Annotated in this window: 56 protein-coding genes and 1 pseudogene (2 of these 57 cut by a window edge); 24 read left to right on the top strand and 33 right to left on the bottom strand. The window is 51.9% G+C overall.

The features are described 5' to 3' along the window. On the bottom strand, positions 1-572 hold the 5' portion of the coding sequence (gene glnL / locus FY046_RS20205; RefSeq protein ID WP_133846475.1) for a nitrogen regulation protein NR(II). Its footprint begins 478 nt before the window's first position; only the first 572 of its 1,050 coding nucleotides appear in the window; the start codon lies at positions 570-572; the stop codon falls past the left edge of the window. Between the two features lie 271 nt (positions 573-843). Continuing rightward, positions 844-2,253: a glutamate--ammonia ligase gene (gene glnA / locus FY046_RS20200; protein WP_133846474.1), complete on the bottom strand. Its 1,410-nt coding sequence runs from the start codon at positions 2,251-2,253 to the stop codon at positions 844-846. A 435-nt stretch (positions 2,254-2,688) separates the two neighbouring features. Between glnA and typA the strand changes: the two genes are divergently transcribed. The 5 genes from typA (at position 2,689) to fabY (ending at position 7,555) form a co-directional block, all read left to right on the top strand. Further along, positions 2,689-4,512, top strand: a complete 1,824-nt coding sequence (typA, locus tag FY046_RS20195; protein WP_133846473.1) for a ribosome-dependent GTPase TypA — start codon at positions 2,689-2,691, stop codon at positions 4,510-4,512. A gap of 141 nt (positions 4,513-4,653) precedes the next feature. Then, positions 4,654-5,250 carry a glucose-1-phosphatase gene (yihX, locus tag FY046_RS20190; RefSeq protein WP_133846472.1) on the top strand — a complete coding sequence of 199 codons (597 nt, stop codon included), beginning with the start codon at positions 4,654-4,656 and terminating at the stop codon, positions 5,248-5,250. Then, the gene (locus FY046_RS20185) at positions 5,251-6,123 is read left to right on the top strand and encodes a virulence factor BrkB family protein (protein WP_133846471.1); all 873 of its coding nucleotides are present in this window, start codon (positions 5,251-5,253) and stop codon (positions 6,121-6,123) included. Next, on the top strand, positions 6,120-6,557 hold the full coding sequence (dtd, locus tag FY046_RS20180) for a D-aminoacyl-tRNA deacylase (RefSeq protein ID WP_133846470.1): 438 nt from the start codon (positions 6,120-6,122) through the stop codon (positions 6,555-6,557). The genes FY046_RS20185 and dtd overlap by 4 nt, the downstream gene beginning before the upstream one ends. A 59-nt stretch (positions 6,558-6,616) precedes the next feature. Further along, entirely contained in the window at positions 6,617-7,555 is a 939-nt protein-coding gene (gene fabY, locus FY046_RS20175; RefSeq protein WP_133846469.1) for a fatty acid biosynthesis protein FabY, read from the top strand. Positions 7,556-7,568: 13 nt separating this feature from the next. Here the strand turns inward: fabY and rluF are convergent, their stop codons facing one another. From rluF to gmk, 8 genes are all read right to left on the bottom strand, one after another. Beyond that, on the bottom strand, positions 7,569-8,441 hold the full coding sequence (rluF, locus tag FY046_RS20170) for a 23S rRNA pseudouridine(2604) synthase RluF (RefSeq protein ID WP_133846468.1): 873 nt from the start codon (positions 8,439-8,441) through the stop codon (positions 7,569-7,571). A gap of 84 nt (positions 8,442-8,525) precedes the next feature. Next, positions 8,526-10,208 (bottom strand): AsmA family protein, encoded by a 1,683-nt coding sequence (locus tag FY046_RS20165; RefSeq protein WP_446186426.1) that lies wholly within the window; start codon positions 10,206-10,208, stop codon positions 8,526-8,528. A 116-nt stretch (positions 10,209-10,324) separates the two neighbouring features. Then, positions 10,325-11,713, bottom strand: a complete 1,389-nt coding sequence (locus FY046_RS20160; protein ID WP_159338303.1) for a nucleobase:cation symporter-2 family protein — start codon at positions 11,711-11,713, stop codon at positions 10,325-10,327. Positions 11,714-11,813: 100 nt separating this feature from the next. After that, positions 11,814-13,895: an ATP-dependent DNA helicase RecG gene (recG, locus tag FY046_RS20155; protein ID WP_446186424.1), complete on the bottom strand. Its 2,082-nt coding sequence runs from the start codon at positions 13,893-13,895 to the stop codon at positions 11,814-11,816. Next, positions 13,895-14,590: a tRNA (guanosine(18)-2'-O)-methyltransferase TrmH gene (trmH, locus tag FY046_RS20150; RefSeq protein WP_446186423.1), complete on the bottom strand. Its 696-nt coding sequence runs from the start codon at positions 14,588-14,590 to the stop codon at positions 13,895-13,897. The genes recG and trmH overlap by 1 nt, the downstream gene beginning before the upstream one ends. Before the next feature lie 86 nt (positions 14,591-14,676). Then, positions 14,677-16,800 carry a bifunctional GTP diphosphokinase/guanosine-3',5'-bis pyrophosphate 3'-pyrophosphohydrolase gene (gene spoT, locus FY046_RS20145; RefSeq protein WP_446186422.1) on the bottom strand — a complete coding sequence of 708 codons (2,124 nt, stop codon included), beginning with the start codon at positions 16,798-16,800 and terminating at the stop codon, positions 14,677-14,679. A 19-nt stretch (positions 16,801-16,819) separates the two neighbouring features. Then, positions 16,820-17,095, bottom strand: coding sequence for a DNA-directed RNA polymerase subunit omega (rpoZ, locus tag FY046_RS20140; RefSeq protein ID WP_133846462.1), 276 nt, complete (start codon positions 17,093-17,095; stop codon positions 16,820-16,822). A 56-nt stretch (positions 17,096-17,151) separates the two neighbouring features. Then, a complete protein-coding gene (gene gmk / locus FY046_RS20135; RefSeq protein ID WP_133846461.1) occupies positions 17,152-17,775 on the bottom strand; it encodes a guanylate kinase in 624 nt (207 codons plus the stop codon). 260 nt (positions 17,776-18,035) lie between these two features. Between gmk and ligB the strand changes: the two genes are divergently transcribed. Further along, a complete protein-coding gene (gene ligB, locus FY046_RS20130) occupies positions 18,036-19,718 on the top strand; it encodes an NAD-dependent DNA ligase LigB (protein ID WP_446186421.1) in 1,683 nt (560 codons plus the stop codon). Here ligB and FY046_RS20125 read toward each other — a convergent pair. Further along, complete coding sequence (locus FY046_RS20125; protein ID WP_133846459.1) at positions 19,715-20,332, bottom strand: trimeric intracellular cation channel family protein; 618 nt, start codon at positions 20,330-20,332, stop codon at positions 19,715-19,717. The genes ligB and FY046_RS20125 overlap by 4 nt on opposite strands. A gap of 490 nt (positions 20,333-20,822) precedes the next feature. Between FY046_RS20125 and FY046_RS20120 the strand changes: the two genes are divergently transcribed. Further along, on the top strand, positions 20,823-21,467 hold the full coding sequence (locus FY046_RS20120; RefSeq protein WP_133846458.1) for a response regulator transcription factor: 645 nt from the start codon (positions 20,823-20,825) through the stop codon (positions 21,465-21,467). A 316-nt stretch (positions 21,468-21,783) separates the two neighbouring features. On the opposite strand, the gene FY046_RS20115 is transcribed toward FY046_RS20120, so the two are convergent. The 3 genes from FY046_RS20115 to FY046_RS20105 all read right to left on the bottom strand — a co-directional run bounded on the left by FY046_RS20115 (position 21,784) and on the right by FY046_RS20105 (position 24,882). After that, positions 21,784-23,142: an MFS transporter gene (locus FY046_RS20115; protein ID WP_446186420.1), complete on the bottom strand. Its 1,359-nt coding sequence runs from the start codon at positions 23,140-23,142 to the stop codon at positions 21,784-21,786. 153 nt (positions 23,143-23,295) lie between these two features. After that, positions 23,296-23,634 (bottom strand): zinc ribbon domain-containing protein YjdM, encoded by a 339-nt coding sequence (locus FY046_RS20110; RefSeq protein WP_133846456.1) that lies wholly within the window; start codon positions 23,632-23,634, stop codon positions 23,296-23,298. A gap of 384 nt (positions 23,635-24,018) precedes the next feature. Further along, a complete protein-coding gene (locus FY046_RS20105) occupies positions 24,019-24,882 on the bottom strand; it encodes a YicC/YloC family endoribonuclease (RefSeq protein WP_133846455.1) in 864 nt (287 codons plus the stop codon). A gap of 155 nt (positions 24,883-25,037) precedes the next feature. Here FY046_RS20105 and FY046_RS20100 point away from each other — a divergent pair, with 155 nt between their 5' ends. Further along, on the top strand, positions 25,038-25,466 hold the full coding sequence (locus FY046_RS20100; RefSeq protein WP_133846454.1) for a DUF3574 domain-containing protein: 429 nt from the start codon (positions 25,038-25,040) through the stop codon (positions 25,464-25,466). Positions 25,467-25,515: 49 nt separating this feature from the next. On the opposite strand, the gene FY046_RS20095 is transcribed toward FY046_RS20100, so the two are convergent. Then, entirely contained in the window at positions 25,516-26,700 is a 1,185-nt protein-coding gene (locus FY046_RS20095; protein WP_133846453.1) for a NupC/NupG family nucleoside CNT transporter, read from the bottom strand. A gap of 210 nt (positions 26,701-26,910) precedes the next feature. Between FY046_RS20095 and rph the strand changes: the two genes are divergently transcribed. Then, a complete protein-coding gene (rph, locus tag FY046_RS20090) occupies positions 26,911-27,627 on the top strand; it encodes a ribonuclease PH (protein ID WP_133846452.1) in 717 nt (238 codons plus the stop codon). 57 nt (positions 27,628-27,684) lie between these two features. Next, positions 27,685-28,326 (top strand): orotate phosphoribosyltransferase, encoded by a 642-nt coding sequence (gene pyrE / locus FY046_RS20085; RefSeq protein ID WP_446186419.1) that lies wholly within the window; start codon positions 27,685-27,687, stop codon positions 28,324-28,326. A 48-nt stretch (positions 28,327-28,374) separates the two neighbouring features. Here the strand turns inward: pyrE and slmA are convergent, their stop codons facing one another. The 3 genes from slmA to coaBC all read right to left on the bottom strand — a co-directional run bounded on the left by slmA (position 28,375) and on the right by coaBC (position 30,737). Continuing rightward, on the bottom strand, positions 28,375-28,971 hold the full coding sequence (gene slmA / locus FY046_RS20080) for a nucleoid occlusion factor SlmA (RefSeq protein ID WP_133846450.1): 597 nt from the start codon (positions 28,969-28,971) through the stop codon (positions 28,375-28,377). 115 nt (positions 28,972-29,086) lie between these two features. Further along, on the bottom strand, positions 29,087-29,545 hold the full coding sequence (gene dut / locus FY046_RS20075; RefSeq protein WP_133846449.1) for a dUTP diphosphatase: 459 nt from the start codon (positions 29,543-29,545) through the stop codon (positions 29,087-29,089). Next, positions 29,523-30,737, bottom strand: coding sequence for a bifunctional phosphopantothenoylcysteine decarboxylase/phosphopantothenate--cysteine ligase CoaBC (gene coaBC, locus FY046_RS20070; protein WP_133846448.1), 1,215 nt, complete (start codon positions 30,735-30,737; stop codon positions 29,523-29,525). Before coaBC ends, dut begins: the two co-directional genes overlap by 23 nt. A gap of 189 nt (positions 30,738-30,926) precedes the next feature. Between coaBC and radC the strand changes: the two genes are divergently transcribed. The 4 genes from radC (at position 30,927) to mutM (ending at position 33,238) form a co-directional block, all read left to right on the top strand. After that, complete coding sequence (radC, locus tag FY046_RS20065; protein ID WP_133846447.1) at positions 30,927-31,598, top strand: RadC family protein; 672 nt, start codon at positions 30,927-30,929, stop codon at positions 31,596-31,598. Between the two features lie 297 nt (positions 31,599-31,895). Continuing rightward, positions 31,896-32,132 carry a 50S ribosomal protein L28 gene (gene rpmB, locus FY046_RS20060; RefSeq protein ID WP_062746922.1) on the top strand — a complete coding sequence of 79 codons (237 nt, stop codon included), beginning with the start codon at positions 31,896-31,898 and terminating at the stop codon, positions 32,130-32,132. Positions 32,133-32,148: 16 nt separating this feature from the next. Further along, on the top strand, positions 32,149-32,316 hold the full coding sequence (gene rpmG / locus FY046_RS20055; RefSeq protein WP_001051798.1) for a 50S ribosomal protein L33: 168 nt from the start codon (positions 32,149-32,151) through the stop codon (positions 32,314-32,316). Between the two features lie 112 nt (positions 32,317-32,428). Next, positions 32,429-33,238 carry a bifunctional DNA-formamidopyrimidine glycosylase/DNA-(apurinic or apyrimidinic site) lyase gene (gene mutM, locus FY046_RS20050; RefSeq protein WP_133846446.1) on the top strand — a complete coding sequence of 270 codons (810 nt, stop codon included), beginning with the start codon at positions 32,429-32,431 and terminating at the stop codon, positions 33,236-33,238. Between the two features lie 11 nt (positions 33,239-33,249). On the opposite strand, the gene coaD is transcribed toward mutM, so the two are convergent. The 7 genes from coaD to rfaQ all read right to left on the bottom strand — a co-directional run bounded on the left by coaD (position 33,250) and on the right by rfaQ (position 40,382). Then, the gene (gene coaD / locus FY046_RS20045; protein WP_133846445.1) at positions 33,250-33,726 is read right to left on the bottom strand and encodes a pantetheine-phosphate adenylyltransferase; all 477 of its coding nucleotides are present in this window, start codon (positions 33,724-33,726) and stop codon (positions 33,250-33,252) included. Continuing rightward, positions 33,723-34,499: a glycosyltransferase family 2 protein gene (locus tag FY046_RS20040; protein ID WP_133846444.1), complete on the bottom strand. Its 777-nt coding sequence runs from the start codon at positions 34,497-34,499 to the stop codon at positions 33,723-33,725. The genes coaD and FY046_RS20040 overlap by 4 nt, the downstream gene beginning before the upstream one ends. Then, positions 34,500-35,774 (bottom strand): lipid IV(A) 3-deoxy-D-manno-octulosonic acid transferase, encoded by a 1,275-nt coding sequence (gene waaA / locus FY046_RS20035; protein WP_133846492.1) that lies wholly within the window; start codon positions 35,772-35,774, stop codon positions 34,500-34,502. A gap of 133 nt (positions 35,775-35,907) precedes the next feature. Continuing rightward, positions 35,908-36,909, bottom strand: a complete 1,002-nt coding sequence (locus tag FY046_RS20030) for a glycosyltransferase (RefSeq protein WP_227535394.1) — start codon at positions 36,907-36,909, stop codon at positions 35,908-35,910. Between the two features lie 165 nt (positions 36,910-37,074). After that, positions 37,075-38,181 (bottom strand): glycosyltransferase, encoded by a 1,107-nt coding sequence (locus FY046_RS20025; RefSeq protein WP_446186418.1) that lies wholly within the window; start codon positions 38,179-38,181, stop codon positions 37,075-37,077. Positions 38,182-38,184: 3 nt separating this feature from the next. After that, positions 38,185-39,312 (bottom strand): glycosyltransferase family 4 protein, encoded by a 1,128-nt coding sequence (locus FY046_RS20020; protein ID WP_227535391.1) that lies wholly within the window; start codon positions 39,310-39,312, stop codon positions 38,185-38,187. Then, positions 39,309-40,382: a putative lipopolysaccharide heptosyltransferase III gene (gene rfaQ / locus FY046_RS20015; RefSeq protein ID WP_446186417.1), complete on the bottom strand. Its 1,074-nt coding sequence runs from the start codon at positions 40,380-40,382 to the stop codon at positions 39,309-39,311. The genes FY046_RS20020 and rfaQ overlap by 4 nt, the downstream gene beginning before the upstream one ends. A 160-nt stretch (positions 40,383-40,542) precedes the next feature. On the opposite strand from rfaQ, the gene FY046_RS20010 reads away from it, so the two are divergent. From FY046_RS20010 to FY046_RS20000, 3 genes and pseudogenes are all read left to right on the top strand, one after another. After that, a complete protein-coding gene (locus FY046_RS20010) occupies positions 40,543-41,499 on the top strand; it encodes a deacetylase (protein ID WP_227535389.1) in 957 nt (318 codons plus the stop codon). Positions 41,500-41,626: 127 nt separating this feature from the next. Further along, positions 41,627-41,830, top strand: a pseudogene (locus tag FY046_RS20005) (glycosyl hydrolase family 8); the annotation flags it as partial. 450 nt (positions 41,831-42,280) lie between these two features. Beyond that, positions 42,281-43,705, top strand: a complete 1,425-nt coding sequence (locus FY046_RS20000) for an O-antigen ligase family protein (protein WP_446186416.1) — start codon at positions 42,281-42,283, stop codon at positions 43,703-43,705. 52 nt (positions 43,706-43,757) lie between these two features. On the opposite strand, the gene FY046_RS19995 is transcribed toward FY046_RS20000, so the two are convergent. From FY046_RS19995 to rfaD, 5 genes are all read right to left on the bottom strand, one after another. Further along, the gene (locus FY046_RS19995) at positions 43,758-44,669 is read right to left on the bottom strand and encodes a GNAT family N-acetyltransferase (RefSeq protein WP_227535387.1); all 912 of its coding nucleotides are present in this window, start codon (positions 44,667-44,669) and stop codon (positions 43,758-43,760) included. Between the two features lie 37 nt (positions 44,670-44,706). Next, entirely contained in the window at positions 44,707-45,468 is a 762-nt protein-coding gene (locus FY046_RS19990) for a glycosyltransferase family 25 protein (RefSeq protein ID WP_446186415.1), read from the bottom strand. Positions 45,469-45,849: 381 nt separating this feature from the next. Further along, entirely contained in the window at positions 45,850-46,815 is a 966-nt protein-coding gene (gene rfaC / locus FY046_RS19985) for a lipopolysaccharide heptosyltransferase RfaC (protein WP_227535385.1), read from the bottom strand. Then, the gene (gene rfaF, locus FY046_RS19980) at positions 46,816-47,862 is read right to left on the bottom strand and encodes an ADP-heptose--LPS heptosyltransferase RfaF (RefSeq protein WP_171149618.1); all 1,047 of its coding nucleotides are present in this window, start codon (positions 47,860-47,862) and stop codon (positions 46,816-46,818) included. 16 nt (positions 47,863-47,878) lie between these two features. Continuing rightward, positions 47,879-48,811 carry an ADP-glyceromanno-heptose 6-epimerase gene (gene rfaD, locus FY046_RS19975; protein WP_133846432.1) on the bottom strand — a complete coding sequence of 311 codons (933 nt, stop codon included), beginning with the start codon at positions 48,809-48,811 and terminating at the stop codon, positions 47,879-47,881. Between the two features lie 229 nt (positions 48,812-49,040). Between rfaD and FY046_RS19970 the strand changes: the two genes are divergently transcribed. Both FY046_RS19970 and tdh read left to right on the top strand, forming a co-directional pair. Continuing rightward, positions 49,041-50,252 (top strand): glycine C-acetyltransferase, encoded by a 1,212-nt coding sequence (locus FY046_RS19970; protein ID WP_159338318.1) that lies wholly within the window; start codon positions 49,041-49,043, stop codon positions 50,250-50,252. Continuing rightward, positions 50,249-51,277 (top strand): L-threonine 3-dehydrogenase, encoded by a 1,029-nt coding sequence (tdh, locus tag FY046_RS19965; RefSeq protein ID WP_167864807.1) that lies wholly within the window; start codon positions 50,249-50,251, stop codon positions 51,275-51,277. The genes FY046_RS19970 and tdh overlap by 4 nt, the downstream gene beginning before the upstream one ends. Positions 51,278-51,334: 57 nt before the next feature. On the opposite strand, the gene FY046_RS19960 is transcribed toward tdh, so the two are convergent. Further along, positions 51,335-52,261, bottom strand: coding sequence for a divergent polysaccharide deacetylase family protein (locus tag FY046_RS19960; protein ID WP_159338319.1), 927 nt, complete (start codon positions 52,259-52,261; stop codon positions 51,335-51,337). Between the two features lie 2 nt (positions 52,262-52,263). Then, complete coding sequence (gene envC, locus FY046_RS19955) at positions 52,264-53,571, bottom strand: murein hydrolase activator EnvC (protein WP_133846428.1); 1,308 nt, start codon at positions 53,569-53,571, stop codon at positions 52,264-52,266. A 352-nt stretch (positions 53,572-53,923) separates the two neighbouring features. Between envC and FY046_RS19950 the strand changes: the two genes are divergently transcribed. The 5 genes from FY046_RS19950 to cysE all read left to right on the top strand — a co-directional run bounded on the left by FY046_RS19950 (position 53,924) and on the right by cysE (position 57,070). Continuing rightward, a complete protein-coding gene (locus FY046_RS19950) occupies positions 53,924-54,355 on the top strand; it encodes a rhodanese-like domain-containing protein (protein WP_133846427.1) in 432 nt (143 codons plus the stop codon). Between the two features lie 17 nt (positions 54,356-54,372). After that, the gene (gene grxC, locus FY046_RS19945) at positions 54,373-54,624 is read left to right on the top strand and encodes a glutaredoxin 3 (RefSeq protein ID WP_133846426.1); all 252 of its coding nucleotides are present in this window, start codon (positions 54,373-54,375) and stop codon (positions 54,622-54,624) included. 83 nt (positions 54,625-54,707) lie between these two features. After that, entirely contained in the window at positions 54,708-55,169 is a 462-nt protein-coding gene (secB, locus tag FY046_RS19940; protein ID WP_133846425.1) for a protein-export chaperone SecB, read from the top strand. Further along, positions 55,169-56,188 carry an NAD(P)H-dependent glycerol-3-phosphate dehydrogenase gene (gene gpsA, locus FY046_RS19935; protein WP_133846424.1) on the top strand — a complete coding sequence of 340 codons (1,020 nt, stop codon included), beginning with the start codon at positions 55,169-55,171 and terminating at the stop codon, positions 56,186-56,188. The genes secB and gpsA overlap by 1 nt, the downstream gene beginning before the upstream one ends. 60 nt (positions 56,189-56,248) lie before the next feature. Beyond that, on the top strand, positions 56,249-57,070 hold the full coding sequence (gene cysE / locus FY046_RS19930) for a serine O-acetyltransferase (protein WP_133846423.1): 822 nt from the start codon (positions 56,249-56,251) through the stop codon (positions 57,068-57,070). A gap of 62 nt (positions 57,071-57,132) precedes the next feature. On the opposite strand, the gene trmL is transcribed toward cysE, so the two are convergent. Continuing rightward, a protein-coding gene (gene trmL / locus FY046_RS19925) for a tRNA (uridine(34)/cytosine(34)/5-carboxymethylaminomethyluridine(34)-2'-O)-methyltransferase TrmL (RefSeq protein ID WP_133846422.1) crosses the window boundary here: on the bottom strand, positions 57,133-57,245 show its 3' end. Its footprint extends 361 nt past the window's final position; the window shows 113 of its 474 coding nt (coding positions 362-474); its start codon lies beyond the right edge, outside the window — the gene reads right to left on this strand; it ends in the stop codon at positions 57,133-57,135.

Raw genomic sequence — 57,245 nt, 5'->3', positions numbered from 1 at the left:
GGCTGTTGCGGGCCAAGCAGACGGTCGACCAGATTGCGCAGGCGATCGGCCTGTTCAATGATGACCTTGGTGTATTCCGTTAACGCCGGGTCGGGCAGGGCTCTGGCCAGCAGTTGTGCTGCACCGCGTAGCCCACCCAGCGGGTTTTTAATTTCGTGTGCCAGTCCACGCACTAAATCACGTGCTGCTACCTGCTGCGCATGTTGTAGCTGTTCCTGACTCAGCCGGCGCTGATTATCCATGGGCGCCATTTCCAGCAGAATCAATCCTTCGGGCAGACGTTGTGCGGTGAGCGACATAATGTGCGCACGGCTGTCGACCACCAGGGTCACTTCGCTGTCGGTAAAACCTTGTCCGGCATCCAGACTTTCGAGCATGACCTCAATATTCAGGGAAAAATAACCCATCAGTTCCGGCAGTGGCGTACCAAACAGCTTGCGGGAACTTTGCGCCAGCAGTTGCTGCGCGGCAGGGTTGGCGTAATGAACCACCAACGCACCATCAACCAGTAAGATACTGTTGATCAGTGAATTGAGAATCTGCCCAGCATCGGGCAGCGGGCCAGTTGCCATACAGCATTCTCCTGAAGTAGTTATGCACCAATTTAGTGCATTATAGCCATAAAACGCGAAAATCGTCTGACATTACCGGGAATTCGTGGTGAAAAAAGCCCATCCTGAGATGGGCTGAAAGTTTCCACGGCAACAAAATCCCAGACGTCTTTCACGCCGCAGCTGTGTTGGCTTCTCTCAGTCACCCGAATCACTTAGCGGACTAAGCTCATCGGGCCTCCTTCGATTGCCGCCTTGCTGCAACATGAAATTCGTCGGGCTTACTTCTAAATTAAACGCTGTAGTACAGTTCGAACTCAACCGGATGCGGAGTCATACGAACGCGGTCCATTTCTGCTTTACGCAGCTCGATATAAGCTTCGATAGCATCGTCAGTGAACACGCCACCACGGGTCAGGAACTCGCGGTCTTCGTTCAGTGCAGCCAGGGCTTCGTCCAGAGAACCTGCAACTTTTGGAATCTCAGCTTCTTCTTCCGGTGGCAGGTCGTACAGGTTTTTGTCCATTGCATCGCCAGGGTGGATCTTGTTGATGATGCCGTCCAGGCCAGCCATCAGCAGTGCAGCGAAGCACAGGTATGGGTTTGCAGCAGGGTCAGGGAAGCGCGCTTCAATACGGCGTGCTTTCGGGCTGGCAACCACTGGGATACGGATAGAAGCAGAACGGTTACGGGCAGAGTAAGCCAGCATAACTGGCGCTTCGTAGCCTGGGACCAGACGCTTATAGGAGTTAGTGGTCGGGTTCGCCAGAGCATTGATTGCTTTAGCGTGTTTGATTACACCACCGATGTAGAACAGCGCCATTTCAGACAGGCCGCCGTATTTGTCACCCGCGAACAGGTTAGTGCCGCCTTTTGACAGAGACATATGGCAGTGCATTCCAGAACCGTTATCACCGAACATCGGTTTTGGCATGAAGGTCGCGGTTTTGCCGTAAGCGTGAGCGACGTTGTGCACAACATATTTGTAGATCTGAATTTCGTCAGCTTTTTTGGTCATGGTATTGAAGCGGGTTGCCACTTCGTTCTGACCCGCCGTTGCCACTTCGTGGTGGTGAGCTTCAACGACCAGGCCCATCTGTTCCATGGTCAGACACATTGCAGAACGGATATCCTGCGCTGAGTCGACGGGTGGCACTGGGAAGTAGCCGCCTTTCAGACCTGGACGGTGGCCTTTGTTACCGCCTTCATATTCTTTACCGGAGTTCCAGTAAGCTTCGATGTCGTCGATAGCAACGTGTGAACCTGAAGTGCTGCTGCCGAAACGGATATCATCGAACAGGAAGAACTCTGGCTCTGGCCCAAACAGAACGGTGTCTGCAATGCCGGAAGAGCGCAGGAAATCTTCAGCGCGTTTCGCGATGGAACGCGGGTCGCGGTCGTAGCCCTGCATGGTGCCTGGCTCGAGGATGTCACAACGGATGATCAGTGTAGAATCAGCAAAGAACGGGTCAATGACTGCGGTGGTTGAGTCTGGCATCAGAACCATGTCGGATTCGTTGATACCTTTCCAGCCACCAATCGAGGAGCCGTCAAACATTTTGCCTTCTTCGAAGAAGTCAGCGTTAACCTGATGAGCAGGGATAGTCACGTGCTGCTCTTTACCTTTGGTATCGGTAAAACGCAGGTCAACAAATTTGACTTCGTGCTCGTTCATCATCGACAGAACGTGTTCAGCGGACATACTTAACTCTCCTGGATTTTGTCATTGGCGTCGTGTTTAGAGAACTTCACCGGTGCGCTTTGCTATTCGCCGCGCTAACTCCGATAATAAAGATCTCTCACAAGCTTACAACCGTTGTGGAAACTGGCGTTTTTCGCTTAATGAGTATTTGCGAAATCTATGCCAACTTTTTTATTTAACGAAAAAAGCGCTATGATGCGCCCTCTCGTGAGACGAGGACTGCACCACGATGGAAGTCGCGCACCATTTTGGTGCCATTGAATGATAAATGGGCACTCTTTTGGTGCAAATTTTCGTCCAAGTGCAATGTTTGCACTGAAAATGGCTGTAAATGCAATCCGGACAGTTATCTTTATATGAAATATGTGATCCTGTTCAGTCCTTCGATTAATCCGTGTACAATAGCGCGCTATTTCTAATGCCTGAGGCAAAGCTGTGATCGAAAATTTGCGTAACATCGCCATTATTGCCCACGTTGACCATGGTAAAACTACCTTGGTTGATAAGTTGCTGCAGCAGTCCGGGACCTTTGATGCCCGTACCGAAGCAACCGAACGCGTAATGGACTCCAACGATTTGGAGAAAGAGCGTGGGATTACCATCCTCGCAAAAAACACCGCCATTAAATGGAATGACTACCGCATCAACATCGTGGATACCCCAGGACACGCCGACTTCGGCGGTGAGGTAGAGCGTGTGATGTCAATGGTCGACTCGGTGCTGCTGGTTGTGGATGCAATGGATGGCCCGATGCCGCAAACCCGTTTCGTGACCAAAAAAGCGTTTGCTAATGGTCTGAAGCCGATCGTGGTAATTAACAAAGTCGACCGCCCTGGCGCGCGTCCTGACTGGGTTGTTGATCAGGTGTTTGACCTGTTCGTTAACCTGGATGCGACCGACGAGCAGCTCGACTTCCCGATTATCTATGCTTCAGCCCTGAACGGTATTGCAGGCCTGGATCACAACGATATGGCGGAAGACATGACCCCGCTGTATGAGGCGATTGTTAAGCACGTCTCTCCACCACAGGTTGAGCTGGAAGCCCCGCTGCAGATGCAAATCTCCCAGCTGGACTACAACAACTACCTGGGTGTTATCGGTATCGGCCGTATCAAGCGCGGTAAAGTGCGTCCTAACCAGCAGATCACTGTGATCAACAGCGAAGGCAAAACCCGTAACGCTAAAGTCGGTAAAGTTCTGACCCATATGGGCCTGGAGCGTATCGAAGCGACTGAAGCGGAAGCCGGCGACATCATCGCTATCACCGGTCTGGGCGAACTGAACATCTCTGACACCATCTGTGATACTCAGAATGTGGAAGCGCTGCCAGCCCTGAGCGTTGATGAACCAACGGTTACCATGTTCTTCTGCGTTAACACCTCTCCGTTCTGCGGTAAAGAAGGTAAGTATGTGACTTCACGTCAGATCCTTGACCGTCTGAACAAAGAACTGGTGCACAACGTGGCACTGCGTGTTGAAGAAACCCCAGATGCTGACGCCTTCCGCGTATCAGGTCGTGGTGAACTTCACCTGTCAGTTCTGATCGAAAACATGCGTCGTGAAGGTTTCGAGCTGGCGGTATCCCGTCCAAAAGTTATCTTCCGTGAATTCGAAGGCCGCAAGCAGGAGCCATTCGAAAACGTGACCCTCGACATCGAAGAACAGCATCAGGGTTCTGTGATGCAGGCGATGGGTGAGCGTAAAGGTGACATGAAAAACATGGATCCGGATGGCAAAGGCCGTGTGCGTCTCGACTATGAGATCCCAAGCCGTGGTCTGATCGGTTTCCGTAACGAATTCATGACCATGACTTCCGGTACCGGTCTGCTGTACTCCACCTTCAGCCACTACGACGATGTGCGTCAAGGCGAAGTTGGCCAGCGTCAGAACGGCGTGCTGATCTCTAACGGCCAGGGTAAAGCAGTCGCGTTCGCCCTGTTCAGCCTGCAGGATCGCGGTAAGCTGTTCCTCGGCCACGGTGCTGAAGTGTATGAAGGCCAGATCATCGGTATTCACTCACGTTCTAACGACCTGACTGTGAACTGCCTGACCGGTAAGAAGCTGACCAACATGCGTGCTTCCGGTACTGATGAAGCCACCACTCTGGTTCCACCTCAGAAAATGACCCTCGAGCAGGCGCTTGAGTTCATTGATGATGACGAACTGGTCGAAGTGACTCCACAGTCTGTACGTATCCGTAAACGTCACCTGACTGAAAACGACCGTAAGCGCGCAAGCCGCGGTCCGAAAGAAGCGTAATACCGCTTTTCTCAGGGCCGGAGTTTTCTCCGGTCCTGAGCTTCCTTCTGAATCTTCTCCGCAGTTTTCAAAATCCTCACCTGTTCAGTCTCTCCATTTACCGCTAGAGTGAATAACTCACCGGAACAAAAGGAGATGGCCATGCTGTATATCTTTGATTTAGGTAACGTCATTGTTGATATTGATTTCAACCGGGTTCTCGGTGTCTGGAGCGATCTGAGCCGCGTACCACTCTCGACGCTGCAAAGTCGTTTTCAAATGGGGGAGAGTTTTCACCAGCACGAGCGTGGTGAAATAAGTGACGAAGCGTTCGCACAAAAAATGTCTGATGAGCTGGGGCTGTCATTAAGCTATGAACAGTTTGCTGCCGGTTGGCAGGCGGTGTTCGTCGGCGTGCGCCCGGAAGTCATTGCCATCATGCATAAATTGCGTCAGCAGGGTGAGCGCGTGGTTATCCTGTCAAACACTAACCGTCTGCACTGTCAGTTCTGGCCGTCACAATATCCGGAGGTGAATGCTGCCGCCGACAAAGTCTATCTGTCGCAGGAAATGGGATTGCGTAAACCTGACCCGGCGATCTATCAACACCTGCTCAATGAAGAAGAGTTCTCCGCTGAAGAAGCGATCTTCTTTGATGATAACCCCGATAACATTGAAGCGGCGCGCAAGCTCGGTATTCACAGCCTGCTGATTACCGATGCCAGCGTGTTACCGGCTTTCTTTGCCGATCGCCAATAAATGCGCTTTCTCAATCATTATCGGCACCGACTACGGGCCTTTTGGGCATGGGTGAAGCTGCTGTGGCAACGCATTGATGAAGATGGCATGACCATGCTGGCCGGGCACCTGGCCTATGTCTCGTTACTGTCGCTGGTGCCACTGATTGCCGTGGTCTTTGCCCTGTTTGCCGCTTTCCCGATGTTTTCTGATGCCAGTATTCAGCTGAAAAACTTCGTCTTTAACAACTTTGTGCCAGCGGCTGGCGCCACGATCCAAAACTATCTGGAACAGTTTGTGGCTAACGTCAGCAAAATGACCGCTGTTGGCGTCGGTGGTCTGGTGTTCACTGCGCTCTTGTTAATGTATTCGATAGACTCGGCGCTTAACACCATCTGGCGCAGTAAACGTAAGCGGCCACTGGTCTACTCGTTTGCCGTCTACTGGATGATTCTGACCCTCGGGCCGCTGTTGGCGGGTGCCAGCCTGGCGATCAGCTCCTATCTGCTGTCGTTACACTGGGCGACGGTCAGCGGCGTGAGCATGCTGGTGGATGTCGGGTTACGGATATTCCCGCTGCTGCTCTCCTGCCTGTCGTTCTGGCTGCTGTACAGCATTGTCCCGACCACCCAGGTGGCAGGGCGCGATGCGCTAATCGGTGCGGTCGTTGCCGGGTTACTCTTCGAACTGGGTAAAAAGGGCTTTGCGCTGTATGTTACGATGTTTCCCTCGTACCAGCTGATTTACGGCGTGCTTGCTGTTATTCCCATTCTTTTTTTATGGGTTTACTGGACCTGGTGTATTGTTTTATTAGGGGCAGAAATTACCGCCACGCTGGGGGATTACCGCCAGCTTAAACAAGAAGAACAAGAAAGAGAGAACGAAGAATCATGATTGCCTTAATTCAACGGGCGTTATCCGCCAGCGTGACAGTGGCGGGGGAAACCATCGGGGAAATCGGGCCTGGGCTACTGATTTTACTGGGTGTGGAGAAAGGCGATACGCCTGAGCACGCGAAAAAGTTAGTCGATAAAGTCCTTGGTTACCGTATCTTCGGCGACGAAAACGACAAGATGAATCTCAACGTGCAACAGGCGGGGGGAAGTGTTCTGGTCGTGTCGCAGTTCACACTGGCGGCTGACACCAAAAAAGGGATGCGTCCGAGTTTTTCTGGTGGTGCTGCGCCCGCTGATGCTGAAAAACTGTATGAGTATTTCGCTGCCTGCTGTCGTGATAAAGGAATAGCCACGGAAACCGGGCGTTTCGCCGCTGATATGAAAGTGGCGTTGATTAATGATGGCCCCGTGACCTTCTGGCTGCAGGTTTGAAGCAGCTAGCCGAGCGGCAAAGGAATGGCCTGGCGGGACCTGAGAGAGAGAACCATTTTATGTATCACCTCCGCGTGCCAGAAACTGCAGAAGAGTTAGATACCTATTACCAGTTCCGCTGGGAGATGCTGCGTAAGCCATTACACCAGCCGATGGGCTCAGAACGTGATGCCTGGGATGCGTTGGCGCATCATCAGATGGTCGTGGACGAACAGGGCAATCCGGTGGCTATCGGCCGGTTGTATATCAATGCCGATAACGAAGCCGCCATCCGCTTCCTCGCCGTTCATCCGTCTGTCCAGGGGAAAGGCCTGGGAACACTGGTGGCGATGACGCTGGAGTCTGTTGCCCGTCAGGAAGGGGTCAAGCGCGTGGTGTGTAGCGCCCGTGAAGATGCGGTCGATTTCTTCTCTAAGCTTGGCTACCTCAATCAGGGCGAAATCACGGCGCCACAAACCACGCCGGTACGCCATTTCCTGATGATTAAACCCGTGGTGACACTGGATGATATTCTGCACCGTGCGGACTGGTGTGGGCAGTTGCAGCAGGCCTGGTATCAGCACATTCCGCTCAGTGAAAAAATGGGCGTGCGCATTCTGCAGTATACCGGTCAGAAATTTATCACCACGATGCCGGAAACCGGCAACCAGAATCCTCACCACACATTGTTTGCCGGAAGCCTGTTTTCACTGGCGACGCTCACCGGGTGGGGGCTTATCTGGCTGTTGTTGCGTGAACGTCACCTTGGTGGGACGATCATCCTGGCCGATGCCCATATTCGTTACAGTAAGCCTATCAGCGGTAAGCCGGGCGCAATCGCTGACCTCGGATCACTGTCTGGCGACCTTGACCGTCTGGCGCGTGGCCGTAAGGCGCGTGTGCAGCTGGAGGTGGAACTGTTTGGTAACGATGAGTCGGGTGCGGTGTTTGAAGGGGTATATATCGTATTGCCCGCCGACCCGGACGGCCCGTTAGAGCAGGGCGGGTGCGGCGGTTAATGAGAAAATGGCCTTAACGGCCCTTTTTCTTACGGCCTGGCTGGTCAAAACGTTTGCGACCCGCCGGACTGGAAGGGGCTTTATCGGCGGATTTCGCCCCGCCTGATACCGGCTTTTTCGCGGTCGTTTTTTTTGCCGGAGCTTTCTTCGCAGATTTATCTTCGGAGGACGAATCCTCAATCAGCTTAAATAACGCGATCAGTTCATCGTCAGTCAAATCGCGCCATTCTCCCGGCGGCACGCCTTTCAGGCTGATGTTCATAATACGAACACGTTCCAGCTTGGTAACCTCGTAGCCAAAGTGCTCGGCCATACGGCGAATCTGACGGTTTAGTCCCTGTACCAGTGTGATGCGAAAGACAAACGGAGCTTCTTTCTTCACTTTACATTTTTTGGTGACCGTACCGAGCATCGGCACGCCTGCGCCCAGACCGCGAATAAACTCTTCGGTAACCGGTTTGTTGACGGTCACGATGTACTCTTTTTCGTGGTCGTTACCGGCCCGGAGGATCTTATTGACCAGATCGCCGTGGTTGGTCAGTAAGATCAATCCCTGAGAGTCTTTGTCCAGGCGGCCAATAGGGAAGACGCGCTTGCTGTGGTTAACGAAATCAACGATGTTGTCGCGCTCTCCATCTTCCGTAGTGCTAACGATACCGACAGGCTTGTTCAGTGCAATCAGCACCAGATCGTCTTCGTTACGCGGTTCAATAAGCTGACCGTTCACTTTCACCACATCGCCGGCAAAGACCTGATCGCCCACCGAGGCACGCTTGCCGTTAATAAAAACATTTCCCTGTTCGATGTAACGATCGGCATCGCGGCGAGAACAGATACCGCTCTCGCCAATGTATTTGTTAAGACGAATGGATGAGTTAGTCAGCATAGTTCCCCCGTAAAAAAGCGGACTATACCTTACCCGCGTGAGGTTGCGAAGCCCGGACGGGGCAGATATTGCCCCGAACGAGAATTACTGCGCGCCAGCGACCTGGCCTGCCTGCATGGTCTGTTGCACCGATTTCTCGCCTGCCGTCACTGTCAGCGCACCATTAGCAGACGATTTCAGTGATTGTGCCGCCGACAGACTGCCCTGTAATTTCAGCTGGAGATTGCCGTTACCCTGCAGTGGCACCTGTGGCCAGCCCCAGTCATGTAACACATTCACGGGCACCTGACGGCCACTCAGGGTCAACGATAGCGTACGTTGCGGTTGCTGGCTGACCGTGGCCAGGCCCTCCAGCATACCTTCATGGCTGAAAGCACTCATCTCCGTCACGTTGATGCTATTATCCCCGGCGTTGAGCGCCAGCGAGGGATGGCGCAGGTCGACACGGTTAAACGTGGCTTCGGCGGCATTGACGCTCAGATCGCCTGACCAGATTCCCCACTGATGTTGACGAGCCATCAGCAGATGGTTGCCCGTACCGTCCAGTGACGTCGTCTGGAACGGGAAGTCCGGATTGATATCGATAATCAGGTTGCGGTTAGCGCTGAATTTGGTCACCTCAACGCTCGCAAGCCAGGAGGGCAGAGGTTGCATCCAGTGATCACGCCAGTTCAGCGGCAGGGTATATTCCAGCCCGGCGATGACCAGCTCATCCAGCGTCAGTTTTTTGTCGCTGCGCGTCCAGTTTCCCTGCGCCCGCACCAGGCCGTTGACCCAGCGAGAGCTGAACTGCGTGAGCGCCACGCCCTGCGCGGTGAAGTCCATATTGGCAATCGGATCGTTCAACTGCATGCTGCCATTCACAAAACTGCTGGCATTCATCGACAGTGAGCCGTTATCACTTTCCCAGTCGCCGTGACTGACGCTCAGATCTTTTAGGGTCAGGTCGAGATCGGTGACAGCCCAGTCTTGCCCTTCAAGGCGCGCATCGGTCACGTCAACACGGTCAAAATGCACCGCCGGCAGTGTGCGCAGGGGCTGCATGAAATCGCTAAGGTTTTTATTACTCTGAAGACGGATGCTGTTCAGACGTAGATTGGATACCTGCCAGACGCCTTTCACATCGCGCTGCGCGCTGGCGGTGACGGATCCCAGTGCCACATCGGCGCCAAGATTACTGAAGATAAGCTGTTGTCCTTTCAGACTGCCCTGAATCAACACGTTGGCGGCGGGAATGCCCTGCAACGTTAGCGAACCTGCACTCATCTGGAAGCTGGCCTCGTTGCCGAGCACCTTACCGGCTTCCGGTTTCCACGGCATCACACCGCCGTCAACCCGTTGTGCCTGTAACGGCCATTCACCCTGGTTACGGTTTAACGCCATCTGGCTCAGTTGCAGGCGGTCAGCTTGTAATGAAAGCGGCGCGCTCTTTTCGCTGAGGTTGAGTGTTCCCTGCTCAAGACGAATGCTGGCGAAATGGAGTGGGTTACTGAACTGGATAAGCCCAAGCCCGAGATTGACGCGTTTAGCCACCAGTGTTGCGGGCTGGCCTTTACGGCCGAAGGAGACATTGTTTAACAGCAGATGGCTGGGATCGGAAAAGTCATGCTCCACCTTACTGAGCGATAGCTGATAGTCACTGTCGGCACTGACCTGACGGCCAATCCAGCCTGCGCCCCACTGGGTTTGCAACAGCACATAGACGGTGACTATCACCAGCAGCAGCAGGAGCAGCAGGGTGAGTAATACTTTGCCGAAGAACTTCATCACATCCATCCCTATGAATTCTGGTAATGGATTGTTATGCCTGATTTATCGCCGTATCTCAACCTGTCCCGGCTTCGGGCGGAATTAAACCGCCCGGATCCGGGACAGAGAAAGGTTTATTTTTCCTGCGGGAAAACCAGATTCAGAATGATGGCAGTGATACCGCCTGCGGCAATACCGGAAGAGAGCAGCGTTTTCAGCCAGTCAGGGGCAAATTGTAAAATCAGCGGCTGCTGAGAAACGCCCAGACCGACAGCTAACGACAGCGCGATAATCATAATTGCACGGCGGTTCAGCGGCTCGCGTGACACAATGCGCACGCCTGAAGCGGCAATGGTCCCGAACATCACGATGGTGGCACCGCCGAGGACGGGCTCAGGAATATGCTGCACAAAGCCACTGACCGCCGGGAACAGACCGAGTACGATCAGCATTAACGACACGACAAAGCCGACATAGCGGCTGGCCACGCCAGTTAACTGGATCACGCCGTTATTCTGCCCGAAGCACGAATTGGGGAATGTATTAAACAATGCCGAAACAAACGAGTTAAGGCCGTTGGCCAACACGCCGCCTTTCAGACGCTTCATATACAGCGGGCCGCTGACCGGTTGTTCGGAGACATCAGAAGTGGCGGTGATATCACCGATGGTTTCCAGCGAAGTCACCATAAATACCAGCATCAGTGGGATCAGCAAGTTCCAGTCGATGCCCAACCCATAATAAAACGGAGTAGGAATGGCGATCAGCGCGGTATTTGCCGGGGTCGTGTTTTCCGGCAGCATGCCCATCGCCCAGGCCAGCAGATAACCGACTGCCATCGCAATCACCAGTGATGCGACGCGCAGATAAGCGTTACGCTGGCGATTCAGCAGAATAATCACCGCCAGCACAGCACCTGCCAGCAGCAGATTTTTCGGTGCGCCAAAGGTGTGATCGTTCATCGCGGCAAACCCCCCACCGATGGAGGTCAGACCGACCTGGATCAACGACAGGCCGATAATCATCACGACAATACCGGAAACCAGCGGAGTAATAACACGACGCGCCAGATGCAGTACGCGTGACAGTGCCATCTCGGTGCAGGAGGCCAGCATCAGCGTGCCGAACAGGGCGGCCATCATCGTTGGGACGTCAGTGCCGCCGTTTTTCAATGCCAGACCACCCATAATCAGTGGTGTAACAAAGTTGAAGCTGGTGCCCTGAATCGACAACAGACCGGAACCCACCGGTCCCCAGGTTTTGATTTGCAGGATGGATGCCACGCCGGAAGCAAAGAGGGACATACTGATAATATGCTGCGTATCTTGTGCAGGCAGGCCTAGTGCCTGGCAAATCAGCAGTGCCGGCGTAATCACGGCAACAAACATCGCCAGCAGATGCTGACAGGCTGCAAACAGGGTTTGCGGTAACGGCGGACGATCTTCAAGGCGGTAAATCAGTTCGCTTTTGCCGGTAGCAACAGGGCTACGGTCGGCGGCAGCATCTTGGGTTTCAACGGACATCTTCAGGCTTCCCGGGGCAATAAAGTGGCGATTTTAATCTTCTTTTGCGTAAAAGCAATCGTTTGCCAACGCAGCGAACAGGAATCGAAAACATTCATGATCAGGCGTTGGTATAGCGTTCGGTTTCCGGTAGCCAGCGTTCAATCAGGGCGACCGCCTGCTCCGGATAGTGCTGGTGAATATGGCGTGCCACGCGCTGTACCTCGGGGATCATCGCCTGATCACGCAGCAGGTCGGCCACTTTAAACTCGGCGTTACCGGTTTGACGCGTCCCGAGGAGCTCACCGGGGCCGCGAATTTCGAGATCGCACTGGGCAATGACAAACCCATCGTTGCTGTCGCGTAACACCTGTAAGCGCTTTTGAGCGGTTTTGCTTAATGGGGCTTTGTACAGCAGTACACAATGAGAGGCGACAGCACCACGGCCTACGCGCCCGCGTAACTGGTGAAGCTGTGCAAGACCCAGGCGTTCAGGATTTTCAATAATCATCAGGCTGGCATTGGGAACGTCCACCCCAACCTCAATCACGGTAGTCGCAATCAGCAGGTGGATCTCACCCTGTTTAAACGCCAGCATGACGGCCTGTTTTTCCTGTGACTTCATACGGCCATGCACCAGCCCGATGTTCAGCTCAGGTAAGGCCAGCTTCAGTTCTTCCCAGGTGGCCTCGGCCGCCTGCGCTTCCAGCAACTCAGATTCTTCAATCAGCGTACAGACCCAGTAGGCCTGGCGACCTTCGCTGCCGCAGGCGCCTTTCACCCGCGCAATGATATCGGCACGGCGCGTGTCCGGGATGGCGACCGTTGTCACCGGCGTTCTGCCTGGCGGCAGTTCGTCAATGGTAGAGGTATCCAGATCGGCATAGGCGGTCATCGCCAGCGTTCGGGGGATGGGGGTGGCTGTCATGATCAACTGATGCGGATGGAAGCCCTGCTCCTCACCTTTTTCCCACAGCGCCAGACGCTGGTGGACGCCAAAGCGATGTTGTTCATCGATAATCACCAGCGCAAGGCCGTTAAACTGTACCTGTTCCTGGAAGATGGCGTGGGTACCGACAACCATTGACACCTGACCGCTGGCAATGGCTTCCTGTTGTGCGATGCGCGCCTTTCCTTTCTGCTTTCCTGCCAGCCAACCCACTTCCAGCCCCAGTGGCGCAAACCACTGACGGAAATTATTCGCGTGCTGTTCAGCTAATAGCTCGGTCGGTGCCATCAGCGCCACCTGCTTGCCGTAAGCAATCACATTCAACGCAGCCAGTGCGGCGACCAGCGTTTTACCTGAGCCAACATCGCCCTGTACCAGGCGCATCATTGGATAATCGTGGGCAAGGTCAGTTTCGATCTCGCGTACCACGCGTGCCTGTGCATTGGTGGGTTTGAAAGGCAGCGCCGCCAGCAGTTTTTCACTCAGATTGTGGCGGGCTTCCATCGGCAGCGCATGATAACGCTGCGCTCCGGCACGCACCGCCAGCATGCTGAGGTTATGCGCCAGCAGTTCTTCCATAATCAAACGTCGCTGGGCCGGATGGGTACCGCTGTCGAGATCGGTCAGCGCCATATCGGGCGGCGGACGGTGCAGGGTACGTAACGCATTGGGCAGGCTGATTAACCCCCGGCTCAGTTCTGGCGGCAGCAGCTCAGCAATCGCACAGGTGTCCAGCAGAGTTAATGCCTGATCGGTCAGGTTACGTAGCGTTGCCTGCCGTATACCTTCGGTGGTGGAGTAAACCGGTGTCAGCGTTTCCTGAAGCTCAGTGACACTCTGATCGCCCTGCACCTTATATTCGGGATGGATGATTTCGGCGCCGCGTTGACCCCGTTTGATCTCACCGTAAGCGGTGACGCGCCGCCCGGTCGCGAGACTGTTTTTCATTCCTGCATTGAAGTTAAAAAAGCGCAGGGTAAGCACACCGCTGCCATCGCTGATCTGGCAGGTCAGCATTCGACGGCGGCCAAATGAGATATCGCTATGCAGGACTTCACCTTCGACCGTGGCATAAATCCCCGGCAGCAGGTCGTTAATCGCATACAGTTGGGTGCGATCTTCATAGCGCATTGGCAGGTGTAACAGCAAATCCTGCACGGTCAGCAGGCCCAGTTTGGCCAGTTTCGCCGTCTGGCTGGCACCCACGCCTGATAGCGTGTTAAGCGGCACTGCATCCAGCAGGCGGCCCTGCATTATTTCCGCGCCCGGGACTGCATGATAGCCCACCATTCCGGGTCGGCAACGACCTCACCCCGATCGTTGATTTCCGGATAGGGCAGCCCTTTATGCTTTGCCACGCGGGCCAGCACAGGATAGCCACCTTCAAACAGCAGCCGCTGCTGTTCACTGAATTCCAGCGTGCTCTCTGCGCGCAGATACATCCCGGCGTTTTGCCGCTGGCGCTGGGCTTCATAGAGGATCAATGCAGAGGCAACGGATACATTCAGTGACTGCACCATCCCAATCATCGGAATGATGATGTCCTGATCGGCGAGATCGAGTGCTTCCTGAGTGATGCCTGTTTTTTCCTGACCCATCAGAATGCAGGTCGGGCGGGTATAGTCGATTTCACGAAAATCGACGGCTTTATCGGAAAGGTTGGTTGCCAGAATCTGCATGTTCTGGTCTTTCAGATGGGTGACGGCGTCTGCGATGGTGCGGTGGGTTTTAACCTGCACCCAGCTGTTGCTCCCCGCAGCGGAAGAGACCATGGTGCGCATACGGCTACCCGGCCACACCGCGTGGACTTCATGTACGCCAACGGCATCAGCAGTACGGATTACCGCCGAAACGTTATGAGGTTTATGCACCTGCTCCATACACACTGTCAGATCGTGCTGACGGGCGGCAAGCATTGCGCGGATGCGGGCATAACGTTGAGCATTCATGCGAAGTAGACTCCCTAAAAATAAGTCATTCCGTCAGACCGGCGATCGGGGAGCAGGAAAAGACGGAGGTTTGCTCCGTCATTCCCTTAATTGCGGTTGCGGTGCACCTTGATCACATCCGGCATCACGCGAATTTTACGCATGATATTCGCCAGATGAACACGATCGCGCGCCGTCAGACGGATAAAGGCGCTGTACACACGACCATCTTTCTCTTCGGTGTTCAGGCTCTGAATATTGGAAGCGGCGGTATTGATCGCCGCAGTCAGATTGGCCAGTGCGCCCTGGTGGTTAAACATATCCACTTTAATTTCAGCCACAAACTCCTGCTCGGTGACCTTGTCCCACTCGACCGCCATGTATTTTTCGGGCTCTTTCTGATAGCCACGGATATTACGGCAGGATTCATGGTGCACGACCAAACCTTTGCCTGGACTGACGTGAGCAACAATCGGGTCGCCGGGGATCGGACGGCAGCACTTAGCAAACGTGATCAAAACACCGTCAGCCCCTTTGATCGGCAGCTTGCTACGCGTACCGCTGGTTGTTGATGTGCTGGTGGCCGGAGCATTTTGGTCGCTCTGTTGCAGGTTTTTCGCCACGACCACACTCATTGCGTTACCCAGACCGATTTCAGCCAGCAGGTCGTCAAGTGACGCCATCTTCATGCGCTCCAGCTCATGCTGGACGTTAGCTTCAGGGATCTCTGCCAGTTTACGGCTGCCACCCAGCGCATGATTAAGCAGACGACGGCCGAGGCTGACGGAGTCATCACGCTTAAGGTTTTTCAGCAACTGACGGATTTTGGCGCGCGCTTTGGAGCTGACGACAAAGTTCAGCCAGGCGGCGTTCGGACGGGCGCCTGGTGCAGTAATGATTTCCACGGTCTGGCCGCTGGTCAGCGACTGCGACAGGGGGTAAGGCTGGCGGTCTACGCGTGCACCGACGCAGGCATGGCCAATGTCGGTGTGAACGGCGTAGGCAAAGTCAACCGGTGTGGCACCCGCCGGCAATTCGACAATACGCCCTTCTGGGGTGAAAACGTAAATCTCATCCGGGAACAGATCGGATTTCACGCTCTCGATAAATTCAAAGGAGCTACCGGCACTTTGTTGCAGTTCCAGCAGGCTCTGCAACCAACGCTGTGCGCGGATTTGCGCGGTAGTGCTGCTTTCGCCCTGTTCTTTATAAGCCCAGTGCGCCGCGACCCCCATCTCTGCCATCTGATCCATATCTTCAGTACGGATCTGCACTTCAACCGGGACGCCGTGAGGACCGATCATTGAGGTGTGCAGGGATTGATAGCCGTTGGCTTTAGGAATGGCGATGTAGTCTTTTACCCGGCCTGGGCGCGGTTTATATAAACTGTGCATCTGGCCCAGCACGCGGTAGCAGGTATCCACATCACGCACGATCACCCGGAAAGCGTAGATATCCATAATCGAATGGAACCGTTGCTCTTTCAGGTGCATTTTGCAGTAGATAGAATAGAGATGCTTTTCGCGACCGCTGACGCGGCGGGTAATTCCCGCTTCTTCGAGGCGGCCGTCAATTTCAGAGAGGATTTTCTGAATCATCTCTTTACGGTTGCCACGTGCGGTTTTCACCACCTCTTTAATCACGCGATAGCGGTTCGGATACAGGGCTTCGAAGCCCAGTTCTTCCAGCTCGGTTTTCAGGTGGTGTATACCCAGGCGGTGTGCCAGTGGGCTATAAATTTCGAGTGTTTCTTGCGCAATACGGCGTTTTTTATCCGGACGCAGCGCACCCAGGGTGCGCATATTATGCGTGCGGTCGGCCAGCTTGATCAAAATGACGCGGATATCTTGCACCATCGCCATGATCATCTTGCGGAAGTTTTCAGCCTGCGCTTCTTTTTTGTCGCGGAACTTCAGTTTATCGAGCTTAGAAACCCCTTCTACCAGTTCAGCAACGGTCTGACCGAACAGCTGTTCCATATCCTGGTAAGTGGCGGGGGTGTCTTCGATAACATCGTGCAGAAGTGCGGCCATCAGTGTTTCATGGTCGAGCTTCATTTCAGCGAGGATGCAGGCTACGGCGACCGGGTGGGTGATATAAGGCTCACCGCTGGAGCGTGTCTGTCCCTCGTGAGCATCACGTGCGACAAGATAAGCTTGCTTGAGGCGCTTAATTTGCTCCTCAGGCAAGTATTTTTCAATCAGCTGATTGAGGCTTTCAAACAGATACAAGGCGGGCCTTCAAAGCGAATTAACGACGACCTTCAGCGATAGCGGTAACAGCCTGCAATTCAGCGGCTTCCTGCTCTTGCTGCTCCTGGCGATCGCGAACGTCGAGGATCTGATTCGTGATCAGGCCTTCTTCGATTTCGCGCAGCGCGATAACGGTAGATTTGTCGTTCTCTTCAGGAACCAGTGGGTCTTTACCACCAATCTGCATCTGACGTGCGCGACGTGCTGCTACCAGAACCAGGTCAAAACGGTTACCAATTTTTTCTACTGCGTCCTGTACGGTTACGCGTGCCATAAGTGTGATACTCCACGGGTGGTGACGAAATGACTGGGCATCATACTGAGTTGTCCTCAGTCTGCCAATAGTTTGCTGATTAAAGCATCATGACGGGCTTTTTGACGAGCCATACGCAGACGCTCTGCGCGAATAATGTTTTTCAAATCGGACAATGCCAGATCGAAATCATCATTCACGATCAGGTAATCGTACTCTGCGTAATGGCTCATTTCGGCAACAGCCTGCGCCATACGCTTGGTAATCACTTCTTCGCTGTCCTGGCCGCGGCCACGCAGGCGGCGGTCCAGTTCGTCTTTCGACGGTGGCAGCACAAAAATGCTGCGGGCTGCCGGCATTTTCTCGCGAATCTGTTTTGCACCCTGCCAGTCAATATCAAGAAACACATCAACGCCAGTCGACAACACTTGTTCAATCGCTTTACGCGATGTTCCATAGTAATTGCCGAACACTTCAGCATGTTCGAGGAACGCATCTTCGCTGATCATGGTGCGGAATTCGTCGTGATTGACGAAGTAATAGTGCTCACCGTGATTTTCACCCGGCCGTACCCCACGTGTGGTGTGGGAAACAGATACCTGAGTATCGTACAGCGGTTGCGTTTTCAACAACGCCTGAATCAGACTGGATTTACCCGCGCCGCTGGGGGCGGAAACAATAAAAAGTGTACCTTGAGCCATGATTATTCTTGATATGCCAATAAAGCGGAGTCTACTTCCTGCACAGTATACACAGGTGCAGCGCGTGATGCAGCGTTTAGGCCCTGTAATACGCCTTTTTCTGTCGAAATGGACAATGTTTCTCAAGTTTTTTGTCGTGTGATGTGCCCTGCAGCAGAAACCCCTGAAGCCAGCTTCCATCATTCTGCTTTCCCCCTCGCCAGTTCCCCTTTGCTGCGTTTTACTGCCGGGTATTCATTGAATGCGCAGGAGAAGCAGGGATGCACTATCTCATTTTACTGGTCTGGCTTTTTAGCCTCGGGGTTTCGGCAATGTGTCCGGTTTGGGCGCCCACACGCGCTGAGGAGGAGATCGCGGGTCTTGAAGCCCAACTCATTCAGTGGGATGACCTCTACCATCGTCAGGGGAAAAGCGTGGTGACCGATGAGCACTATGATGCTCTGCGCAGTAAGTTACAGCAGTGGCAACGTTGTTTTCATCCCACTCTCGAGCCTCACCCGCCAGTGCTGAAGACCGATGGCAAGGTGTCACATCCTGTCGCCCATGTCGGGGTCCGAAAACTGTCCCGTAAGGATGATGTAGCCCACTGGATGATGAACAGGCGAGAGCTCTGGGTACAACCGAAGATTGATGGAGTGGCTGTTACGCTGATCTATCGTCAGGGAAAACTGGTAAAGATGATCAGTCGTGGTAACGGCCTGTCAGGCGAAGACTGGACGACAAAAGCTGCGTTGATTAGCGATATTCCCCTTACGATTCCGTTGTTGTCCAGGCAGCAGATTTTTCAGGGCGAATTGTATCTCAAGATGACCGATCACCAACAGGCTACTGATGGGGGAAAAAATGCCCGTTCAATTGTTGCCGGTGCATTAATGGCGAAAACACCTGCCGAAGTGCTGCCGCATATCGGTCTGTTTGTCTGGGCATGGCCAGACGGACCGGAAAACTTAACACAGCGCCTGTTGGCTCTGCGTCAGGCGGGTTTTCCCGATGTCAGTGAATGGACGCACAGAGTGACTGGCGCAGACGAAGTCGAAAGCTGGCGTGAGCGCTGGTTCCATCAGCCGTTGTCCTTTGTTACCGATGGTGTTGTGGTACATAGCCTCCCATCGGAACAGGGATGGAACTGGATCCCTGGCCAGGGGAACTGGGCGGTGGCCTGGAAATATCCCCCACCGCAAGCGACCAGCGAAGTCCGTTCCGTGGCGTTTTCTGTTGGCCGTACGGGAAAAACGAATGTGGTGCTTATTCTGCAACCAGTACAGCTGGATGACAAACGCATCAGTCGGGTGAATGTTGGCTCAGTGTCACGCTGGCGGAAATGGAATGTGATCGCCGGAGACCACGTCAGTATTGATCTTGCGGGTCAGGGGATCCCGCGTCTGAATGAGGTACTGTGGCGGGTGGCGCAGCGAGATTATCCTCAGTTTCCCGATGCGGCATCTTTCAGTCATCTTAGTTGCCTTCATCTGACACCAGAATGTCGGCAGCAGTTCCTGGCACGGCTGGAGTGGCTGAGCAGTAAGCCTGCGCTTAACCTGACGGGTATGGGGCGCCAGAACTGGCAGCAGTTGCTTCAGTCGGGCTATCTGACACACTTGTTTTCATGGCTGGCACTGTCGCAGGAACAGTTAAAGGTTGTTCCTGGAATCGGAGAGGCGAGATCACATCTTTTCTGGCAGCAATTTCGCTTAAGTCGACAGCGGCCTTTCAAGCGTTGGGTCAGGGCATTAGGTGTTCCGATCCCTGAGAAGGCCATGAATGCACTGGTGGATGATAGCTGGTCGCAGCTATTGTCACGCACGGTAGAGGAGTGGCAGACGTTACCCGGTATTGGTGACGGGCTGGCGCAAAAGATTATCAATTTCCTGCAACATCAGGAGGTGCGGCAGCTTATCCATTGGTTGGAGGAGCCGGCCGCCCTGGCTGTATCATCAGATTAATGGTCATCGTGCGGGTAATTGAATACAGGCAAGCCCAGTTTGAAACGAAGCGCCAACAAACGAGCGATGAATCCGGCTAGCAGCGTAATGATAATGACAGTTTCCGTGGGCAGCGCGGTTTTTAGCAAAAGAATGTAGACCCAGCCCGAGGCGAAGGCGATGCCAGCATAAAGCTCTTTCTGGAAAACCAGGGGGATCTGGTTGCAGAACATATCGCGGAGAACACCGCCAAACACACCCGTCACAACTGCGCTGATGGCTGCAATAATTCCAGCGTGCCCCATATCCAGCGCTACCTGCGCACCAATGATGGAAAAGACCACCAGGCCTAATGCATCAAGGACAAGAAAAACCTTACGAAGGTGGGGCATGAGGGGGGCTGCCAGCGTAGTGATGACGGCGGCGGCAGCAACAATCATGATGTATTCAGGATGTTTCACCCAACCGAGTGGGTAATGTCCTAGCAGCATATCGCGGACTGAACCCCCGCCAATCGCGGTGACAGACGCGATGATGATCACACCGAACATATCCATCTTGCGACGGCCAGCCGCCAGTGCGCCTGTCATGGCTTCCGCTGTAATACCGATGATATAAAGGACCGTGAGTAACATTGCCATCTCCTTAAAACCTGGCGGCAATCCTAAGGGGTTAGCGTCAAAACGGCGACTGAAATTTTCACAGGGGAAGCCTTGTCGTATGAGGCGGCTCAACGGGGGGCCACTAACGATGAATGCCGTAGCAAAACAATAAATGCGTGGAGATGAAATAGGAATGAGTGTAAATGGATGTTTTCAGAATGGAGTCTGTCTGATTTTATTGATTATTATTGTTTGATAAATAAGTCTCTCTGTGTTTGGCTTTACAGTTATATTTTATGATTTTTTTGTTCTAAAGTGTTCAGATTTTATTTATAAATATCCAGCTGGTTATAATTATCATCATTAATTTATGTTTTTTTTATTACAGGTAAGTCAATGCTTTGCTTTTATCTGGTGCAAATTGCTTGCCATTCCGTACTGAGCGCATTTAAGATGTTTTGTGAAATTGTTAATGAACGGAATGTTTATTCAGGGCTGTGATGATAATCTACATGGAGGGAGTATGTCTAACCGGCACACAATAGCAATCTCTGATGACCACCCACATATCATATATTCGATAAAGATGCTGTTCGAAAATAGCGATTTGTTCGTTGTTTCAAACGAAACAATATGTGGGAAAAACTTATTGTCAGGTCTGGCTTCTAAACAAACGGACATAGTTATTACTGATTTTTCATTGAGTTCAGACCGTTCGACGATGGATGGGTTTGCCAAGCTTCGTGCTCTAAAAGGGCGGTTTCCTGATGTGAAGGTTGTCCTGCTTACCTCACAAAGTAATACAGCCATTCTGAGAAGTGCATGCGATTATGGCGTTAAGTCAATCGTTAGTAAATCTGACCCTGTAGAGGAAACGGTAATGGCTTGCCAACACGTCATGACCCAGCAAGGGTATTTCTTCTCTTCATCATGTAGCCATGTTAAGAATTATCTAGTAAAAGGAAAGGAAAAAGGAAGCCCTCTTACTCCTAAAGAGTTAGAGGTGATTAGACTATTCTCTTCTGGATACACGTTGTCAGAAATTGCAGTGCGCCAAAACAGAACCATCAGCACAATTTCCACTCAAAAGTATAATGCGATGCGTAGGCTGGGTGTCTCCTCTAACATTGAGCTGATACGCTATGCATACGCAAAAGGGTTAATCTAGTTTTTTGGTATCGTAAGGTAAAAATAGTATTTAGTTGGAAGGTTATTTCCATTTTTTCAGTTGTAGCGATTATTTCTAATGCGGTTGTTCTTATTTTTGGTAGCGACACCAAGACGAAAATGCCCCAGGTGATTAACTGTCATCACGAGGGGCATCATTGGGGCAGTATTACCCATGTGGGGCAAGTGGTATCTGTCGGACATTCAGTCCTTCTGTTCTGCAAGAGAACAGCACGCTCGAATCGTGAGAGACCAGGGCAAAGCCTGGTCTCTCGATGTGGGAAGCGTTATTTCCCGTCAGCAGCCTGTCTGACGACTTACAATTTTTCCCAGGCTTTTTTCAGTCCGGTTTCTTCATCGGGGTCGGCTCCCTGTGCCGAGGTTGCTTCTTCTTCCGTCAGCGATTCGTTATCAAAAGAGGGCATCGTTTCCTCAATCATCTGTTCATCAAATGCCGGATTCAGTGCCGGAGAAAGCGGAGAACTCATCAGGCTGTCTGGCATCGCAATATGTGGAACGGGCGCATCCTCAACAAATTGTGCCTCGTCTTCCTTCACTGTTCTGCTCAGGCCGACAATGATCAGGCCACACAGCGCAAAGAAGGCATAAAGCGTATTGCCCCCCAGAGGCTCCATTAGTAGGCCTACGACCAGTGGACCAATACTGGCGCCGACACCAAAGGCCATCAGCAGGCACGCTGCCAGTGAGACGCGTCTTTCCGGCTCAACCAGGTCATTCGCCAGAGCGACAGCCAGAGGATATAGCGAAAACTGCAGCATACTGACGATAAAACCCAGCCCCAGCAGCAGCGAGAAACTGATGTGTGGCAGGACTGCCAGGGGTAGCGCTGCAACAATCAGCACAATGGCATTTAGTCGCATCAGCAGGGTGCGGTTATAGCGATCAGACAACCAGCTGAGAGGAAACTGTGCGACCAGCCCGGCAAAAATAGCGATGGCCATAAACAGACCGGTTTGGCCTGTTGTCAGATCTTGCTGACTGGCATAAACCGGTGCCAGTCCATAAAAAGAGCCGACCAGCATGCCAATAGCGAGGGTGGTTGCGAGTACTTTAGGGATAGCACCGATAAAATACCGCAACTCCATCGGGGCTGGGGAAAGCTGGCGGGCGTGTGTCCGCGTGGTCAAGGCAATTGGCACCAGACAGAGTGAGAAACAGAGGGCGATTAACAGCAACGTGCTCAGACCCAGATCGGTTTGCAGCATCAGCACCACCTGCCCGAGCGACATGCCGAGGTAGGTCGCCACCATATAGCAGCCAAAGACTTTGCCACGCTGTTCAGATTCTGACTGGTCGTTAAGCCAGCTTTCCAGCACCATATATTGGCACATCATGCACAGACCGATGATCAACCGCAGCCCGACCCAGACCGGGATAAACCCGGTTAGCCCGTGGCACAGCACGGCCGCGGTAATAATACCGGCGCAGGAAACATAGGTACGAATATGGCCGACGCGGGCGATGAGAAAATGACCCACTTTGCCGCCGATCACCAGGCCGATGTAGTTCGCTGCAATAATGGCCCCGATCAGACCGCCGGAGACATGGGCCGATGTCAGACGCAGGGAAACATAGGTCGTCAGCAACCCGGAACCGAGCAGCATTAACAGCGTAGTGGTATAAAGCGGGAAAAACACGCCTAACGTCTTGTTCACTCTGCCTCCTGGGGAATATTGAACCGGTCCGTTGAGCGCCGTACGCCCCTAACACCGTAAGCGGGTGCCTTGTGATACTAGCAGTTTCAATCCTGAGGGCAAATCGGGCGGGTGAGGAAAGGGAACCAGTAGCGCAGAGGCTACTGGCTGGGATCAGTTCTTTTTCACAAACTCAGACTTCAATTTCATCGGGCCAAAGCCATCGATTTTGCAGTCAATATTGTGGTCACCTTCTACCAGGCGAATGCTTTTTACTTTGGTGCCAATCTTCAGCGGTGTTGAACTGCCTTTGACTTTAAGGTCTTTAATCACCGTGACGCTATCGCCATCTGCCAGCAGGTTGCCGTTGGCATCTTTAACAATCAGGGTGTCATCAGTCGCGGCGTCAGCGCCATCAGCCCACACGTGGCCACATTCCGGGCAGTTGAGCATCACGCCATCTTGCCAGCTATATTCTGAGTGACATTTTGGGCAAGGAGGTAACGTTTCCATGATAATCCTTAAGTAAATCCATAATAAAGTAAGGGGATAGTTTACCTTGTCGGAGACGTTCTTCCTATTGCTGTTTGGCCGAGGATTTTGATACTTGCACAGTATCTCGCAGAGAACGCAGCGGCTGCTGACCTGATACTCGATGCGTCAGATATTGTGGTTCTGAATAATATTCACTGTAAAATCGCTATGAAAGGAATCAATGTTTAACTTTAATCGCTGTCTAAAGGCCAGATGGATATAGTGATCATCGGGGAAATAAGTCTGCACAGCGAACAGGATTTCAGTTTTCACTGGATCTATCGTGAGCCGCTGTTGCTGGCGGCGGGAAAACAGCATAAAAAAGCCCTGTAAACAGGGCTTTTTTACACAGTGAGCATCGCATTACTCGATGTTCTGAATCTGTTCTCTCATCTGCTCAATCAGCACTTTCAGCTCAATGGCAGAAGCGGTGATATCAGCATTAATGGATTTTGATCCCAGTGTGTTCGACTCACGGTTGAACTCCTGCATCATAAAGTCGAGGCGGCGGCCGACCGCTTCCTTCTTCTTCAGGATGTTATAGGTTTCTTTCACATGGGCTTCCAGACGGTCCAGCTCTTCCGCGACGTCCACACGCTGCGCCAGCATCACCAGCTCTTGCTCCAGGCGATTATTTTCCAGCTGTACCTGCGCCTCTTCCAGGCGGGTAACCAGTCGTTCACGTTGCCATTTGAGTACTTCTGGCATATGCGTACGGACTTTGATCACTTCCGCGCTCACCCCTTCCAGACGCTGTTCAATCAGCGCTTTCAGAGCCGTGCCTTCGCTTTCACGCGCAATAATAAATTCGTCGATGGCAGCATCCAGCGCCTTCAGCAACTGGGCAGAAATCGCATCCAGATCCTGCTCTTCGGCTGACATCACGCCAGGCCAGCGCAGGATATCGACCGGATTGATTTCACCCTCGTCGCTCTGCATTTTGACCCAGTTGGCAGCCTGCACCAGCTGGATGGCCAGTTTTTCATTCAGTACCAGCGAACTTTGGGCACGCGGGTCAGCGTCGAAACGCAGGTTAACTTCGATTTTCCCACGGGTTAGACGATTACGAATGCGTTCACGAATTACCGGTTCCAGGCCACGAAACTGCTCTGGCAGACGAATATAGGTTTCAAGATAGCGCTGGTTGACGGAACGCAGCTCCCAGGCTGCGCTGCCCCATTCGCCTTTCGTTTCGCGTCGGGCATAAGCTGTCATGCTGCGGATCATTTTGCGTACCGTTATTAGGAAAAGATGCAGCGATTATAGCGATGCTGACGATGCCTTAACAGGCATTCGGTCAAATGGCCGTGTTTTGGCTGACGTTTTGTTGCCAGAAGCTTAAGATGCCGAAATAAGAAACATCACTCACTTCAGGAGCCACTATGATGCCGCGCGTATTCACATTTTCCCTTCTGGTACTGGCGCTGTCAGGCTGCACGACACCGTCACGGCCAGCCAGCCAGATGACCGCCCCGATCTGTACCGTGGGCGACGCCCTGACGCAAACTACCCTCTACTTCGGTCTGAATCGCCCGCAGGGTGCCGTTATCACCGAGGCAGAATGGCAGACGTTTGTTGATTCAGAAGTCACACCTCGCTTCAAAGCAGGGTTGACGGTCTTTGCGGCAAAAGGGCAGTGGCTGGGAAATGATGGAAAACTGGCGCGGGAAAACAGCAAGGCGCTGCTGCTGATCCATGCTCCGGATAAAGCCAGTGAACAGGGGATTGAGGCACTGCGTGCTATTTATAAACAGCGCTTTGCCCAGGATTCAGTGATGCGGGTGGATGCGGCGGCCTGTGTGGCGTTCTGACCTGTCTTTTAATCAAGAACACCCGGCGCGAATGCGCCGGGTGTAGAGATTACAGCACCAGCCCGGCAAAGGCTGCAGAGAGCAAGCTGACCAGCGTGGAGCCGTAAATCAGCTTCAGGCCGTAGCGTGAAACCACATTCCCCTGTTGCTCATTCAACCCTTTTATCGCCCCGGCGACGATGCCGATAGAGGCAAAGTTCGCGAAGGAGACCAGGAACACCGACAGAATACCCAGTCCGCGCGGCGACAATTCTGCGGCGATTTTCTTCAGCTCAATCATGGCCACAAACTCGTTCGTTACCAGCTTTGTCGCCATAATACTGGCAGCCGGCAGAGCATCTGCGGTCGGGATGCCAATCAGCCACGCAAATGGCCAGAACACATAGCCAAGGATCTGCTGGAAGCTAATGCCGAAAACGGCTGAGAAAACGGCATTCACCGCTGCAATTAAGGCGATAAAGCCAATCAGCATGGCCAGAATTATCATCGCCACTTTAAAGCCAGCCAGAATGTATTCACCCAGCATTTCAAAGAAGCTCTGATCTTCGTGCAGCTTTTCCAGACGAATCTCCGGCTCATCGCCCACCGGTGTCGGGTTGATAATCGACAGGATGATAAAGGTACTGAACATGTTAAGGATCAGCGCCGCCACAACATAGCGTGGCTCAATCATCGACATATAGGCGCCAACAATCGACAGCGACACGGTGGACATCGCGGCCGCTGCCATTGAGTAGAGGCGACGTGGTGAAATCTCTGCCAGGATACCTTTATAGGCGATAAAGTTTTCCGACTGGCCGAGGATCAGCGTGCTGACGGCATTAAATGACTCCAGCTTACCCATACCGTTAACTTTAGAGAGAACGGTGCCAACGCCCCTGATCAACAGCGGCAGAATTTTAAGGTGCTGCAAAATCCCGATCAGGGCAGAGATAAAGACAATTGGGCAGAGCACGCCGAGGAAGATAAACGCCAGCCCCTGTGAACTCATCCCGCCGAAGACAAAATCGGTTCCCTGCGCTGCGTATTTCAGCAGAACCTCAAAGAAGCCTGAAAAGACGGTAACAACGGTCAGCCCGCCAGAAGCGTGCAGGAAGAACCAGGCGAGGGCAGCTTCAATGACAACCAGTTGCAACAGCACGCGTGGGCGAATTTTTTTCCGGTCATTACTGAACAGTAACGCCAGGCAGCAGATAATGGCCAGGGCCAGAATAAAATGAAAAACAGAGGTCATACGCAGGTCCGGCATGAGAATGATTAATGAGAGGCATTTAGCCATATTTCAGTTTGATTTACATCCAGCCGGGCGCTATCTGGCTGTTTTAGCGTTTAAATAGTCGTTATTTTCATAACAATCCGCGTTCAGTTTCGCCTGCGATAGGCAATCCATAGCGAAATCCGTATAATGCGCAGCCAATTATGTTTAGCTAGCCGGAGAGAAATTATGCGTCCATCAGGCCGTAGCGCACAACAGGTGCGCCCCGTCACCCTGACCCGTCATTACACCAAACATGCAGAAGGCTCTGTGCTGGTTGAATTCGGTGATACCAAAGTTCTGTGTACCGCCACCATTGATGAAGGCGTACCACGTTTTCTGAAAGGTCAGGGCCAGGGTTGGGTCACCGCCGAATACGGCATGCTGCCACGTGCCACCCACAGCCGTAATGCGCGTGAAGCGGCTAAAGGGAAGCAGGGCGGTCGTACCCTGGAAATCCAGCGTTTAATCGCCCGCTCGCTGCGTGCGGCAATTGATCTGAAGGCGCTGGGTGAATTCACCATTACCCTGGACTGTGACGTGTTACAGGCCGACGGTGGCACCCGTACTGCCTCCATCACCGGAGCTTGCGTGGCACTGGCTGATGCGCTGAACCATCTCGTCTCTATCGGTAAGCTGAAGACTAACCCGATGAAAGGCATGGTCGCCGCGATCTCTGTTGGCATCGTCAAGGGCGAAGCGCTGTGCGATCTGGAGTACGTTGAGGACTCTGCCGCCGAAACCGACATGAATGTGGTGATGACGGAAGACGGTCGCATGATTGAAGTGCAGGGCACCGCAGAAGGTGAACCGTTCACTCATGACGAACTGCTGAAGCTGTTGGAGCTGGCACGAGGCGGTATCGATACTCTGGTTGCAGCGCAAAAAGCGGCGCTGGCCAACTGATTTTTTCAGGCGACGATGAAGTCGCCTTTTTTATGCCCCCTATTTGAGGAAAACGACATGAAAGTCTGGCAGCGCCAATTTATCGAATTCGCCATCAACAAGCAGGTGCTGAAGTTTGGTGAGTTCACGCTGAAATCAGGGCGCAAAAGCCCTTATTTCTTTAACGCCGGTCTGTTCAATACCGGGCGTGATCTTGCCCTGCTGGGCCGTTTCTATGCCCAGGCACTGGTGGATTCGGGTATCGATTTCGATCTGGTCTTTGGCCCAGCCTATAAAGGCATCCCCATTGCGACCACGACGGTGGTAGCTCTGGCCGATCATCACGACCGTGACGTTCCTTACTGTTTTAACCGCAAAGAAGCCAAAACCCATGGCGAAGGTGGCACGCTGGTGGGCAGCCCGTTGCAGGGTAAAATCATGCTGGTGGATGATGTGATCACTGCAGGCACGGCTATTCGCGAATCGATGGAAATTATCGCGGCGCATCAGGCGACGCTGGCTGGCGTATTGATTTCCCTCGACCGTCAGGAACGCGGACGTGGCGAAATATCAGCGATTCAGGAAGTGGAACGTGATTATGGATGTCAGGTGATTTCGATCATCACGCTAAAAGAACTGATTGCTTACTTGGAAGAACAGCCAGAAATGGCCGATCATCTGATTGCTGTACGTGCTTATCGCAGCGAGTTTGGTATCTGACAGGATGTCGTTGTGCGGGCCGACCCTCTTTCTGGTCGACCCGCAACATTACACGAGTTGTGCGGCCAGTAGTGGCCAGCGTACGTCGAAGTCGACGGTAGGGCGATAGCGGAATTCGGAACGAACAAACCGTGACAGCAATCCCTCGCAAAATGCCAGTAGCTGGCTGGCCAGCAGCGTTTCATCGGTAATAAACCCTTCACCTTCACGCATTTTCTTCTCACGCATCACCTGGCGCAGCTGCACCTCAATACGTTCAAAAAGCTGGTTTATACGCCCCTGTAAGCGATCCTGTTCGAACATCAGCGCATGGCCGGTCAGAATGCGCGTTAAACCCGGATTACGCTCACCAAAGCCCAGAATTAACTGAGTGATCATACGTAGGCGCGGAAGCGTCTCTTTTTCATCTTTCAGAATCAGATTGATGCGCGTAATCAGGCTGTCTTCAATAAATTCGATCAGGCTGTCAAACATCTTGGTTTTGCTGGGAAAATGCCGGTAAAGCGCTGCTTCAGAAACCCCTACATTCGCCGCCAGTTTGGCGGTGGTGATGCGCTGGCTGCCATCACCAGACTCCAGCATTTGCGCCAGCGCCTGTAGAATTTCTTCGCGGCGATTCCTTTTCGCACTCTTCTTTTCTACCATGTCTTAAAAGACCCCTGAAAACATCACCATAAAACGGGCAAAGGCCCACACAACGTCCGTGAACGCGTGGTCACGGCGAGTCAATTCAGATTATCGTTGTGCGGCCCGTGGAGAATTACTGGCGACCAGAATGGCCGAAACCACCTTCACCACGCACGCTGGTGTCAAAGTCGTTGACCAGATTGAACTCGGCCTGGACGACAGGCACGAAAACCATCTGCGCAATACGTTCGCCGGGTTCGATAGTAAAGGAGTCTTGCCCACGGTTCCAGACGGAAACCATCAGTTGACCCTGATAATCGGAATCGATCAAACCGACCAGGTTACCCAGAACGACGCCATGCTTATGCCCCAGCCCGGAACGCGGCAGGATCACGGCAGCCAGCTGTGGGTCAGCAATATGAATCGCTAAACCCGTTGGCACCAGCGTTGTTACACCAGGCTCAAGCACAAAGGCTTCATCCAGGCAGGCACGCAAATCAAGCCCGGCAGAACCTGACGTGGCGTAGGTTGGCAGGGGGAAGTCGGTGCCGACTCGCGCATCAAGAATCTTAACGTCGATTTTTTTCATCATAAAGGCTGACAATCTCGTCTAATAGCTGTTGGCCAAGGAGTGTCTTATCGCAGAGCGGTAAGGCTTTATCTCCCTCCTGCCAAAAAAGGTGAAGAGCATTGGTATCACTGTTGAAACCCTGCCCGGTTTTGGCTACATCATTGGCGCAGATCAAGTCCAGATTCTTGCGCGTCCGTTTTTGTTGTGCGTATTCTTCCACATTCTGGGTTTCAGCGGCAAATCCTACAACATACGGTCTGTCGTGCGGCATCGCTGCAACACCTGCCACAATATCGGGATTTTTTATCATTCGCAGGGTGATTTCTTCGCCCTGTTTTTTGATTTTTTCTTCCGCCACTGCCGCCGCCCTGTAGTCGGCTACTGCCGCACAACCAATAAAGATCTGTTGAGCGGCTGCCTGCGCCATCACTGCCTGCTGCATGTCCAGCGCCGAAGTGACATCAATACGATTAACGCCTGCCGGTGTCGGCAACGTAACCGGGCCCGCCACCAGCGTGACGCTGGCACCGCGTTGCGCCGCCGCCGCCGCAATAGCAAACCCCATCTTTCCTGAGCTGTGATTGCTGATAAAACGCACCGGATCGAGTGCTTCCCGGGTCGGGCCGGCGGTGATCATAATATTGAGATGTTGCAGATCGTTGACGGGAGCAGCCCAGTTTATCGCCAGGTCAACAATCGCCAGCGGGTCGAGCATACGCCCTGGGCCGATATCGCCACAGGCCTGGCTGCCGCTGTCAGGGCCCCAAACCAGCACTCCGCGTTGTGCCAGCAGTTGTACATTATGCTGGGTAGGCAGTGCGCGGTACATCTGCTGGTTCATTGCCGGGACAATTGCCACCGGTGCTGCCGTTGCGAGGCAAAGGGTCGTCACCAGGTCGTTCGCCATACCCGCGGCAACACGGGCGATCAGGTCCGCAGTTGCAGGGGCAAGGATGACCAGATCTGCCCATTTCCCCAATTCAATATGACCCATAGCGGCCTCAGCAGCCGGGTCGAGTAAATCGTCGGAAACCGGATAGCCAGATACAGCCTGCAAACTGAGTGGGGTGATAAAGGCTTTCGCTGCGTGAGTCATGACGACACGTACTTCTGCGCCACGGTCGCGTAACCTGCGTACCAGTTCAGGGGTTTTATAGGCAGCGATCCCCCCACTGACGCCAAGAACAATACGTTTTCCGGTTAATCCCATCATGTTGCTGTTCGCCTTCTGTTTAGCCTGCCCGGTGCTCTCGCGCCGTAATCTGATTATTTTATCACACTCCGGCGGGCGGGTTAGCACCACACATTTTTTGCGAGCTGGCGCGTAAAGTCAGCACATCGCAATAGGAAACTACTGTATATAATGCCATGCTTTTTTATCTTCAGGAAGGAGAAACGGCAGATGGATGAGAACTGGATGGGGTTACCCCCGCGTGAAAAATTGTTGAAATGTGGCGCACAAACGCTGAGTGATGTTGAACTGCTGGCTATTTTCCTGCGCATCGGAACGCGTGGGGTCCACGTGATGACGCTGGCGCAGCGGTTGCTTGACGTATTTGGCTCGTTACACCAATTGATGACGGCACCCGCCGAAGATTTTCAGGCGATTCACGGTATCGGCATGGCAAAATATGCGCAACTCAATGCGGTGGCCGAACTCGCCCGGCGCTGCTTTACCTGCCAGCAGGCATTGGAAAACCGTGTTGTCAGCAGTGCTGAACAGATGCTGGATTTTCTTAACAGCTCACTGGCGCACCGGGAAAGGGAGATTTTCCAGGTGGTCTTTTTTGATAATCAGCATCGGGTCATTCATACCAGTGAAATGTTCAGTGGCACGCTCAACAGCGTTGAAGTGCACCCCCGTGAGATTATACGCGAAGCGCTAAAACGCAATGCAGCGGCGGTCATTCTGGCGCATAATCACCCATCCGGGCTGGCAGAACCCAGCCGCGCCGATCGTGATATAACGCAGCAAATTGTGCGTGCCTGTACCCTGATGAATATCCGGGTACTTGACCATATGGTGATCGGGCGGGGTGAGTATGTGTCTTTTGCTGAGCGGGGATGGCTATAATGAGTGGGCTGTTATTTAACCGTTTTACGATTTAGTTCAGGAATTACAGTGCATAAACCGGATGCTTCCTGTACAAAAAAGACAAATGTACGCGATCCTTAGGGATCTTTATCTGTTCGGGACTTGAGCGGTCGCGCTTCAGGGCGTATACTACGCCACCTTTGAGAATCTCGGGTTTGGCGTTTGAGCCTACTCAGCGGGTTCACATAGAACTCGCCTGGATGGGCTATAAGCCTGACGAGGCGGCCAGAACCTTATTTTTAAAGCTCGAGCTGATTTGATTTTTGGAGAATAGACATGTCACGAGTCTGCCAAGTAACTGGCAAGCGTCCGGTAACGGGTAACAACCGTTCCCACGCAATGAACGCGACGAAACGCCGTTTCCTGCCGAACCTGCACTCTCATCGTTTTTGGATTGAGAGCGAAAAGCGCTTCGTTACACTGCGCGTATCTGCCAATGGCATGCGCGTAATTGATAAAAAGGGTATTGATACGGTCTTGGCCGATCTCCGTGCCCGCGGTGAGAAGTACTAAGGTAAGGAACTGAAACATGGCTAAAGGTATTCGTGAGAAGATCAAGCTGGTTTCTTCTGCTGGTACAGGTCACTTCTATACCACCACGAAGAACAAACGTACTAAGCCGGAAAAATTGGAACTGAAGAAATTCGATCCAGTTGTCCGCCAGCACGTGATCTATAAAGAAGCTAAGATTAAGTAATTAATCTCAGTGGATGAAAAACCCGGCCCCGGCCGGGTTTTTTTGTTTCTGGGGTTTTCTGTATAGTACGCTGCAGTGTGAAAAATTGGCCAGGCGCTACGGAGGCGAGGCAATGCCAGAGTTACCAGAGGTCGAAACCAGTCGACGCGGGATCGAGCCACATCTTGTTGGAGCAACGATTCTGCATGCAGTGGTGCGTAATGCACGCCTTCGCTGGCCTGTTTCGCAAGAAATCCATGCTCTGAGTGACCAGCCCGTTCTGAGCGTCCAGCGCCGTGCTAAATATCTGCTGCTGGAACTGCCAACAGGCTGGATCATTGTGCATCTTGGAATGTCGGGCAGCCTGCGCGTATTGCCGGAAGACCTGCCTGCGGCAAAGCACGATCATGTTGATCTTGTCATGAGCAACGGTAAGGTTCTGCGTTATACCGATCCACGCCGCTTTGGTGCCTGGTTGTGGTGTCCTGACCTTGCCGCCAGCTCTGTGCTGTCGCATCTGGGGCCAGAGCCGCTTAGCGAGGATTTTTCAGCCGCATATCTGTTTGAAAAATCACGGGGTAAGCGTACAGCGGTCAAACCCTGGCTGATGGATAACAAAGTGGTGGTGGGCGTGGGAAATATCTACGCAAGTGAATCGCTGTTTGTGGCGGGGATCTTACCCGATCGTCCTGCAATGGACTTAACTGAAGCCGACACCGGGCTGCTGGTTGCCACCATCAAAGCGGTCCTGCTGCGTTCTATTGAGCAAGGTGGTACTACCTTACGCGACTTTCTACAAAGTGACGGTAAGCCCGGGTATTTTGCGCAGGAACTGCAGGTTTATGGCCGTGCGGGTGAACCTTGCCGACAGTGCGGCATGCCAATCGAGAGCAGTAAGCACGGGCAGCGCAGCACCTTTTTCTGCCGTCACTGCCAGCAGTAAGCCGCTCTTGATCAGAGTTTCGCTTTCAGTGCCTCATACACCGGGGCAGGCAGGAACGCCTGGACTTCCCCTCCGTGGCGCGCCACCTCTTTCATCAGGGATGAAGAGATAAAGGACCAGGCTTCGGAAGGCATCAAAAATACGCTTTCCAGCGTGGGCATCAGGTGACGGTTCATATGCGCCAGTTGCAGTTCGTATTCAAAATCAGACACCGCCCGCAGGCCACGTACCAGCACATTGGCCTGCTGCGCTTTGGCAAAGTTAGCCATCAAGTCACTGAATCCCACCACTTCAACATTCGGCAGATGTGCCACCACTTCGCTTGCCAGCGCGACGCGTTCCTCCAGTGAGAACATAGGCTTCTTACTCGGGCTTGCCGCCACCGCCAGTATGATGTGATCAAACATCAGCGCGGCGCGGGTCACGATATCGAGGTGCCCGTTGGTCATTGGATCAAAGGTACCGGGGTAGATGGCTTTGGTGCTCATAGTCTGCCGTTCCTGGATGCGTGATTAAGAGCCCAGAGGGCCGTGTATTTATTGAAAGTATATTGTGCATTGACCACGGCCAGCAGCCAGCCCTGTTTACCATCAAGAAAACCCGCACGCAGTACCAGTGTCTTCAGAAAAGCGCCGATGGTATGGCCAAAAATAGCCGCGATACCGCAGCGTTTGCCTTGCTGATGGCGTTGTTTCGCCCAGGCTTCCGCATAGGCGAATTGTTTCCACTGGAATGCAGAGAAGTCCCGACAGGTCAGATGCAGCAGATCGCCGCGTAACGGTGTGGCTTTCGTTTGCGCCGTTTCCAGCGATTCATGTACCTGGTTATCGTTGTATTGATATTGACGGGGGTACAGGCGGGTGACTCGGTCAGGATACCAACCACTGTGACGCATAAAACGCCCCAGGAACAGGTTGCGCCGTGCAATGCTGTACACTGTGGAAGATGGCGGCTGTTCCAGCACCTTTTCAATGGTTTGTTTTAGTTCAGGAGTGACGCGCTCATCGCTGTCGATCATCAAAATCATCGGATGGCTGGCATAGCTCTGTGCCAGCTGGCGCTGTTTACCATATCCATGCCACTCCTCAGAGTGAAAGACCTTTGCGCCATGGCGGCTCGCAATGTCCGGGGTACCATCGCTGCTACCTGAGTCGAGCAGGATGATCTCATCTGCCCAACTGATTGACTCAAGACATTCTGGCAGCAGGTCTGCCGCATCTTTGGCAATAATCACTACCGACAGTGTCTGGCGTGAACGCATTTAATGATTCCGCTGTGGCAGATGAGGTTCAAGTAAATGTAGCAGACGTTGTAATGCACCCTGATTCTGGTGGAGCACATCAACGGCATGACGGCCGTAGTAAAGGCGGTAATCTTCATCCGTCAGCAGGGTACCAATCTCTTTATCCAGCGAGTCGGCATCGGTCACGGTGATCATGCCATCGGCCTGCTGCAGGCGTGCACAGATATCTTTAAAGTTAAAGATATGTGGCCCCATCAACACCGGAATGGCATGCGCAGCCGGTTCCAGCGGATTGTGGCCACCACGCTCAACCAGACTGCCACCGACAAAGGCGAGGTCGGCAATACCGTACAACAGCATCAGTTCGCCCATCGTATCGCCAATGACGACCTGAGTACTGCCAGAGGGGATTTCACCGCTGCTGCGTAAGGTATAGCTGAACCCGGCTTTTTGGGTCAGTGCGCGTGCGGTATCGAAACGTTCCGGATGGCGTGGCACCAAAATCAGCAGCAGGCTGGGGAAACGTTCCAGTAGCTTACGGTGTGCTTCCAGAATGATGCTCTCTTCGCCTTCATGGGTACTGGTCGCAATCCAGACCGGACGACGGGGTGCCCACTGACGGCGCAAGGTGATAGCACGTGCCGCCAACTCAGGTGTGACAGAAATATCAAATTTCAGGCTACCGGTAACTGAAAGCTGTGAGCGCTTGACGCCCAGACCGATAAAACGCTCGCCATCTTCCTGATTCTGCGCGGCAATCAGTGTGATGCGTTGCAGCAGGCGTTTCATGAATTTGCCGATCTTTGCATAACCCTTTGCTGAACGTTCAGACAGGCGCGCATTGGCGATGACCAGAGGGATTTTACGGGCATGCAGTTGAGTGATCATATTGGGCCATAGTTCGGTTTCCATAATGATCACCAGTCGCGGACGAACGGTATCGAAGAAGCGATTCATTGCGCCGGGTAGGTCGTAGGGCAGGTAAACGTGATGAACATCTTTGCCAAATGCCGAACTGGCGCGCTCCGATCCCGTCGGGGTCATGGTGGTGACGACAATCGGCAGGTCGGGGTAGCGATGGCGCAACGCACGAACCAGAGGGATCGCCGCCAGTGTCTCACCGACCGATACGGAGTGCAGCAGAATACCCTCTGGCTTCACTTTCCCCGTGCAAAATCCATAACGTTCAGCCCAGCGTTTACGGTAGGCAGGAGCCTTTCGACCACGTAGCCAGAGGCGCAGCCAGATGAGAGGCTGAATGAGATACAGCAAGGCGGTATAAATGGTAATCATCACATTGTTTTCAGTTGAACAGAGACATATGCCCAGGGATAGCCGAAAAAAGAGAAACAATGCGGCATGTTAGCAGATAAGTGAGGCCTGCTCACACTACTTCATTGTAGGGAGCCTGCTGTCGTTAGCAGGCTTAACTTTTACGGAGGTTTTTGCGCCATAGCAGCAGGCGAGTCAGCCACAGGAGCAGTTGGTACCACTGCTTAATACCGCGTGCATTGCGTAGCATGCGGAGATGAGTCTGTGTACGCCAGATGTCGGCAATCATGGCCTGTTTTGCGGCCTGGTTTGGTTCACGCCGGATGGCATGACAAACACTTAGCGCTTCCCGGGTTATCTGCCAATGTAGAGGCCGATAAATTTTGACTTTGTCCTGATAGCGCTGATTAATTTTTTCCAGCAGATGGCAAATTTTCAAATAATGGCGTTGGTATATCACATCAGCCCGACCGGTTCGACGGCGATTGCTGATGGATTGTTGATGGATAAGATACCGATAGAGTGTTTGTTCTGTGTAGCGCACGCGGCGCGCGTTCAGCATAAATTCAGTGGTCCAGGGAATATCCTGGTGATGCAGTCCGGGGACAAATTGCAGTCCGGCCTCCTTGATTAAGGAGGCTCGGTAGATCCCCAGCCAAACGACATGTAAATAGCGGCGGGTTTTTAATGCCCGATTTAGCCATGTGCAACCATCCATGACGCAGGTTGAGCGCAAACGGTTTAGGGGCAATAGTACCTGGCCTGCATCCGTAGGTGAGTTGGCGCGCAGGGCGTTGCATTGTACGGCATCAAGATCATCAGCGAGTGCCAGCATCACCAGGGTGTCGTAAAGTTTCGGGTCGAGTATATCGTCAGCATCAGGGAATGCGACATACTTCCCCCGAGCCCTTTGCAGCCCGGCATTGCGTGCACGCGAAACGCCGCCGTTTTCCTGATGGATAACCTGGATATTGGTTGCCTGACTGGCATATTGATCTGCTCGCTCACCTGAACCATCTGTTGAACCATCATCAACAATAATGATTTCCAGATCCTGGAAGGTCTGCCTGAGCAAGGAGGCCATAAATGGATCAAATAACACTCCCGCATTATGTAACGGAACAATGACACTAAGCAGAGGGGATAATGACGGCATAGACAGAGTCGCTTGTCTGAGAAATTTCAATTTATTTTAATTTCAATTAGTTAAATAATGCTACAGATTTCAGCAAATTTTTGCGTTATGGGTTGGATTAGTGCTGCCTGAGTATGTAATGGGCAGCGGCACCGCAGACATAGTATTACCGTTACTCGCGAGTCATCAGGTAGGCAGTTTTTTAAGTGCAAGATATTGCTGACAAATGTGCTGCAAATCGTAACCCATTAATTGCTGATGATCGATTTTCGGTGGCGAGTGATAGATTTGTGCCAGTTTAGTGGCCAGTGAATCACTTGTTAACCCTGACAGCGCATCATTCATACCTACTCTTTCCAGTATTTCGGCGGGCCCTCCGGGGCATCGAGTACTAACAACCGGCGTCCCACAGAGTAACGCTTCAACAAGCACATTGCCGAAGCCTTCGCTGTCGGAACTGAGCACTAATACTTTCGCATGTTTGATTAATGGGTAAGGGTTGGCCTGAAAACCAGCGAAAATAACACGGTCAGCTATGCCAAGTTCCTGTGCCTGCTGTTTAACTGCCGTGATTTGCTGCTCATCTCCCGTTCCTGCCAGGACTAATTTTGCGGGTATTCCTGATTTCGCAAACGCCTTCAGCAAACGATCATGACGTTTATGGGGGTGGAAACGTCCGACGTGGACCACATAAGGTTCTTCTGTGCGCAAAAAAGGTTGAGCGGATTGAGTAAGTATTGTGCTGATATCAAAAGGATTATTAATCACTGCCAAACATCGCGGAGAAACCAGCAGATTTTGCGTCAAATCTTCTGCAACAGCTTTTGAAACCGCAACGATGTTTTTCTGCTGATACACCTTGGCTGTTTTGCGCTTTTTTAGCCAATGATCTAACCCACTGCGGTGCCCAAGATACGAGTTTGAAAGAATACCGTGGATGCAAAACCATAGTTTTTCAGCGGCCAGACGCTTGCAACGGGCAACAATGCGGTCGGTTTTATGCAAATGAGAGAAAATGAGATCATAAGATCCGTTCTGTTTTTCTCTGTTGGCGACTGCCTGGTCGAGTGCGGTAGCTCGGCGGCTGAGTTCGGTCATTTTATGCCAGGGGGCGCTGCTATGGTTCTCTATCACCTGGTAGTCGATTCCGTCAGGCAGTGTGTAATGACAGACATCACGCAATGAAAACAGGCTGATCTGATGGCCCATCTGTTGCATACCTTCGCACAGTGTCAGGACAACTTTCTCCGCACCACCACCGGGTAATCCATCGATAATCATTAAGATACGCATCGGTTAATCCAATATTTTTTGATAAAGAGAGATGAGCTGTTGAGATAAATGCTGGGGAGAAGAACCCATCACGCGTTCACGCGCCTGTCTTGCCATTTCACTGCCGATGGCCTGGTCAGGCAATGCCATCACCGCATCTCGCAGGGAGGTAATATCCAGTGCATCGCAGACATAGCCATTTTCCCCTTCTTTAATAAATTCGCTACCGCCACAGCTGGTGGTTGTGATCACGGGTAAACCACATGCCATTGCTTCAAGAACAACATTGGGGAAAGGGTCATACAGCGTCGGCAATAGCAGGCCATCGCATGCCTGATACCATGGCCGCGTGTCCGTTTGCATACCCGTGAAGATAACCCGTTCAGCGCAGCCCAGTTTGTTGGCTAATGCGCGATACTGCTTCTCGGCTTTATCCTGACCGACAACGACAAGATAACGGTCAGTCCCTGCAATGGCTTTGATAGCTGCAGCCAGCCCTTTTCGTTCGAAACCTGAACCGACGTAGATCAGTACGCAGGCATTGAGTGGTAGAGCAAGCCGGGTGCGAAGTTCATGACGCTCGGCGTCATCGACGGGAGTAAATTGAGTCGTATTGATAGCGTTATAAATGACATGGATTTTGTCGCTGGCAACGCCAAAACGCTCGATAATTTCATCTTTCACCATCTGAGCATTACAGATGACGGCTTTGAGTTCTTGAGCCTGATACATCTCTCGTTCAGCCTTCATCACATAACGATGATAGCGATTGCTCATGAGCAGTTTTTGCTGCCAGGTGGGCAGAACGAGTGAACGTTGTTCCAGCCATCGTTGGTGAACACCATCTCCGGCACGATAAATATCACAACCCGCAATACGTTCGTGACTTTGAACGATATCAAATTTCTCACGTTGCCAGAGGGTTCTTGCCGCGTCGGCAAATCCGCGCTCGCGGCTGATGCGTCCCCATTTAAACGGATCGCACAGATGAATTTTCCAGTTATTCTGGTGCTGACCTTGCCACTGACGCGTGATGACGTTGAGATCCATCGCCTGATTATCCAGCGCTTCCAGTGCACGTGAGATAAAGCGTTCAGCACCCCCATCGGGACGATATTTCTGGCGCACAATCGCCAGCCGAATCGGTGTCATGCCAGTAATCTCCTTGCGCTGCTTAGCACGGTTTCCACTGGAATAGCATCCAGATAACGCTCTTCTGTTTTGGTATCGACAGCATCCGGTTCTGGCAGCAGGACATAATCCCCAGCCCAAATCACCTCTCCGTTCACCTGCCATGGCCGCCAGGACGTCAGTTTTGATGGACCAAAGAGAGCGATACATGGGGTTTGTAATGAGGCAGCCATATGCATGGGAACCGAGTCTACACCGATAAACAGTTCCGCCGAGTCAATCAGGGCCGCCAACTGATTCAGTGTCAGCTGGCCAGCCAGGGAAAAAACATTGCCACGTGATGAGAGGTTACCAAGGATGGTGTCGACCATCGCCAGTTCTTTGCGATCGGGGCCGGAGGTCAGGACAATGGTATGCCCTTCATCCTGGAGTGCCTGAATGACGGCTGCCATATTGCTCTCACTCCAGCATTTGAAAAACCATCGTGAAGTAGGCTGTACGACAATATATTTAGTCACACCAGTGAGGCGCTGTAGCACAGACTGGCGGTCGCTATCTGCATAATACATGCCGACAGTGCTGTCGATATTAGGCAGTTGAAGAGGCTCCAGCAGTGACAAATTTTGTTCGACGGTATGCAAATTATGATGTGTGTTTGTCGGAACTAAATGAGTATGGCAGTACTGCCAGAGAACACCACGACGTTTGGGAAAATCAAAACCCAGCCGTACAGGAGCCTTCGTCAATCGGGTAATCACCGCGCTAATCCACTGATCGGCAAGATTTACGACAATATCATAACGCTGTTTCCTGATTTTTTTGATCAGGTGACATTCCTGTCGCAGCTGAAAGCGAATCCCCTGTTTCTTCCACGCGCGATCAATGGCATAAATTTTGTTGATATCCGGGTGATAAGCCAGCATGGCACGCGTTTCTTCATACAGTAATACATCGATCTCGGCATTGGGCCAGGCCGCTTTCAACGAGTGGATAACCGGAGTGGTTAATAGCATATCGCCATGATGACGAAACTTGATCACCAGAATGCGGGCAGCTTGGTGTGGAGGAAGTGGCAGGTCCTGATGTTTCATACGAGATCGCTGTTGAGTAAGCCAACCGCTGATTCTAAAGCAGTCATTGGGACGTGGCTAGTATCGCAGGCTGTAAGCTCATCACGGAGAGAATAACTTTGCGCAATTGGCGTTCGCTACGTAACATAACGGGCAGATAATTTTCACTGCAGGAAGGAAAATGGGTAAGCCCGCGTTTCTCATCACCATCGATACTGAAGGCGATAACCTTTGGCAGAATCATGATCGTATTACGACCGAAAATGCTCGGTTTTTGCCCCGTTTCCAGCAGTTGTGTGAAAAATATGCGTTCAAACCGACCTGGTTGACCAACTATGAAATGGCGATCGATCCCGTCTATATTGCGTTTGCTCGCGATGTGATAGCGCGTGAGAGCGGCGAGATTGGCATGCATTTACATGCCTGGAATAGCCCGCCATTATCTGACCTGACCGGAGATGATTGGCGGTATAAGCCCTATCTGATTGAGTATCCTGCGGAGCAAATTCACAGCAAAGTTGCGTTTATGACGCAACTGCTGGAAGAGACGTTTCAGACGAAAATGTTGAGTCACCGTGCCGGGCGTTGGGCTTTTAATGAGTACTATGCGGCACTGCTGATTGAATATGGTTACGTCGTTGATTGTTCTGTAACACCCAAAGTTAACTGGCAGTTCTCACCCGGTGATCCGAAAGGTCATGGCGGAACAAATTACCAGCATTTTCCCGAGCGCGCCTATTTCATTGATGAAAAGGATATTTCAAAAGCAGGGGCTTCGTCTTTGCTGGAAGTTCCCATGAGCATTCAGTACAAACATTCGCCTCTTATGAATCAACTTAAATCAGTCTACGATAGTGCGCGTGGTAAAAAGCGCAGCCCTTCTGTTCACTGGCTACGGCCTGCGGGGGGCAATGTTGATCAGATGATTAACGTGGCAGAAAAAGCATTGGTGAACGGCAATGACTATGTCGAGTTTATGCTGCATTCTTCAGAGTTTATGCCAAAGGGAAGTCCAACATTCCAGACGGATGAAAGTATAGAGCAATTATATCGTGATCTGGAGAGCCTGTTCAGTTGGCTGCAATCTCGTACCATCGGTATGACGTTGTCCGAATATTATCAAAGTAAAGTGGGTTGATATCAGAGCTTGTTAGTGATTTTGTGTCACTGCGATCCTATTAAAGGTGATCGTTCAGGCAGTCAACGAATTCGATAATAAAGCGGTTCATCGCCATCCAGTATGATCCCGCTGTGTTGCAACGGATACTCTCCAACGTTTACAGATACCTGTGTGGATTGATGTGCTGAGTAATAATAAGATGCCGTGCAATACGACGGGTGGCTTACTGGCGGTACGTGATTTAACGCAGGATGATACAGGCTATATCATGGATTTGTTAGGTCGCAGTGAGGATCACTACTTGTCGAGTTTGCATCTGCTGACATGGCTGGTGCTGAAGGATTGCTAAGGGGCTGACGGAAAGTAATGAGCCTTTGCGGTGCAACCACACACCAATGGCGGATTCAGGGTTGAACTTGTTTGAATCAAATTGTTACGCTCTGTTTCTTTTTTTTCTCTCTTTTATGGATAAAAATAAGAGTGTACCCATAGAGTTCTTGAAGTGACAGCCTGACTGCGGCTAAACTGGAAGCCCTGTGTTGGTATCATTGCTTCATGAGAGCCAGATACCGGGTTAAGCCGTTCTCTAACGGGATTAAATTTGAAAAGCCACCTAAATGTAGGTGGCTTTTTTAAAAAAAAGAGCATGCGCAGGGAAAACGACGTCAGAAAGATTTTTGAGTTAATAATATAACACACGATTTTTGTGAGCAGAATATGGATATCTCTAAACCAGGCATATCACTAGGTAAATCTGGATATTTACAGGGAAGATAGGGCATAAGAATCAAGTAACTGAATGTTCAGAGGGGTTATTTTGCTTTCCATAAAGACTACAGGGCAGAAATATTTTATTTTTATTTTTTCTGTGCGTGCTGTTATTTCAATGCTGTTTTCATTTGTTATTATGCTGGCCATCGTTTGGCCAATTCCTAACAACTTGCTCCCTTTTCATCGTAATTTTTTACTCTACACCTCTTGCGTTATGACTCTGTTCCTGGTTATTAAACTCTCTGTGTATCCTCGTTTATGGCAGAGTTATATTCGCTCTATTTCGATAATATTACTATCGATAACGCTGATTGGTTTAATTTCGGGAATATTGTTTTCCCCTGATGTAAAACTTATGTTTAAGAACTGGAATGGCATGTGGGTACGACCTGTAATGCTATTTTTCCTTGGCCTCTATATTTATCCTGTCTTAAAACACGCATTTACTAACCTTACAGCAGAAAAATTTATCAGTATTATTGTTCTCTGTTTTTGTGTTAGTCCAATGTTACATGTGTTAAATATTATTTGGATATGGTATGAAACCGGAAATATCGCATTTGGGCAAACTGCACTCTTCAGAACCCGTACCGAACTCAGTATGCAGATCAATATGGTCGCGGTCATACTTATCGCAGAAGCGTTAAGAAGGGTATTAAAATTTCAATCCGTACTCACGTTTAATAACGGGGTATTAGGTGGGTTGATTTCTTTAATGGTATTATCGACAATACTGGCAAATACGCGTTTCGGCACACTGGGTCTTGCCACTGGTATGGTTTCTATGTTTTTCCTGGTATTAGCCAAAGAAATAAACCACAGGAATAAATATAATTTACTTTTAGGTCTTGTGATATTATTGGCTGTTGTGTGTTCTATTTCATATGCCTCATGGAAAAATGATGCACGCTGGCGCACCATGGCCGAAGATGTAAAAATTGGCTGGAATGCCCCGGTAGACTCATCCTGTTTTGAGCTGAGTGACACGCATGCTGTCCCAAGCACGCTAAAGAGAGAAAATGGGACAAGCGTTGATAATTCAAACGCCTGTCGCCCTGCTTTTATCCATCAGGCATTGGAGTTAATAAAAGATCATCCGCTTGGTAACGGAGCCAGTAAAGATATCTATGGCAAGTTACTCAGGACTAAATATGCTAACAATGAGATTACTATCTCTCAAAGCCATAGTGGTTTGCTGGAAGTGGCGCTGCAGTATGGTATTGTTGGGCTTCTGCTCTGGTTGGCTTTCAATATCATAATAATTCGTCAGGCGTGGCGGTCTTATATAAAAAATAATGATGGATCCTCTCTCTTTTTATTAATATTTACCATTGGTTTCCTGAGCCGTTCAGTCGTCGACAGGAATCTAATCGATCACTTCTTCGAACAATTTATGTTTGTTACCGGAGTGCTTCTGAGTATTAATGTGATTAAATATTATAAAAATAATTGAGTGTTGATATGCTGAATGATATCGGCTGCCATCAGGCAGCCGATATCATTAATTATAATGACCACACACGACGTAACGATTCTCGGTAGCACCACTGATCTTTATAAGATGAGCTCGGGTTGCCAAAGGAATAGCGCATGACCTTACCTTTTTTCTGACATAAATCCCATGCTTCACTAATGTTGATCCAACTCAGGATGGAACCGGGAGAGTACTCAGAAAATTGCTGGTCGACACCAATATTTATATAGTCAAATGTTATCCAGTTCGGACTTTCTGCCATGACAATAAGCTGAAATGCGCAGGGTGTTCCTTTAAAGAAAAGAATGTTGCCAAAAATATTATTGCGAAGCCCTTCTACAAATAAGACATTCAATTCTCTGTTAAGAGGATATTTCCCTCTTCGCATGTGATAAAGTTCAAAATAGATATCTATTAATTCTTTTGAATTAAAATCACAGTGAGGCCTGACTTCTCCCCCGGCTTCCAGAAATTTATTTAATTCTCGTTTTCTGGAATATTTAGCTTTGCGGGAAAATCCGCCTTCACCCATCCCTTTAGCCAGACAGATTTCACGTCCGGAATTCATTTTCACTGAACTGTTAATCACCTGCTGAGCATGCAACGCTGACAGCGTTTTTAGATAAGCAGGCAGCATTAACTGGCATTCAATGGGCAGAAGTAACTCATCACTGGGAACAGGAATACCTGATTCTTTCAGCATGCTGCGCGTGGGCAGTGAATTAGCCACTATTTTGTCGCGCCAGAAACAGATCGCACCTTGAATATGATTATCCGGGTGGCGGGAAACAAAGTATCGGGGTTGTAAATCAGCATGTCTATGCTGAAATTCCAGCGCATCAGGATGCGTTGAGAAATTACCGCCTAAAGTTTGATAAGCAAGCCGATAATCAGAGGAATCTGCTTCAACCCACCCAAACAATTTCATCTTTAACTTCAACACTGGCTCCCCTAACTGCTTATATAGCAGATAAAAATGTCTACTTCACTTTATCATTTTTAATGACTTTGTAATAGTGACGATAAAAAAAACGCCATAATATATCTTTGATTTTTACATTAATTGGGCGTCGGGCCTTAATTTCCTGCCACGCAATTTCATTATCACGCACAATATCTTCCTGGTTTCTGTGTGAAATAGTACTTGTTTCTGCAAGTTCATTCAAAAAACTGGCTTCAGGAATTAAACAGTTCACTTTTGCCACACCGTATTGTCGAATCAAAGACCATCGATCAGCGACTAACCAGACGGGGTATAGAAACGTTAATAGCGCTTCTGCTGCATCCTGTGTAATGACATAACTGCACGTCAAATCAGCCTCAGCTACAGGATAAACAGCGTTTTTTTCGAAGCGGTAAATCTCGCGATTCAGGTATTGTTTAGCCCGGTTAAGTAATATAATTTCACGGCCAGTGATATTTTTTTCAATGCTGGAAAGTACTGATGAAATATCTCCATTCAATACAACATCATCTTCAAGGATCAAGGCGACAGGGATATTATCTGTCACAATTTTACGATAAAGTTCAATATGGCTCAGTGCACACCCCAGCTCACCTGGTGTTCTCACTTCTGTCAGTTTACGAGAGTGTTTAATCACTTCTTCCCGGGTAAAATCCTTACCCGCTACCGCATTGAAAAACTCAAAATTCAGTCCCAGACTGTGGCATTGTTCCTGCATAAATGCTTTTCGGTCAATTGAGTTTGGGAGATTTATAATAAATGTTTTCATTTTTTCCATATGATCAGTTCCTATCAACATGCCCTAACCTGCGGGTGATTTATCGACAGTGATTTTCAATCATGCAGGCGAATGTCGTCATATCATCGTGATGCAGTCGGACTAAGCCATCGATACTACCAGAAGGGACGCCAGTATTTTCTCACGATCTCACTGACGTTTATAACACCATACTGATGACGGAAAATAGCCTTGTTTCGATCCCTGATATTTTTGGCATTTCAAAAAACGATAATCTTTTTCACCATAGCTTCCTTAATATTACTCATCATAACCGTAAAAGCGTAAAGAGCGCGCACGGCTCATAAAGAATAAGTTTGAATGGACTGTATAAGGCGTTCAATACCCTCATTTTCCCCGGATTAATAATGTGAAATTTCTTCATGAGATAACCTGTTGAACGGTATGCCAGACAATATTTACTTGAACGGTGGACATATTTTTTTCAGCCGAAATGATAGGATGCTGATTCTTCCCATATCCGCCAATCAACCCCGGATCGGTCGGGCCGTAAAGAGTAATGTTCGGACGGTCGAGCGCGGCAGTTAAGTGACTTAACCCGGTATCCACCGACACCACGGCACGAGCGCCGGCAAGCGTGCGGGCGACCTGTTCCAGCGTCAGCTTTGGCAGCACCTCGACAAAATCGAAGCCCTCTGCCAGCCGCAACGCGCGCTGATGCTCATGCTCTGCACCCCAGGGTAATTTAATCGTTAAACCTGAAGGCTGCATTAACTCGATCAGTTCGCGCCAGTGCGCTTCCGGCCAGTGCTTATTGTCGCGCGTGGTGGCGTGCAAAAACACCAGATACTGATTCGCATCGGCGGGGAGTGCCTGAGTAAAGTGCTGGGCGATAGCGTAATCGCCGATGGTTGTCGGGAGCGCATACCCCAGGCTTTTCGCAAACAGCTCGCGGGTGCGCTGAACGGCGTGCTGCTGTTTGCTGATTTCATGGCGTTTGTCATACCACCAACTGGCAAACGGCTCACGCGCGCTGCGGCTGTCCTGCCCATGTTTAACACCTTTCGCCAGACGTGTTACCAGCGCTGCGCTCTTAATCAGCCCTTGTGCATCAATGATCGCATCGTATTCGCGCGACTGAAGTGCACGTTTAAACACCACGCGTTCTTCGCGCGCCTGGCTGCCAAACCAGTGTTTGCGCCAGCGGCGGATGGCCACCGGTAATACCCGATCCACGGCCGGGTGCCAGGAAGGGATCTGAGCAAAACCCTCTTCCACTACCCAGTCAAAGCGAATCTCAGGGATAGCGCGCATGGCATCAGTCAGAGCAGGTAATGCGTGCAGTACATCCCCCATTGAGGATGTTTTAATAATCAAAACCCGCATTCAGACTCCATGCCGTGGGCAAAGCGTTGCCAGCTCAGTCATGACCCGCTCTGGCGTAATATCAATCAGGCTTTGGTGGTAACCTTCATCGGCATCACCTTTGCGAACTTTATGGTAACCCGTAATTAAACGGATCACGCGGGCTTTGCGGGACAGTGGCGGGGTAAAGTCCGGGCTGCTTGGCCCGTAGAGGGCGACCAGCGGGCGATCCAGAGCGGCAGCAATATGCATCAGGCCTGAATCGTTACTGACCACGGCATCACAGGCCGCCAGCAAAATGACGGCTTGTTCCAGCTGGGTTTCTCCGGCCAGGTTACGGCAGTGCTGGCGTGCATCTTCTGCCAGAGCCGCCAGAATCTGCTGCCCGGTTTCATTGTCTTTGGCGGAACCAAACAGGACCACCTGGTAGCCCTTGTCGATCAGGCGTTGTGCCAGGGTAGCATAGTGGTAATGTGGCCAGCGCTTAGCAGGGCCAAATTCCGCGCCAGGGCAGAACCCAATCATTGGGCGCCCGGAAGCAAGACCAAAGGCGCTGACGGTCGCCTGTTTTTCCGCTTCCTGCACCGCTAACTGCGGCCATAACAGTGGCTGTGGCAGATCGTCGGCGTGGTGGATACGTGCTTTATCGTACGCCAGCGCCACATAGCGCTGGACCATCAGTGGGAATGCGGTTTTATCCAGTCGACGCAGATCGTTCAGCAACCCGTAACGCATCTCACCGCGCCAGCCTGTGCGGCGTGGGATAGCGGCAAAAAACGGAACGAGAGCGGATTTAAACGAGTTAGGCAGCACAAAGGCGCGGTCATAGCCGCTTGCCTTCAGCATTTTTCCCAGGCGGCGGCGTTCGGCTATCTCCAGAGCACCGTGGCCCAGTGGCATCGCCAGCGCCTCATTCACTTCCGGCATCCGTGACAATAACGGACGGCACCATGCAGGTGCCATCACATCAATGACGGCATCGGGGTGCTCGGCTTTGAGGCTGCGATAGAGACTTTGCGACATCATCATATCGCCGACCCACGATGGGCCGATAACCAGAATTTTCATTCCCGAACAGTGCCTCTTACGCTTTACGGTTCAGCCAGGCCATATACTCTGCCACACCTTCAGCCACCGTTTTGAAAGGCTTGTCATACCCGGCGGCACGCAGTTTGGTCTGGTCTGCCAGGGTGAATGCCTGGTAGCGACCTTTTAGTTTTTCCGGGAATGGGATGTACTCAACTTCACCGTCTTTGTGATATTTCAGCGCCGCATCAGCGACTTCCTGGAATGATTCGGCACGGCCAGTACCGCAGTTAAAGATGCCGGACACGGCATTTTCCCAGAACCACAGGTTAACCGAGGCGACGTCTTCTACATAAATGAAGTCACGCTTGAAGTTGTCGCTGCCCTCAAACAGTTTCGGGTTTTCACCGTTGTTCAACTGGGTGTTGAGGTGGAAAGCTACGCTTGCCATGCTGCCTTTATGCCCTTCGCGTGGGCCATAGACGTTGAAATAGCGGAAACCACAGACCTGAGACTGTGCTTCAGGCAGGATCTCGCGCACGTAATGGTCAAACAGCATTTTGGAGTAGCCGTAAACGTTCAGTGGCTCTTCGAACTGGCGTTCTTCAATAAAGTCGGCATTACGGCCGCCGTAGGTGGCAGCAGAAGAGGCGTACAGGAAGGGAACCTGATGTTCCAGACACCAGTGCAGCAGCTCTTTGGAGTATTGATAGTTATTATCCATCATGTACTTGCCATCCCACTCAGTTGTGGAAGAGCATGCGCCTTCATGGAATACCGCTTCAACATCACCGAAATCTTCATCCGCCAGGATGGAGATCAAGAAGTCTTCTTTGTCCATATAGTCGGCAATGTTCAGATCGGCCAGGTTGGCGAATTTGGTGCCGTCTTTCAGATTGTCTACCACCAGAATATCGGTGTGACCCTTATCATTCAGTGCCTTGATGATGTTGCTGCCAATCATTCCAGCGCCGCCAGTGACGATAATCATGAGCTTTAACCCTAAATGGTGGGGTGGAACAGGGGGTTCCACTCGCTAATGGCCCATATCATAACATCTCATCGCGAAGTCGACAGCCAGAGGCGGGGGGGGAGAGGGCGTGTCGGGGGTGTTTTCCGTGATTTATGTGGCAAAAAGCAGATTATTCCGCGTATATGAACAGCCATGTGCTTCACTTTCAGTTATCTGTATCGCAAAAAATCTAACTGGGAGGATAAAGGTGAATCAGAAATTCTATCAGCAGATTAATGAGCAACTTATCAGCGCTGAAAGTGAGGGACTGTTTAAACGGGAGCGGCAAATCGTCAGCGCGCAGCAGGCGGCCATTATGCTGGCTGATGGCAGTGAAGTGCTGAACTTTTGCGCCAATAACTACCTGGGGCTGGCGAATCATCCCGCTCTGATTGCTGCCGCAAAAGCAGGTATGGACAGTCATGGGTTCGGTATGGCCTCCGTGCGCTTTATTTGTGGCACCCAGGACAGCCACCGGCAGCTGGAAGGGGCGCTGGCAGAGTTTCTCGGGATGGATGATGCCATTCTCTACTCTTCCTGCTTTGATGCCAACGGCGGTCTGTTTGAAACGCTGTTGGGGCCTGAAGATGCGGTGATTTCTGATGCGTTAAATCATGCCTCGATTATTGACGGTATTCGCCTGTGTAAAGCCCGGCGTTACCGTTATGCCAATAATGATATGACTGAACTGGCAGCCTGTTTGGAGCAGGCCCGTTCTGAAGGTGCCCGCCATATTCTGATCGCCACCGATGGTGTGTTTTCTATGGATGGGGTGATCGCAAACCTGGCAGGTATTTGCGATTTGGCAGATCGTTATCAGGCGCTGGTGATGGTTGATGACTCTCATGCTGTCGGATTTGTCGGGCACCTTGGACGAGGAAGTCATGAACACTGTGGCGTGATGGGGCGGGTTGATATTATTACCGGCACGTTAGGCAAAGCACTGGGTGGGGCTTCCGGTGGGTATACCGCCGCGAAAAAAGAGGTGGTTGAATGGCTGCGGCAGCGCTCGCGGCCTTATCTGTTTTCAAACTCACTGGCACCGTCCATTGTGGCGGCTTCCCGGCAGGTACTGACGATGCTGGCTGACGGACAGGGACTGCGTCAGCGGTTGTGGGAAAACGTCAGCTATTTTCGTACAGCTTTGAGCGCAGCAGGTTTTACGCTGGCCGGGGCCGACCACGCGATTATTCCGGTGATGCTGGGCGATGCGCGGCTGGCACAGACGTTTGCCGCCCGATTACAGCAGGAGGGGATTTATGTCACGGGTTTCTGTTATCCCGTTGTGCCTAAAGGTCAGGCACGCATTCGCACGCAAATCTCTGCGGCTCATACCCCGGCTCAGTTAGAACGTGCGGTCGCAGCCTTCCGCCGGGTGGGCCAGGAACTGCGTGTGATCCCCCAGGGAGAAACACCATGAAAGCATTAGCAAAACTGCACCCCCGGCCCGGCATCTGGATGATCGACGATGCGCCAATCCCGGAACCCGGCCATAACGATGTGCTGATCAAAATCCGCAAAACGGCGATCTGTGGCACCGATGTCCATATTTACAACTGGGATGCGTGGTCGCAAAAAACCATCCCGGTACCGATGATCACCGGCCATGAGTACGTGGGAGATGTGGTGGCCATTGGGCAGGAAGTCGCAGGTTTTAGCATCGGCGATCGTGTCTCCGGCGAGGGGCACATCACCTGCGGGCATTGCCGTAACTGCCGGGGTGGACGTACGCATCTGTGTCGGAATGCCGTAGGCGTGGGTGTTAACCGTCAGGGATGTTTTGCCGAGTATCTGGTGATCCCGGCGGTCAATGCGTTCAAAATTCCCGATAATATCTCTGATGATATGGCCGCTATTTTTGACCCCTTTGGCAATGCTGTGCACACCGCACTGTCATTCGATCTGGTTGGTGAGGATGTGCTGATTACCGGTGCTGGACCGATTGGCATCATGGCTGCGGCTATCTGCCGTCATGTTGGGGCGCGTTATGTGGTGATCACTGATGTGAATGAGTACCGTCTGGCACTGGCGCGTCAGATGGGAGTTACGCGAGCGGTGAATGTCAGCGAGGAAAACCTGTCGCAGGTGATGAATGATCTGGGGATGACGGAAGGATTCGATGTTGGCCTGGAAATGTCCGGTGTTCCTGCGGCGTTCAGTTCCATGCTGGAGGTGATGAATCACGGTGGGCGTATTGCCATGTTGGGTATTCCGCCGTCGTCAATGTCTATTGACTGGAATCAGGTGATTTTCAAGGGGCTGTTTATCAAAGGGATCTATGGGCGGGAGATGTTTGAAACCTGGTACAAAATGGCGGCATTGCTACAGTCTGGCCTGGACCTGACACCCGTGATCACCCACCACTATCCTGTTGAAGACTTTCAGCAGGGATTTGATGAGATGCGTAGTGGGCACTCCGGAAAGGTGATCCTGAACTGGTCGTAACTATTTTGGTGCGGGCAGACCTCAACAGAAGGTCTGCCCCTGTATGTGACTCCAGACTTATCTACTGAACTTCACTGACAGTTTATTCTTCAAATCCTGCCATAACGGACTGTTGCTGATGCTTTCGCTCACGACTTCCAGCGCCCGCGTTGCCGGTACTGGCACCACTTTCACACGACAAATATCCCCAGGGTGGAATGGGTTACGTGGCATGGATGGCTGAGATTTGCTGTCTGGTGGCAATGGCTTATTGTTCACGCGCTGCGGTTCGTTGAGCAACTGGCTCGGGCGCACCAGGGTGATATCAGCGGGCAAAGTGGGCAGCATCTGCTGTAATACCCTGACGGTTGCCGGATGGGGATGGCCAATCGCAATCGCTGAGCCATCACGCTGGGCCAGCCGCACTGCGCGGGTAAACTGTTTACGAATATCAGCTTCATTCTGGGTATCGTCCAAAAATACCCGGCGCTTGATCACTTTCACGCTGGTACCCGCTGCGGCGCGGGTCGACTGACTGTTACCGATGGTCATGCTGTCAAGGAAGTAGAAATTATAGTGATCGAGCACCTGCATCACTTTCTGCATCCCTGGCAGGCTGGAGGTCATCGCGCTGCCCATATGGTTGTTGAGACCAACGGCAAACGGGACATCCGCAGCGGCTTCACGGATAATGCGTGCGATCTCTTCCGCCGACATATCCGGACGCAGCGTATCTTTTTCCAGCGGCTGTTTACTGAGGGGAGCCATCGGCAGGTGGATCAGTACCTCGTGGCCACGCTGGTGGGCTTTGGTGGCCATTTCGCGTGCATGGGGTGCATTAGGCAGCACGGCGACTGAAATAGCCGCAGGCATCTGCAATACCTGATTTTCCTGAGCCGGCCGATAGCCAAAGTCATCAATGACAATCGAAAGCTTACCGGCGTAGACCGGACTGGATAACAGCAGTGCGACCAGCAGGCCGCTGAGTTTTCGAGGTTGAAACAAAACTATCTTCCTAACCACGGTTGTGGATTGACTGCTCGTCCCTGACGGCGGATTTCAAAATAGAGCGACGGCGTACCGCGGCCACCGCTGGTGCCGACCAGCGCGATAGGCTGACCTGCACGCACCTGGGTTCCGACGGTGACCAGCGCACTCTGATTGTAGCCATATAAACTCATGTCGCCTTTACCGTGCTCAACCACGACCACCAGGCCGTAGCCCTGAAGCCAGTCAGCCATTAATACACGGCCATCGGCAATCGCTTTGACTTCGGTGCCTTCAGGCGCATCAATCACCAGTCCTTTCCAGCGCAACTCACCCTGCAGCTGTTCGCCAAACCGGTGTTCAATATTGCCCCGTACCGGCCAAACGGCCCGCCCTGCGGGCTGACCCAGACCGCCAGTGCGCGACATCAGTGAGCGTTCACTGTCGGTCGGTTTGTAGGTGCTGCCTTTGCTTTTCGCCTGTGCTTCTCGCTGACGAACTTTTTCTGCCTCACGGGCTTCACGCTCTGCCCGGGCTTTGGCTTCCTGCTCGGCTTTGGCGATTTTGTCGCGCAGGCGGCTTTCGTTCTGCCGTAACTCAACGAGCTGTGCCTGATCTTTCTCCAGCGAAGATTCCAGCGTTGTCAGGGTTTTCTTGCGCGCCTGGCGAGCGCCTTCAAGCTTTTGCTGCTGGCTTTGTTGCTGGTCTAACAGTGATTTTTGCTGAGCTTGTTTATCGATCAGGCTGGTTTTTTGCGCCGACAGGTCGTTGCGGGTCTGCTTCAGCGCTTCGATTGATTTTTGCCGGGCGTCGTTGAGATAACCAAAGTAGGCCAGCATACGTTCACTGCGCTGGCTCTCTTCGCCACTCAGAACAAGCTGTAATCCGTTATGCTGCCCCTGACGAAATGCCGCATCCAGCTGTTGCGCAAGGATCGCTTCCTGCTGCTTTTGCTGTTGCTGAAGTTTGCTAATCGAGGCGGTGAGGCTGGTGATGTCTTTATTGAGCGTGGTCAGGCTGCCCTGCGTTTCACGCAGTTGACGGCTGGCCTGTGCAATAATTTTTTCCTGACTTTGTAGCTGGTCGAGCAACTGATTTCGTTGCTGTTTCTGCAACTGCACGCTTTTCTCTTTAGCGGCAATATCTTGTTGAATGGTTTGCAGTTGTGATTTGTTATCTTCGGCGGCCAGCGCGGAAAAAGAGAACAACAATGCGCCGGTGCAAAGCGCACTGACGGTCAGGGCGGACAAGCTTGCGCGTAACGGCTGAACAACAGCCGATGAATGACGCGGGGTCCTTGGATGTAACACTGTCGCTTTTTCCCTCATATCCGTGGATTATTCCACGATGAACAGCAGCTTACCAGCCATCTCTGAGTGGTTTTCTATTTCTGTCAGTAACAGGCCCGACCTTCTGCCTGTGGGAATAATTGCACAAAAGCGGCTGAAACGAGCGCATAACGCAGCGCGACAGAAATCCCCATTGCGCAACATTTCACCGCTTAACTTCGCCGCAGTGTCATCACAGGATAGCCGTTTTCACTTAAGGCAACTTTTTTTTGTAAACTGGCGCAGAAATCATAACTCTGAAGGCCTTCTCGACTGTACATGACACTCCTGGCAGGTATACTCAGAAGCCTTATTTTTAGCTTATTAACCCTTTCGGGAGTTGTTACCCCTCATGCAAGATATTATGCAGTTCGCAGGCAATCACACAATTTTAGGTCTGGCGTGGGTTGTTTTGCTGGTTCTGGTGATCGTGACCACCGTTAAGGGCATGTTCTCCAAAGTAAAAGTGATTAGTCGTGGTGAAGCAACCCGTTTAATTAACAAAGAAGAAGCCGTGGTAGTGGACGTGCGTGGGCGCGATGATTACCGCAAGGGCCATATTTCTAACGCGATGAATGTACTGGCTGCAGATATTAAAAAAAGCAGCTTCGGCGAGCTTGAAAAATATAAAGCACAGCCAGTGATCGTCGTGTGTGCAACCGGGACTTCTGCATCTGAATCAGCCACCAAGCTGAATGCAGCAGGCTTCGAGCGGGTCTACGTGCTGAAAGATGGCGTGTCCGGCTGGAGTGGCGATAACCTGCCGCTGGTTCGCGGTAAATAAACTACAGGAGTTCTGGCATGACAAACGTTGAGATCTACACCAAAGCAACCTGTCCTTTCTGCCATCGTGCTAAAGCACTGCTGAGTCAGAAAGGGGTGACTTTTAAGGAAATCCCAATTGATGGGGATGCTTCCCTGCGTGAAGAAATGATAAAACGTAGCGGCCGGACGACTGTTCCACAGATTTTTATTGGTGCACAGCACATCGGCGGCTGCGACGATCTCTTTGCACTTGAAAGTCGTGACGGCCTTAGCCCGTTGTTAAAATAAGGAAAGGCTGCGCATTATGGCGCATATTGCCTGACTATTGCTGCAGCACAGTAACGGATTATTAACCTATAGGATTACGTACCATGTCAGAACAGAACAACACCGAGATGTCTTTCCAGATCCAACGTATCTACACTAAAGATATCTCTTTTGAAGCGCCAAACGCACCGCAGGTTTTCCAGAAAGAATGGGAACCGGAAGTTAAACTGGATCTCGACACTGCCTCCAGCCAACTGGCTGACGATGTGTATGAAGTCGTGCTGCGCGTGACGGTTACCGCAACGGTTGGCGAAGATTCCGCGTTCCTGTGCGAAGTACAGCAGGCAGGTATCTTCTCTATCGGTGGTATCGAAGGAAACCAGATGGCACATTGCCTGGGTGCATACTGCCCGAACATTCTGTTCCCGTATGCGCGTGAGTGCATCACCAGCCTGGTATCACGTGGCACCTTCCCGCAGCTGAATCTTGCTCCGGTTAACTTTGACGCGCTGTTTATGAACTACCTGCAGCAGTCAGAAGGTGCAGCGCCTCAGCAGGATGCTTAATGGATAGCCCTCATGCATCCATGAGCGTAATCGGTGCCGGCTCGTACGGCACCGCTTTGGCGATTACGATGGCCCGTAACGGCCACGAAGTGGTGTTGTGGGGCCATAATCCCCAGCATCAGGCGCAGTTGCAGGCTGACCGTTGTAATACCGCTTTCCTTCCTGATGTTCCTTTCCCGGATACCCTTCGCCTCGAAACCGACCTTGCCGCAGCAATATCCGCCAGCCGCGATCTGTTGGTAGTGGTTCCCAGCCATGTGTTTGGCGATGTGCTCAAGCAGATCAAGCCACACCTGCGTGCGGATTCTCGCCTGGTCTGGGCGACGAAAGGTCTGGAGAAAGAAACCGGGCGGTTGCTGCAAGATGTGGCGCGTGAGATCCTGGGCGATACCATTCCACTGGCTGTCATTTCAGGCCCGACTTTCGCCAAAGAGCTGGCAGCAGGTCTGCCTACGGCGATTGCACTGGCGGCAACAGACGTCGTGTTTGCTGATGATTTGCAGCAGCTATTGCACTGTGGCAAAAGCTTCCGCGTATATAATAATCCTGATTTTATCGGCGTGCAGCTGGGCGGAGCCGTGAAAAACGTCATCGCTATCGGTGCTGGCATGTCGGACGGTATTGGTTTTGGTGCCAATGCGCGTACCGCGTTGATTACCCGAGGCCTTGCTGAAATGAGCCGCCTGGGTGCTGCACTGGGTGCCGATCCCACCACCTTTATGGGCATGGCCGGGCTGGGCGATCTGGTGCTGACTTGTACCGATAACCAGTCGCGTAACCGTCGTTTTGGCATGATGCTGGGGCAGGGTGCTGATGTTGAAGGTGCACAGCAAACTATCGGCCAGGTCGTGGAAGGTTTCCGCAATACCAAAGAAGTGAAGGCGTTGGCCGCGCGTTATGGCGTGGAGATGCCGATCACCGAGCAAATTTATCAGGTGCTCTATTGCGGAAAAGATGCGCGCGAGGCAGCATTAAATCTGCTCGGCCGCACAAGGAAGGACGAAAACAGCGGGAGCTGAACTGAGCGTGTTGTAGCCTGTGGCGTCTGACCGGACGCCATTTTTAATGGGGAGAGAGCCATGCCGTGTGTAGAGCCTGAACTGATCTGGGATAACATTAAAACGGAAGCGCGTGCGCTGGCCGACTGTGAACCAATGCTGGCCAGTTTTTACCACGCCACTCTACTCAAACATGACGATCTGGGTAGCGCTCTGAGCTATATGCTGGCCAATAAGCTGGCAAACCCAATCATGCCAGCGATCGCCATCCGTGAAGTCATTCAGGATGCCTATCGTCAGGACCCCTCGATGATCATCTCTGCTGCCTGTGACATTCAGGCGGTACGTCAGCGCGACCCGGCGATCGACAAGTACTCGACGCCGCTTTTGTACCTGAAAGGCTTCCATGCGTTGCAGGCTTATCGTATTGGCCACTGGTTATGGAACGAAGGTCGTCGTGCACTGGCGGTTTACCTGCAAAACGAGGTGTCTGTTTCTTTTGCTGTCGATATTCATCCGGCAGCGAAAATTGGCCGTGGCATCATGCTCGACCACGCCACCGGGATCGTTGTCGGTGAGACGGCAGTCATTGAAGATGACGTATCGATCCTGCAGTCAGTCACCCTGGGCGGTACGGGCAAAACCAGTGGTGATCGTCATCCTAAGATCCGCGAAGGGGTGATGATCGGTGCGGGTGCCAAGATCCTCGGCAATATTGAAGTCGGGCGTGGAGCAAAAATTGGGGCGGGTTCTGTGGTGTTACAGCCCGTACCGCCGCATACCACTGCCGCTGGCGTGCCGGCACGTATTGTCGGCAAGCCGGGCAGCGATAAGCCGTCGATGGATATGGATCAGCATTTCAATGGCATGGTGCCAGGCTTCGAATTCGGCGACGGGATCTGACAGCGGGTCGGGCATGCCCGACCCCTACGTACAGCCATCACATTTCGCATGCCTCGCCCGGCTTAATTCCTCAGCAGTGCCCCTGCGTAATCCAGCTGCCGCCACGCCTCATAAACCACCACCGACACTGCGTTCGAGAGATTCATGCTGCGGCTATCCGGCATCATTGGGATGC

It is taken from the genome of Erwinia sp. 1181_3 (genome assembly GCF_052824965.1).
The sequence above is the reverse complement of the archived record's forward strand: the minus strand, read 5'-3'. Positions and strand labels throughout refer to the sequence as shown.

What these genes read in the sequence shown, in the direction of transcription:
- tdh (WP_167864807.1), top strand. Translation starts at nt 50,249, where the DNA reads ATGAAAGCATTAGCAAAACTGCACCCCCGGCCCGGCATCTGGATGATC.
- rfaF (WP_171149618.1), bottom strand. Translation starts at nt 47,862, where the DNA reads ATGAAAATTCTGGTTATCGGCCCATCGTGGGTCGGCGATATGATGATG.
- FY046_RS20160 (WP_159338303.1), bottom strand. Translation starts at nt 11,713, where the DNA reads ATGTCCGTTGAAACCCAAGATGCTGCCGCCGACCGTAGCCCTGTTGCT.
- FY046_RS20185 (WP_133846471.1), top strand. Translation starts at nt 5,251, where the DNA reads ATGCGCTTTCTCAATCATTATCGGCACCGACTACGGGCCTTTTGGGCA.
- coaBC (WP_133846448.1), bottom strand. Translation starts at nt 30,737, where the DNA reads ATGATGGGATTAACCGGAAAACGTATTGTTCTTGGCGTCAGTGGGGGG.
- slmA (WP_133846450.1), bottom strand. Translation starts at nt 28,971, where the DNA reads ATGGTAGAAAAGAAGAGTGCGAAAAGGAATCGCCGCGAAGAAATTCTA.
- secB (WP_133846425.1), top strand. Translation starts at nt 54,708, where the DNA reads ATGTCAGAACAGAACAACACCGAGATGTCTTTCCAGATCCAACGTATC.
- glnA (WP_133846474.1), bottom strand. Translation starts at nt 2,253, where the DNA reads ATGTCCGCTGAACACGTTCTGTCGATGATGAACGAGCACGAAGTCAAA.
- yihX (WP_133846472.1), top strand. Translation starts at nt 4,654, where the DNA reads ATGCTGTATATCTTTGATTTAGGTAACGTCATTGTTGATATTGATTTC.
- cysE (WP_133846423.1), top strand. Translation starts at nt 56,249, where the DNA reads ATGCCGTGTGTAGAGCCTGAACTGATCTGGGATAACATTAAAACGGAA.
- FY046_RS20020 (WP_227535391.1), bottom strand. Translation starts at nt 39,312, where the DNA reads ATGACACCGATTCGGCTGGCGATTGTGCGCCAGAAATATCGTCCCGAT.
- recG (WP_446186424.1), bottom strand. Translation starts at nt 13,895, where the DNA reads ATGCAGGGCCGCCTGCTGGATGCAGTGCCGCTTAACACGCTATCAGGC.
- FY046_RS20100 (WP_133846454.1), top strand. Translation starts at nt 25,038, where the DNA reads ATGATGCCGCGCGTATTCACATTTTCCCTTCTGGTACTGGCGCTGTCA.
- envC (WP_133846428.1), bottom strand. Translation starts at nt 53,571, where the DNA reads ATGAGGGAAAAAGCGACAGTGTTACATCCAAGGACCCCGCGTCATTCA.
- rfaQ (WP_446186417.1), bottom strand. Translation starts at nt 40,382, where the DNA reads ATGAAACATCAGGACCTGCCACTTCCTCCACACCAAGCTGCCCGCATT.
- radC (WP_133846447.1), top strand. Translation starts at nt 30,927, where the DNA reads ATGGATGAGAACTGGATGGGGTTACCCCCGCGTGAAAAATTGTTGAAA.
- rfaD (WP_133846432.1), bottom strand. Translation starts at nt 48,811, where the DNA reads ATGATTATCGTCACTGGCGGCGCTGGAATGATTGGCAGCAACATCATC.
- rfaC (WP_227535385.1), bottom strand. Translation starts at nt 46,815, where the DNA reads ATGCGGGTTTTGATTATTAAAACATCCTCAATGGGGGATGTACTGCAC.
- rpmG (WP_001051798.1), top strand. Translation starts at nt 32,149, where the DNA reads ATGGCTAAAGGTATTCGTGAGAAGATCAAGCTGGTTTCTTCTGCTGGT.
- dut (WP_133846449.1), bottom strand. Translation starts at nt 29,545, where the DNA reads ATGATGAAAAAAATCGACGTTAAGATTCTTGATGCGCGAGTCGGCACC.
- FY046_RS20110 (WP_133846456.1), bottom strand. Translation starts at nt 23,634, where the DNA reads ATGGAAACGTTACCTCCTTGCCCAAAATGTCACTCAGAATATAGCTGG.
- ligB (WP_446186421.1), top strand. Translation starts at nt 18,036, where the DNA reads ATGCACTATCTCATTTTACTGGTCTGGCTTTTTAGCCTCGGGGTTTCG.
- coaD (WP_133846445.1), bottom strand. Translation starts at nt 33,726, where the DNA reads ATGAGCACCAAAGCCATCTACCCCGGTACCTTTGATCCAATGACCAAC.
- FY046_RS20000 (WP_446186416.1), top strand. Translation starts at nt 42,281, where the DNA reads ATGTTCAGAGGGGTTATTTTGCTTTCCATAAAGACTACAGGGCAGAAA.
- trmH (WP_446186423.1), bottom strand. Translation starts at nt 14,590, where the DNA reads ATGAATGCTCAACGTTATGCCCGCATCCGCGCAATGCTTGCCGCCCGT.
- fabY (WP_133846469.1), top strand. Translation starts at nt 6,617, where the DNA reads ATGTATCACCTCCGCGTGCCAGAAACTGCAGAAGAGTTAGATACCTAT.
- grxC (WP_133846426.1), top strand. Translation starts at nt 54,373, where the DNA reads ATGACAAACGTTGAGATCTACACCAAAGCAACCTGTCCTTTCTGCCAT.
- FY046_RS19990 (WP_446186415.1), bottom strand. Translation starts at nt 45,468, where the DNA reads ATGGAAAAAATGAAAACATTTATTATAAATCTCCCAAACTCAATTGAC.
- rpmB (WP_062746922.1), top strand. Translation starts at nt 31,896, where the DNA reads ATGTCACGAGTCTGCCAAGTAACTGGCAAGCGTCCGGTAACGGGTAAC.
- FY046_RS20030 (WP_227535394.1), bottom strand. Translation starts at nt 36,909, where the DNA reads ATGCCGTCATTATCCCCTCTGCTTAGTGTCATTGTTCCGTTACATAAT.
- mutM (WP_133846446.1), top strand. Translation starts at nt 32,429, where the DNA reads ATGCCAGAGTTACCAGAGGTCGAAACCAGTCGACGCGGGATCGAGCCA.
- FY046_RS19950 (WP_133846427.1), top strand. Translation starts at nt 53,924, where the DNA reads ATGCAAGATATTATGCAGTTCGCAGGCAATCACACAATTTTAGGTCTG.
- FY046_RS20025 (WP_446186418.1), bottom strand. Translation starts at nt 38,181, where the DNA reads ATGCGTATCTTAATGATTATCGATGGATTACCCGGTGGTGGTGCGGAG.
- waaA (WP_133846492.1), bottom strand. Translation starts at nt 35,774, where the DNA reads ATGATTACCATTTATACCGCCTTGCTGTATCTCATTCAGCCTCTCATC.
- rpoZ (WP_133846462.1), bottom strand. Translation starts at nt 17,095, where the DNA reads ATGGCACGCGTAACCGTACAGGACGCAGTAGAAAAAATTGGTAACCGT.
- rph (WP_133846452.1), top strand. Translation starts at nt 26,911, where the DNA reads ATGCGTCCATCAGGCCGTAGCGCACAACAGGTGCGCCCCGTCACCCTG.
- FY046_RS20105 (WP_133846455.1), bottom strand. Translation starts at nt 24,882, where the DNA reads ATGATCCGCAGCATGACAGCTTATGCCCGACGCGAAACGAAAGGCGAA.
- gpsA (WP_133846424.1), top strand. Translation starts at nt 55,169, where the DNA reads ATGGATAGCCCTCATGCATCCATGAGCGTAATCGGTGCCGGCTCGTAC.
- FY046_RS20040 (WP_133846444.1), bottom strand. Translation starts at nt 34,499, where the DNA reads ATGCGTTCACGCCAGACACTGTCGGTAGTGATTATTGCCAAAGATGCG.
- FY046_RS20010 (WP_227535389.1), top strand. Translation starts at nt 40,543, where the DNA reads ATGGGTAAGCCCGCGTTTCTCATCACCATCGATACTGAAGGCGATAAC.
- FY046_RS20120 (WP_133846458.1), top strand. Translation starts at nt 20,823, where the DNA reads ATGTCTAACCGGCACACAATAGCAATCTCTGATGACCACCCACATATC.
- pyrE (WP_446186419.1), top strand. Translation starts at nt 27,685, where the DNA reads ATGAAAGTCTGGCAGCGCCAATTTATCGAATTCGCCATCAACAAGCAG.
- rluF (WP_133846468.1), bottom strand. Translation starts at nt 8,441, where the DNA reads ATGCTGACTAACTCATCCATTCGTCTTAACAAATACATTGGCGAGAGC.
- FY046_RS20165 (WP_446186426.1), bottom strand. Translation starts at nt 10,208, where the DNA reads ATGAAGTTCTTCGGCAAAGTATTACTCACCCTGCTGCTCCTGCTGCTG.
- dtd (WP_133846470.1), top strand. Translation starts at nt 6,120, where the DNA reads ATGATTGCCTTAATTCAACGGGCGTTATCCGCCAGCGTGACAGTGGCG.
- FY046_RS20095 (WP_133846453.1), bottom strand. Translation starts at nt 26,700, where the DNA reads ATGACCTCTGTTTTTCATTTTATTCTGGCCCTGGCCATTATCTGCTGC.
- gmk (WP_133846461.1), bottom strand. Translation starts at nt 17,775, where the DNA reads ATGGCTCAAGGTACACTTTTTATTGTTTCCGCCCCCAGCGGCGCGGGT.
- FY046_RS20125 (WP_133846459.1), bottom strand. Translation starts at nt 20,332, where the DNA reads ATGTTACTCACGGTCCTTTATATCATCGGTATTACAGCGGAAGCCATG.